43 protein-coding genes and 1 riboswitch (2 of these 44 cut by a window edge) are annotated in these 57,671 nt (G+C 66.4%); of the genes, 21 read left to right on the forward strand and 22 right to left on the reverse strand.

Annotation, left to right across the window (positions count from 1 at the left end; genetic code table 11):
- A protein-coding gene (gene hrpA, locus L880_RS0108795) for an ATP-dependent RNA helicase HrpA (RefSeq protein ID WP_245615053.1) crosses the window boundary here: on the reverse strand, positions 1 to 2,149 show its 5' portion. Its footprint begins 1,787 nt before the window's first position; only the first 2,149 of its 3,936 coding nucleotides appear in the window; it begins with the start codon at positions 2,147 to 2,149; its stop codon lies beyond the left edge, outside the window.
- Positions 2,150 to 2,386: 237 nt separating this feature from the next.
- Positions 2,387 to 2,543, forward strand: a riboswitch (FMN riboswitch).
- A 121-nt stretch (positions 2,544 to 2,664) separates the two neighbouring features.
- On the opposite strand from hrpA, the gene L880_RS0108800 reads away from it, so the two are divergent.
- From L880_RS0108800 to L880_RS0108840, 9 genes are all read left to right on the forward strand, one after another.
- Complete coding sequence (locus L880_RS0108800; protein ID WP_027475370.1) at positions 2,665 to 3,183, forward strand: 6,7-dimethyl-8-ribityllumazine synthase; 519 nt, start codon at positions 2,665 to 2,667, stop codon at positions 3,181 to 3,183.
- 140 nt (positions 3,184 to 3,323) lie between these two features.
- Positions 3,324 to 4,670, forward strand: a complete 1,347-nt coding sequence (gene argA, locus L880_RS0108805) for an amino-acid N-acetyltransferase (RefSeq protein ID WP_027475371.1) — start codon at positions 3,324 to 3,326, stop codon at positions 4,668 to 4,670.
- A gap of 49 nt (positions 4,671 to 4,719) precedes the next feature.
- A complete protein-coding gene (locus L880_RS32030) occupies positions 4,720 to 7,050 on the forward strand; it encodes a tetratricopeptide repeat protein (RefSeq protein WP_051443183.1) in 2,331 nt (776 codons plus the stop codon).
- Between the two features lie 277 nt (positions 7,051 to 7,327).
- A complete protein-coding gene (locus L880_RS0108815; protein WP_051443184.1) occupies positions 7,328 to 7,954 on the forward strand; it encodes a protein phosphatase CheZ in 627 nt (208 codons plus the stop codon).
- Positions 7,955 to 8,268: 314 nt separating this feature from the next.
- The gene (locus L880_RS0108820; RefSeq protein ID WP_027475373.1) at positions 8,269 to 9,654 is read left to right on the forward strand and encodes an OprD family outer membrane porin; all 1,386 of its coding nucleotides are present in this window, start codon (positions 8,269 to 8,271) and stop codon (positions 9,652 to 9,654) included.
- 18 nt (positions 9,655 to 9,672) lie between these two features.
- A complete protein-coding gene (locus L880_RS0108825; protein WP_211245300.1) occupies positions 9,673 to 10,488 on the forward strand; it encodes a histidine phosphatase family protein in 816 nt (271 codons plus the stop codon).
- Positions 10,489 to 10,590: 102 nt separating this feature from the next.
- Complete coding sequence (locus tag L880_RS0108830) at positions 10,591 to 11,859, forward strand: MFS transporter (protein WP_043329001.1); 1,269 nt, start codon at positions 10,591 to 10,593, stop codon at positions 11,857 to 11,859.
- Positions 11,860 to 11,904: 45 nt separating this feature from the next.
- A complete protein-coding gene (locus L880_RS34345) occupies positions 11,905 to 14,661 on the forward strand; it encodes a glycoside hydrolase family 3 protein (RefSeq protein WP_051443185.1) in 2,757 nt (918 codons plus the stop codon).
- Positions 14,662 to 14,809: 148 nt separating this feature from the next.
- A complete protein-coding gene (locus L880_RS0108840; protein WP_084461156.1) occupies positions 14,810 to 16,924 on the forward strand; it encodes a glycoside hydrolase family 3 N-terminal domain-containing protein in 2,115 nt (704 codons plus the stop codon).
- Between the two features lie 51 nt (positions 16,925 to 16,975).
- Here L880_RS0108840 and L880_RS32040 read toward each other — a convergent pair whose 3' ends face one another.
- The 8 genes from L880_RS32040 to L880_RS0108880 form a co-directional block, all read right to left on the reverse strand.
- On the reverse strand, positions 16,976 to 18,670 hold the full coding sequence (locus tag L880_RS32040; protein WP_051443186.1) for a glycoside hydrolase family 3 protein: 1,695 nt from the start codon (positions 18,668 to 18,670) through the stop codon (positions 16,976 to 16,978).
- The gene (locus tag L880_RS0108850) at positions 18,648 to 19,682 is read right to left on the reverse strand and encodes a helix-turn-helix transcriptional regulator (RefSeq protein ID WP_027475377.1); all 1,035 of its coding nucleotides are present in this window, start codon (positions 19,680 to 19,682) and stop codon (positions 18,648 to 18,650) included. The genes L880_RS32040 and L880_RS0108850 overlap by 23 nt, the downstream gene beginning before the upstream one ends.
- Positions 19,683 to 19,907: 225 nt before the next feature.
- Positions 19,908 to 20,414, reverse strand: coding sequence for a disulfide bond formation protein B (locus L880_RS0108855; RefSeq protein ID WP_027475378.1), 507 nt, complete (start codon positions 20,412 to 20,414; stop codon positions 19,908 to 19,910).
- Between the two features lies 1 nt (position 20,415).
- Entirely contained in the window at positions 20,416 to 21,531 is a 1,116-nt protein-coding gene (locus L880_RS0108860; protein WP_027475379.1) for a sulfate/molybdate ABC transporter ATP-binding protein, read from the reverse strand.
- Between the two features lie 11 nt (positions 21,532 to 21,542).
- The gene (gene cysW, locus L880_RS0108865; RefSeq protein WP_027475380.1) at positions 21,543 to 22,487 is read right to left on the reverse strand and encodes a sulfate ABC transporter permease subunit CysW; all 945 of its coding nucleotides are present in this window, start codon (positions 22,485 to 22,487) and stop codon (positions 21,543 to 21,545) included.
- Positions 22,484 to 23,347 carry a sulfate ABC transporter permease subunit CysT gene (cysT, locus tag L880_RS35555; protein WP_027475381.1) on the reverse strand — a complete coding sequence of 288 codons (864 nt, stop codon included), beginning with the start codon at positions 23,345 to 23,347 and terminating at the stop codon, positions 22,484 to 22,486. The genes cysW and cysT overlap by 4 nt, the downstream gene beginning before the upstream one ends.
- 6 nt (positions 23,348 to 23,353) lie before the next feature.
- Positions 23,354 to 24,364, reverse strand: a complete 1,011-nt coding sequence (locus L880_RS35560; protein WP_027475382.1) for a sulfate ABC transporter substrate-binding protein — start codon at positions 24,362 to 24,364, stop codon at positions 23,354 to 23,356.
- Positions 24,361 to 24,942: an RBBP9/YdeN family alpha/beta hydrolase gene (locus L880_RS0108880; RefSeq protein WP_027475383.1), complete on the reverse strand. Its 582-nt coding sequence runs from the start codon at positions 24,940 to 24,942 to the stop codon at positions 24,361 to 24,363. The genes L880_RS35560 and L880_RS0108880 overlap by 4 nt, the downstream gene beginning before the upstream one ends.
- A 339-nt stretch (positions 24,943 to 25,281) precedes the next feature.
- Here L880_RS0108880 and L880_RS0108885 point away from each other — a divergent pair, with 339 nt between their 5' ends.
- Positions 25,282 to 25,893 carry an FMN-dependent NADH-azoreductase gene (locus tag L880_RS0108885; protein ID WP_027475384.1) on the forward strand — a complete coding sequence of 204 codons (612 nt, stop codon included), beginning with the start codon at positions 25,282 to 25,284 and terminating at the stop codon, positions 25,891 to 25,893.
- A gap of 88 nt (positions 25,894 to 25,981) precedes the next feature.
- On the opposite strand, the gene L880_RS32045 is transcribed toward L880_RS0108885, so the two are convergent.
- From L880_RS32045 to ssuE, 11 genes are all read right to left on the reverse strand, one after another.
- Positions 25,982 to 26,461, reverse strand: a complete 480-nt coding sequence (locus L880_RS32045) for a cupin domain-containing protein (RefSeq protein ID WP_051443187.1) — start codon at positions 26,459 to 26,461, stop codon at positions 25,982 to 25,984.
- 74 nt (positions 26,462 to 26,535) lie between these two features.
- Positions 26,536 to 27,834 carry an O-acetylhomoserine aminocarboxypropyltransferase/cysteine synthase family protein gene (locus L880_RS0108895; protein ID WP_027475385.1) on the reverse strand — a complete coding sequence of 433 codons (1,299 nt, stop codon included), beginning with the start codon at positions 27,832 to 27,834 and terminating at the stop codon, positions 26,536 to 26,538.
- Positions 27,835 to 27,993: 159 nt separating this feature from the next.
- The gene (locus L880_RS0108900) at positions 27,994 to 28,800 is read right to left on the reverse strand and encodes a MetQ/NlpA family ABC transporter substrate-binding protein (RefSeq protein ID WP_027475386.1); all 807 of its coding nucleotides are present in this window, start codon (positions 28,798 to 28,800) and stop codon (positions 27,994 to 27,996) included.
- A gap of 61 nt (positions 28,801 to 28,861) precedes the next feature.
- A complete protein-coding gene (locus tag L880_RS0108905; RefSeq protein ID WP_019575272.1) occupies positions 28,862 to 29,527 on the reverse strand; it encodes a methionine ABC transporter permease in 666 nt (221 codons plus the stop codon).
- Complete coding sequence (locus tag L880_RS0108910; RefSeq protein WP_027475387.1) at positions 29,520 to 30,560, reverse strand: methionine ABC transporter ATP-binding protein; 1,041 nt, start codon at positions 30,558 to 30,560, stop codon at positions 29,520 to 29,522. The genes L880_RS0108905 and L880_RS0108910 overlap by 8 nt, the downstream gene beginning before the upstream one ends.
- A gap of 185 nt (positions 30,561 to 30,745) precedes the next feature.
- Positions 30,746 to 31,579, reverse strand: coding sequence for an ATP-binding cassette domain-containing protein (locus L880_RS0108915; RefSeq protein ID WP_043329073.1), 834 nt, complete (start codon positions 31,577 to 31,579; stop codon positions 30,746 to 30,748).
- Positions 31,580 to 31,627: 48 nt separating this feature from the next.
- On the reverse strand, positions 31,628 to 32,521 hold the full coding sequence (ssuC, locus tag L880_RS0108920) for an aliphatic sulfonate ABC transporter permease SsuC (protein ID WP_027475389.1): 894 nt from the start codon (positions 32,519 to 32,521) through the stop codon (positions 31,628 to 31,630).
- 27 nt (positions 32,522 to 32,548) lie between these two features.
- The gene (ssuD, locus tag L880_RS0108925; RefSeq protein WP_027475390.1) at positions 32,549 to 33,721 is read right to left on the reverse strand and encodes an FMNH2-dependent alkanesulfonate monooxygenase; all 1,173 of its coding nucleotides are present in this window, start codon (positions 33,719 to 33,721) and stop codon (positions 32,549 to 32,551) included.
- 41 nt (positions 33,722 to 33,762) lie between these two features.
- On the reverse strand, positions 33,763 to 34,002 hold the full coding sequence (locus L880_RS35565) for a hypothetical protein (protein WP_157462735.1): 240 nt from the start codon (positions 34,000 to 34,002) through the stop codon (positions 33,763 to 33,765).
- Between the two features lie 39 nt (positions 34,003 to 34,041).
- Positions 34,042 to 35,010, reverse strand: coding sequence for a sulfonate ABC transporter substrate-binding protein (locus L880_RS0108930; RefSeq protein ID WP_027475391.1), 969 nt, complete (start codon positions 35,008 to 35,010; stop codon positions 34,042 to 34,044).
- A gap of 91 nt (positions 35,011 to 35,101) precedes the next feature.
- The gene (gene ssuE, locus L880_RS0108935; RefSeq protein ID WP_027475392.1) at positions 35,102 to 35,689 is read right to left on the reverse strand and encodes an NADPH-dependent FMN reductase; all 588 of its coding nucleotides are present in this window, start codon (positions 35,687 to 35,689) and stop codon (positions 35,102 to 35,104) included.
- 252 nt (positions 35,690 to 35,941) lie between these two features.
- On the opposite strand from ssuE, the gene L880_RS0108940 reads away from it, so the two are divergent.
- The 11 genes from L880_RS0108940 to L880_RS34350 all read left to right on the forward strand — a co-directional run bounded on the left by L880_RS0108940 (position 35,942) and on the right by L880_RS34350 (position 49,395).
- A complete protein-coding gene (locus L880_RS0108940; protein WP_027475393.1) occupies positions 35,942 to 36,214 on the forward strand; it encodes an oxidative damage protection protein in 273 nt (90 codons plus the stop codon).
- 77 nt (positions 36,215 to 36,291) lie between these two features.
- Entirely contained in the window at positions 36,292 to 38,001 is a 1,710-nt protein-coding gene (gene mnmC1 / locus L880_RS32050) for an FAD-dependent 5-carboxymethylaminomethyl-2-thiouridine(34) oxidoreductase MnmC1 (RefSeq protein WP_051443188.1), read from the forward strand.
- A 140-nt stretch (positions 38,002 to 38,141) separates the two neighbouring features.
- Positions 38,142 to 38,933: a sulfite exporter TauE/SafE family protein gene (locus tag L880_RS0108950; RefSeq protein WP_027475394.1), complete on the forward strand. Its 792-nt coding sequence runs from the start codon at positions 38,142 to 38,144 to the stop codon at positions 38,931 to 38,933.
- A gap of 21 nt (positions 38,934 to 38,954) precedes the next feature.
- Positions 38,955 to 40,742: a nitrite/sulfite reductase gene (locus tag L880_RS0108955; RefSeq protein WP_027475395.1), complete on the forward strand. Its 1,788-nt coding sequence runs from the start codon at positions 38,955 to 38,957 to the stop codon at positions 40,740 to 40,742.
- 24 nt (positions 40,743 to 40,766) lie between these two features.
- Positions 40,767 to 41,150, forward strand: a complete 384-nt coding sequence (locus L880_RS0108960) for a DUF934 domain-containing protein (protein WP_027475396.1) — start codon at positions 40,767 to 40,769, stop codon at positions 41,148 to 41,150.
- A 46-nt stretch (positions 41,151 to 41,196) separates the two neighbouring features.
- Positions 41,197 to 41,970 carry a phosphoadenylyl-sulfate reductase gene (locus tag L880_RS0108965; protein ID WP_027475397.1) on the forward strand — a complete coding sequence of 258 codons (774 nt, stop codon included), beginning with the start codon at positions 41,197 to 41,199 and terminating at the stop codon, positions 41,968 to 41,970.
- Positions 41,967 to 42,938 carry a sulfate adenylyltransferase subunit CysD gene (gene cysD / locus L880_RS0108970; protein ID WP_027475398.1) on the forward strand — a complete coding sequence of 324 codons (972 nt, stop codon included), beginning with the start codon at positions 41,967 to 41,969 and terminating at the stop codon, positions 42,936 to 42,938. The genes L880_RS0108965 and cysD overlap by 4 nt, the downstream gene beginning before the upstream one ends.
- Positions 42,938 to 44,239, forward strand: coding sequence for a sulfate adenylyltransferase subunit 1 (locus tag L880_RS0108975; RefSeq protein WP_027475399.1), 1,302 nt, complete (start codon positions 42,938 to 42,940; stop codon positions 44,237 to 44,239). Before cysD ends, L880_RS0108975 begins: the two co-directional genes overlap by 1 nt.
- 148 nt (positions 44,240 to 44,387) lie before the next feature.
- Complete coding sequence (gene fdxA, locus L880_RS0108980) at positions 44,388 to 44,717, forward strand: ferredoxin FdxA (protein ID WP_027475400.1); 330 nt, start codon at positions 44,388 to 44,390, stop codon at positions 44,715 to 44,717.
- 38 nt (positions 44,718 to 44,755) lie between these two features.
- Positions 44,756 to 45,829, forward strand: a complete 1,074-nt coding sequence (locus L880_RS0108985; protein ID WP_027475401.1) for an NAD(P)/FAD-dependent oxidoreductase — start codon at positions 44,756 to 44,758, stop codon at positions 45,827 to 45,829.
- A gap of 677 nt (positions 45,830 to 46,506) precedes the next feature.
- Positions 46,507 to 49,395, forward strand: a complete 2,889-nt coding sequence (locus L880_RS34350) for a hybrid sensor histidine kinase/response regulator (protein WP_169737741.1) — start codon at positions 46,507 to 46,509, stop codon at positions 49,393 to 49,395.
- 112 nt (positions 49,396 to 49,507) lie between these two features.
- On the opposite strand, the gene L880_RS0108995 is transcribed toward L880_RS34350, so the two are convergent.
- Both L880_RS0108995 and L880_RS32060 read right to left on the reverse strand, forming a co-directional pair.
- Positions 49,508 to 52,321: a prealbumin-like fold domain-containing protein gene (locus L880_RS0108995; RefSeq protein WP_157462737.1), complete on the reverse strand. Its 2,814-nt coding sequence runs from the start codon at positions 52,319 to 52,321 to the stop codon at positions 49,508 to 49,510.
- Between the two features lie 556 nt (positions 52,322 to 52,877).
- Positions 52,878 to 57,671, reverse strand: the 3' portion of a protein-coding gene (locus L880_RS32060) for a DUF11 domain-containing protein (protein WP_051443191.1). 831 nt of this gene lie beyond the right edge of the window; only the last 4,794 of its 5,625 coding nucleotides appear in the window; its start codon lies beyond the right edge, outside the window; its stop codon occupies positions 52,878 to 52,880.

Here is a 57,671-nt window from a genome sequence, read left to right on the forward strand (position 1 = left end):
GCCCATAGCTGATGCGCCGCCCGCTGTACACCACCAAGCCATAGAGGGTGGCACGCTCGTAGGCCACCACCTCGGCACCGCGCTTTTCCCAGTGCGGGTCGAGCATCTGCTTTTTCAGCAGGTGGCCACCGATCTGCTCCAGCCATTGGGGCTCGATGTTGGCGATGCCGCGGCCGAACAGGCGCGTGGTCTCGACCAGTTCGGCGCAGACGATCCAGCGCCCGGGCTTTTTCTTGAGGTGGGCCCCGGGGTGGCGGTGGAACTTGATGCCCCGCGCGCCCAGGTACTCGCCGGAGGAGCCCGAGCCGCCCTCTTCGTCCATCTTCCAGCCCACGTTGCCCAGCAGGCCGGCCAGCATGGACAGGTGGATCTGCTCGTAACTGGCCGGGTTGCGGTTGATCACCCAGCGGTGCTCGGTGACCACGGTCAGCAGTTGGCTGTGGATGTCGCGCCACTCGCGCAGCCGACGCACATTGATGAAGTTCTGGCGCAGCAGGTTCTCGTACTGGCGGTTGCTCAGCTTGTGGGTGGCGGCCACCGGCTCGGGCGGCGCGATGATGGCCGGCGCCTGCAGGCGCTGGGCCACCGGCAGCACGGCGGCACTGGCGCGACGCTGGGGCGGCGGCGGGGGCGCCGCCTGGCCGCGCCGGGTCAGCGGGATGGCGCCGCCACGCGCATCGGCCAGCCATTGCCACAGGCGGATGTAGCCGCTGAACTCGCTCTTTTCGTCGTCCCACTTGGCATGCGCCTGATCGGCCTGGGCCTGGGCTTCCATGGGGCGGTCGCGCACGTCCTGCACCGACAGGGCAGCCGCGATCACCAGCACCTCTTCCAGCGCATTGCGGTCGCGCGCCTCGATGATCATGCGGCCCACCCGCGGGTCCAGCGGCAGGCGGGCCAGTTCCTGGCCCATGGGGGTCAGTTCGTGGGCATCGTCCACCGCGCCCAGCTCGGACAGCAGCTGGTAGCCGTCGGCAATCGCTCGGCCCGAGGGGGATTCGAGAAACGGAAACTCTTCCACCACGCCCAGGTGCAGCGACTTCATGCGCAGGATCACCCCGGCCAGGGAGCTGCGCAGGATCTCGGGATCGGTGAAGCGGGGGCGGGCCGTGAAGTCCTTCTCGTCGTACAGGCGGATGCAGATGCCGTTGGCCACCCGGCCGCAACGCCCGGCCCGCTGGTTGGCCGCCGCCTGGCTGATGGGCTCGACCAGCAACTGCTCCACCTTGCTGCGAAAGCTGTAGCGCTTCACCCGCGCGGTGCCGGCATCCACCACGTAGCGGATGCCCGGCACCGTGAGCGAGGTCTCGGCCACGTTGGTGGCCAGCACGATGCGCCGGCCGGTGTGGCCATCAAAGATGCGGTCCTGCTCGGCCTGCGACAGCCGGGCAAACAAGGGCAGCACCTCGGCGTTGCGCAGGTGCGGCTGGTGGGCCAAATGGCCGCGCAGGTGGTCGGCCGCCTCACGGATCTCACGCTCGCCGGGCAGAAACACCAGGATGTCACCGCCCGCATTGCCCTGCCACAGCTCGTCCACCGCATCGGCAATGGCTTCGTTGAGCCCGTAGTCGCGCGACTCTTCGAAGGGCCGGTAACGCTGCTCGACCGGGAAGGTGCGGCCCGAGACGTAGATCACCGGCGCCGGCCCCTTGGCCGAGGCGAAGTGTTCGGCAAAGCGATTCGCATCGATGGTGGCCGAGGTGACCACGATCTTCAGATCGGGACGACGCGGCAGGATCTGGCGCAGGTAGCCCAGCAGAAAGTCGATGTTGAGGCTGCGCTCATGGGCCTCGTCGATGATCAGCGTGTCATAGGCCTTGAGCAGTGGATCGGTCTGGGTCTCAGCCAGCAAGATGCCGTCGGTCATCAGCTTCACCGAGCTGTCCTTGGACAGGCGGTCCTGGAAACGCACCTTGTAGCCCACCACCTCGCCCAGCGGCGTCTTGAGCTCTTCGGCGATGCGCTTGGCCACCGAGCTGGCCGCAATGCGGCGTGGCTGCGTGTGGCCGATCAGCTGCCCCTTCTGGCCCGGCGCCGCGTTGAGCCGACCGCGTCCCATGGCCAGGGCGATCTTGGGCAACTGAGTGGTCTTGCCCGAGCCGGTCTCACCGCACACGATGATCACCTGGTGCTGCGCCAACGCCGCCATGATCTCGTCGCGTTTGCCCGAGACGGGCAGCGATTCAGGAAAGTCGATCTGGAGCGGGGCTGTGGACAAGGGCGGGACCGGTTCAAAAATGGACAACCCGCAATTATCTCTCCCCACCCGGTGCCGCCTCAGCGCCGCAGCAAATCCCGTGCGGCACCAGGTCTGTCGCCAGTGCGCCGGTACCGTTCGACGGCAAGCCCTAGAATGCGGGCGTCGGCGCCTCGTTGCGCCGGCAACAAGCGTTCTCAGGGCGGGGTGGAACTCCCCACCGGCGGTGATGGCAGCCTTGGCTGCACAAGCCCGCGAGCGCCCGGCCATGCCTGCATGGCCGGGGTCAGCAGACCCGGTGTGACTCCGGGGCCGACGGTCACAGTCCGGATGAAAGAGAGCGCGACCACCCCGCCCCACCGGCGCCGGCCTGTCCGCGCGCCGTGGCGGGCGGGTGTTCGTGCGACCCTGATTTCTGGAAACCGCGGCCCCTGTTCGGGGCCTTTGATGGAAACCACGAGTCAGTCATGAGTCACAAAGACTTTTCCCTTCCCCCCCTCGATCTGCAAGCCTCTCAAGCGCCGCTGCAGTTGCCCCCCGATGCCCGCTATGCCTTTGTCGAGGCGGCCTGGCACGCCGACATCGTGCAGCAGGCCCGGGCGGCCTTTCTGAGCGAGATGGCCCGCCACGGCGTGCCCGCCAGCGCCATCGACGTGATCGGCGTGCCCGGGGCCTTCGAGATCCCGCTGCACGCGCAGCGCCTGGCCCGCAGCGGCCGCTACCAGGCGGTGGTGGCCTGCGCACTGGTGGTGGACGGCGGCATCTACCGCCATGAGTTCGTCGCCCAGACCGTGATCGAGGCCTTGATGCGCGTGCAACTCGAAACCGATGTGCCGGTGATTTCGGCCGTGCTCACGCCACACCATTTCCATGAGCACCTGGAGCACCGCAAGTACTTCCAGAACCACTTCAACGTGAAGGGCACCGAAGCAGCCCTGGCCTGCGTGCAGACCGTGTCCAGCCTGCACGCGCTGGCAGCGGCCTGATCACAGGCCCCCCACCGCGCATCGGGAGTGGTGGGGCCGTGCTGCAGTGCAGCGAGGGCGCTACACTTTGCGCCCTCGCATCCGGAAATTGCTGAAAACAGGCCGGATACCCCGCAGCCCCTCCCCCGCCCACGCCCACCATGTCCGCTGTTTTCAATTTCACCTTCGTGCCCTGGTTCCGCTCGGTGGCACCCTACATCCACATGCACCGGGGCAAGACCTTTGTGGTCGGCATCGCGGGTGAGGCCATCGCGGCCGGCAAACTGCCGCACATCGCGCAAGATCTCGCGCTGATCCAGAGCATGGGCGTGAAGATCGTGCTGGTGCACGGCTTCCGCCCCCAGGTCAACGAACAACTGCGGGCCAAGGGCCAGGAGCCGCGCTACTCCCACGGCATCCGCATCACCGACGAGATCGCCCTCGACTGCGCGCAAGAGGCCGCCGGCCAGTTGCGCTACGAGATCGAGGCGGCCTTCAGCATGGGCCTGCCCAACACCCCGATGGCCGGCTCGACCGTGCGCATGATCTCGGGCAACTTCCTGACCGCCCGCCCGGTGGGCATCGTTGACGGCGTCGACTTCAAGCACTCGGGCCTGGTGCGCAAGGTCGATGTGGCCAGCATCCAGCGCTCGCTGGATTTCGGCGCCATGGTGCTGCTGTCGCCCTTTGGCTTCTCGCCCACCGGTGAAGCCTTCAACCTCAGCATGGAAGAAGTCGCCACCCGCGTGGCCACCGAGCTGCAGGCCGACAAGCTGATCTTCCTGACCGAGGTGCCCGGCATCCGGCAGGACCCCCTGGCCCCCGAGGGCGAAGACAACCCCATCGACACCGAACTGCCCCTGGCCGCCGCCGAAAAGCTGCTGGCCCAGTTGCCCAAGCCGCAACAACCCACCGACACCGCCTTCTACCTGCAGCACTGCGTGCAGGCCTGCAAGGGCGGCGTCGAGCGCAGCCACATCCTGCCCTTCGCGGTGGACGGCTCGCTGCTGCTGGAGGTCTATGTGCACGACGGCATCGGCACCATGGTGGTGGACGAAAAGCTCGAAGAACTGCGCGAAGCCACGGCCGACGACGTGGGCGGCATCCTGCAGCTCATCGAGCCCTTTGAAAAAGACGGCACCCTGGTCAAACGCAGCCGCACCGAGATCGAACGCGACATCGAGGCCTACAGCATCATCGACCACGATGGCGTGATCTTCGCCTGTGCCGCCCTCTACCCCTACCCCGAGGCCCGCACAGCCGAGATGGCCGCCGTGACCGTCTCGCCCCAGAGCCAGGGCCAGGGCGATGGCGAAAAAATCCTCAAGCGCATCGAGCAGCGTGCCCGGGCCATGGGCTTGCAGAGCATTTTTGTGCTCACCACCCGCACCATGCACTGGTTCATCAAGCGCGGCTTCCAGCCCGTCGACCCCGACTGGCTGCCCGAGGCCCGCAAGCGCAAGTACAACTGGGACCGCAAGAGCCAGGTGCTGGTCAAGAAGCTCTGATCCTCGAATGCCGGCCCTGCGCGGTCCTGACTGAAACGCCCCCAACGCCATGTCCACACCCAAATCCGGGATCAAGCTCTTCGGAGCAGCCCCCTCTCTGCTGAAGCGCCCGGCTACTGCCACGCTCACCCCTGAGCAGCGTTTTGCCCAAGCTGTGGCGCTGCTGCGTGAAGGGCGCAGCATGGAGGCAGAAACAGCGCTCAAGTCACTGCTACAACAAGCCCCTCAACATTTTGACGCGCTGCAAATGCTCGGCATGCTGCATCTGAAGGGACAGCGCTGGGAAGCCGGTGTCGAAGCACTGCAAAGGGCCATTGCCCTGCACGACAGCTTCGCACCTGTCTACAACAACCTCAGCATCGGTCTGCGCGAGCTGGGGCGGGTGGAAGAGTCGCTCGCGGCCTCCGAACGAGCCCTGGCACTCAAGCCAGACTACCTGGAAGCCTGGATCAACAAGGGCAACACATTGCGCAGGTCCTACCGGTGGCCAGAAGCCCTGATTCACAGCGACGAAGCCTTGCGGCATCACCCTGACGAAGCCCGCCTGCTGCTGGGCAAAGGGCTGGCCCTGCAGGCGCTGGAGAGGCTCGAAGAATCTGCGGCGGTGCTCAGGCAAGCCCTCACACTGGACCCACAGCAAACGGAAGCCCACTATGCCTTGGGCGCCGTGCTTGAGGAGGCCGGCCAGCCACGTCTGGCGCTGGACTCTCTGGCCGTGGCGCTTGCCCAAGCGCCCCACCATGCGCGGGCATGGAACCTCAAAGGGCTTGCGCTACAGACACTTCGCCAACAAACAGCAGCGGACCAGGCCTACCGCCAGGCGATAGCGCTCGCACCGGAGGCCCCGGAAGCCCATGCCAACCTCGCAACACTGCTAGAGGAGCGGGGACTTTACGAACAGGCACTGGCCAGCTACCAGAAGGCGATCGCGCTGGGTGGCGAGCGCAAAGTGCTGATGCGCCATGTGGGCGACCTGCACGCGGCCTTTCGCCACCACCAACTCGCCGTAAAGACTTTTCGCGCCCTGTGCGCCATCGATCCAATGGCGGAGTTCGCCCAGGCCGGACTGCTGACCAATCAGATGCGCTGCTTCGACTGGAGCGATCTGGAGCTGCTACGCATGACGGTGCGGGACGGCCTGTTGGAGGGGCGGCATCGCCTGCTTCCATTTGACGCATTGACATGCTTTGACGACCTGTCGCTGCAACTGGAAGCTGCTCGCCAGGACGTCGCACGACTGCGGGCACCACGGCCTGTTTCGTGGAATGTGCCCACCATGGAACGCCAGCGTCTGCGCCTGGCCTACGTCTCAGGCGACTTTCACGACCACGCCACCATGCACCTGATGCAGGAGGTGTTCGAATGCCACAATCGCGAACAATTTGAACTCATCGCCGTCACGATCGGTCCTCAACTGACCAGCGACCGGCTGGCCTGGATGAAGCACCATTTCGATCGGGTGATCGATGCAGGCGAGCTGGACGACGCCTCGCTGATCGACTCCCTGCGGGCCATGGAACTGGATTTGGCCGTCGATCTGAAAGGCCATACCCGTGACGCCCGATTTGAGGTGTTTCATCAACGGATCGCACCCATCCAGGTCAATTACCTCGGTCACCCGGGCACCACAGGCTCCGAATCCATGGATTTCATCCTGGGCGATGCGGTTGTGACGCCCCTGGAACATCAGCCCTTCTACACCGAGAAGATCTGGCAATTGCCCGGGTGCTATCAAGCCAACGCCCGACTGAATCCCGAAGCTTTGCCCCCCGCCCCGGCCCCCGCTGAGGAGGGCCTGCCGGCTCAGGGCTTCGTATTCTGTTGCTTCAACAATGGCTACAAGATCACCCCAGCGCTGTTCGACGTGTGGTGTGATCTGCTTCGAGCCGTCGATGGAAGTGTCCTTTGGCTGCTCGGCAACGAGCCCGATGCACAGATCCGTCTGCAGCAGGAAGCCAAATTGCGCGGCATCGATGCAGAGCGACTGGTATTTGCCAAGCGCGAGTCGCGTGCCCGGCACCTGGCCAGACATGCCTTGGCCGACCTGTTCCTGGACACGCTACCCTATGGTGCGCATACCACCGCCAGTGACGCGCTACGCATGGGCGGTGTGATGATCACCTGCCAAGGCAACAGCTTTCCGGCCCGGGTAGGAGCGAGCCTGCTCACCACCATCGGGTGCACAGATTTGATTGCTCACGATTTGGAACAGTATCGTCAACTGGCACTGGATCTGGCCCTGTCACCCCAACGACTGGCAGCAGCCCGACAAAGAGTTCTGGATGGAGTACAGCACTCCACCTTGTTTGAACCCTTGGCATTCGCCAAAAAGTTGGAAGCGGCCTACCTCGCCATGCTGGACGCCCGGAACAGCCACTGAGCTTGGACAACGCGGCTCGGCTTGTCCTCGCAGCCCACAGACACGGCCTGCCGAGCTGTGCTTTTGCACCCCGGGGACTTTGCTGACATGCCTGCAGGGTTTTAAAGAAACCCCTGCGGGGTTTTCCCGGAAATTTGCGGCTTGGCATGGATCAGTGGCAGGAAATCACTGAAGCAGGGCTTAGGGCAGGCTATATTGTGAAAATTGTGACGAAAGTCTACAAATCCCGGTGTGACCAACCGCGTGCCCCCACGCAACAGCCCAGCCCCAACGCCCCATGACCGACGACCACGGACCTGAAATCGCCCACAACCAGGATGAAGTCGATGTCCACTTTCGCCTGGGCCAGCTCACCCGTCAGCTGCACGACTCGCTCAACGCCCTGGGCATCGCTGACAAATTGCATGGCGCGGCCGAAGAACTGCCCGACGCCAAGAGCCGCCTGAGCTACATCGCCCGCCTGACCGGCGAGGCCGCCGAGAAGGTGCTGAACTCGGTCGACAAGACCAAGGCCGCACGTGAGCCGGTGGATGTGGAAACCCGCCGCCTGACCGAGCTGATCGAGCGCTATCCAGGCACCACCTTCACCGGCAAGGATTTGCTGACCTACCTGCACCTGGTCAGCCAGTCGAATGCCGCGATGGACGAGAACCTGACCGACATCATGATGGCGCAGGACTTCCACGACCTGACCGGACAAGTCATCGCGCGGGTGGTCAACCTGGCCTCCGACATCGAAAAGCAGTTGCTCGATCTGTTGGTCAGCACAGCCCCCGACGGCAGCACCAGCCATGCGCCAGCCACCAAGGACCTGCAAGGCCCGGTGGTGGAGGGCCAATCCAACCGCGAAGTGGTGACCAACCAGTCTCAGGTCGACGACCTGCTGGCCAGCCTGGGTTTCTGAACACCCTCCAGGTGCTCGGGGGCGCCTGAGCGCTACGCCCGCCCCCTGCGACTCCCCATCGCCCGGGCTGCCACGGCCCTGAGGCAGCGCAAGCCCTTGGGCCACGCCCCATCGGCCTCCACACCCCCGTACTTTCCCGCACAGGTCAGGATTTGCCCCTGCGCCTGTCAGCTTTTGGCGCAGACGCCATGGCGATCTCTTTGAAGAATGCGCTCGTCCGATTCGCCGCTGCGGATCCGTCGCTGCGTCACGCAGGCCACCTTGCGTGAGGCCAGCACTGCGCGGGTCGGACGACGACCCCAAGGAGACATTTTTTGATTCAAGCCCCCAACCGCCTGCGGCCCCTGCTCGGACTCGCGACCTTTGCCCTGATCAGCAGCCCCGTGCTGGCCCAGGACAGCTCCGCCGACAGCACCAACCCCGGTGCCACCGCCAGTGCCAAAACCGCCTGGCACACCGGCTATGCCCTGATCGACGACAGCCATCTGAGCCTGCACCTGCGCAACCTCTACAAGGCCGGCACCAGCACGCCCGATGCCAGCTTGCCGCCCAACTACCACACCTGGGTGCAGGCTTCGTCGCTGGATTTCAGCAGCGGCTACTGGGCAGACACGATCGGCTTCGACCTGTCCTACGACACCGCGCTGAACATCAGCACCGGCACCGATGCCAGCGGCTTCACCGACGGCACCCTGCCGCGCAACCCGGCCAGCTTCAGCCGCATCGGTGAACACGCCCTCAAGCTCAAATGGCAAGGCGGCGAGACGCACTTCAAGTCGCGCCTGGGCGTTCAGAAGGTGTCCAACATGGGCATGCTGCACGCGCGTGACAGCCGCGCCCTGGAAAAGCTCTACAGCGGCGCCCGCCTTGACGCCGAGCAAGGGGCCTGGAGCGGGCTGGTGGCCGTGGTGGATGCCAGCGTCGACCGCAACGAGACCTTCAAGCGCCGCTTCACGACCGCCAAAGGCACGGCCATCGACTACCTGGCCACCGCCCAGATCAAGTGGGAGCCGCAGAAGAACCGCTCGCTGCTGTACTTCGCCGGCGCCGCACCGCATTACGTGGCGCGCGAAGGCCTTGAAGGCGTCTGGCAGACCGACCCCACCCAGAAGGGCTCGCTCAAGGCCGAGGGCTTTCTGTACCACAACCGTGCCCTCAGCGTCTGGCAGCAGGAAAACGCCAATGCCCGCCGCGGCTTCGACCGCGATGCCTACCACGCTGCCGTGCGCCTCAGCGGCCAGGCCGACAAGACCCTGCTGCAAGGTGGCGCCACCTACACCCATGCGCCCAACAGCAACCCCAACGGCATGGGCTTCTTTGAGTACAACATCGCGCGCAACGCGGTGGGCCGCTTCGTCAGCCCGGCCTACAACGGGATGATCGACTACATGTACCACCGCGAGCTGATGGTGTTCGGCACAGCCACCCAGCCATTGAACCGCGAGTTCAGCGTGGGTGCTGGTGCCTACTACGGCAGTGGCATGAAATACAAGGGCGTGGACCTGGCGCACGGCGACGTGATGGTGTTCGTCGAATACAAGCCCAGTTTCTTGAAGGGCCTGCACACCGTGGTGGCCTACGACTGGTCGCGCAACTGGCGCGAAGTGCAAGGCGCTCCTGACGTCAGCCAGGGCCGGCAGCTCAATGCCAGCAAGACGGGTCCGATGATCCGCCTCGACTACCGCCACGAATTCTTCTGACCCTGCCGGAGACTCCCCATGATGCTCAAGAACATCCTGCGCCGCGTCTGCGGCCTGAGCCTGATCGCCCTGTGCTTCAGCGCCACGGCGGCGCCCGCTGACAAATCGGACGAAGCCGAAGTCCACCTCTACCTGACCCGCCATGGCAAGACCATGCTCAATGTCTCCGACCGGGTGCAGGGCTGGTCGGATGCGGTTCTCACCCCCGAGGGCATTGCCGTGGCACAAGACCTGGGCCGCGGACTCAAGGACACGCGCTTTGCGGCCGTCTACAGCAGCGACAGCGGCCGCGCCATGGAAACCGCCCGCGTGGTGCAGCAGTTCAGTGGCCAGACCCAGTTGCCCTTGCAGATTGACTCGCGCCTGCGCGAGTTCAACTTCGGCAGCTACGAGGCCGACCTGAACAGCACCCTGTGGGACGATGCAGCCCGCTTCGACGGCCTGCCCATGGAAGCCTGGCTCAAGCAATTCACGCCCAAACGCTTCTCCAACACCGTGGCAGCCATGGACCGCCAGCGCGGCACCACCCATGGCAAGACCTGGCCGGCCGAAGACTACGCCACCATCAGCAAGCGCCTGATCGGCGGCTTGACCGACATCGCCAGCCAGCAGGCCCGCAAAGGCGGCGGCAAGGTGCTGGTGGTGTCGCACGGCCTGGCCATCGCGGCAGTGGTGGACGCCCTGGCGCCAGGCAACAACTACCCGCTGCACAAGCCCCTGGCCAACGCCAGCATCACCGAGGTCGTCTACCGCGGCGGCCGTTTCGAGGTGCTGACCTTCAACGAATTGAAGTACGTCAAGGCCGGCCAGGCCGCCGCCAAGGGCACCCCTTAAGTCAGTCCAGCGCCCTGTACAGCGCCCTGCCCTGCGCTCTTCGCCTGGCCCCGCCCCGGGGCCAGGCCTCGACGCGCCCCCCTCATACCCCCCCACACCCCCATGACCACTGCCCCACGCGCCCCCGACACCCCGCTGCCCGGGCGCACCGCCCCGGCGCGCGCCTCACGCCGCTTCATCGCCCTGTACGGGCTGGCCACCTTCGGCTTCTGGATGGCCGTGATGACACCGGTCATCGTCACCATGGCCCTCAAGGTGAACCAGTTGGCCCCCGACAGCAAAGAGTCCACCCTGGCCTGGGTGCTGGGCATCGGCGCCTTCGTGGCCATGATCGCCAACCCCGTGGCCGGCCTGTTCAGCGACCGCACGCGCTCACGCTTCGGCATGCGCCGCCCCTGGCTGGTGGGCGGGGCCCTGCTGGGCCTGGCGGGCCTGGCCATCGTGGCCGTCAGCCCCACGGTGTGGCTGCTGATGCTGGGCTGGTCGCTGGCTCAGTTGGCCTACAACGCCGTGCTGGCCGCCCTGATGGCCTTGATGCCCGACCAGATTCCCGAATCCCAGCGCGGCGCCGTCGGCGGCCTGCTGGGCATGTGCATGCCCGCCGGCATCCTGGCCGGGGTGTACGTGGCCCAGGAGGCCAGCAGCCTGGCCCAGATGTTTCTGCTGCCCGCCGGCCTGTTCACCATTTTCGTGCTGCTGCTGTGCGCCGGCATGCGCGACCGCATGGCCCCCGCACAGGCGCCCGAGGCGATGAGCCTGGCGGGCTTTGCCCGCAGCTTCCTGATCAGCCCGAAGGGCGCCGGTGACTTTCTGTGGGCCTTTGTGAGCCGCTTCATGCTGCTGCTGGGCATCGCCACCCTGATGACCTACCAGGTGTTCTACATGCTCGACAAACTGGGCGTCAGCACCGAGGCCGTGCCCGACATGATGTTCCGCTCCACCTTGGTGTCATCCATCACCATCGTGCTGTCCAGCCTGGCCAGCGGCTGGCTCAGCGACCGCAGCGGGCGACGCAAGGCCTTTGTGCTGATGGCCGCTCTGATCTATGCGGCCGGCCTGCTGGTCATCGGCCTGGCCCATGACTTCAATGGCCTTTTGCTGGGCGTGGGCGTGTGTGGCCTGGGCCAGGGCATGTATGTGGCCGTCGACCTGGCCCTGGTGACCGAGGTGCTGCCCAACCCCGACGAGGCCGCCAAAGACCTGGGCCTGTTCAACCTGGCCAGCGCCATGCCGCAATCCGTGGCTCCCATGATCGCGCCGCTGTTCCTGGCCCTGGGTGGCCCGCAGAACTACAGCGCGCTGTTCACCGCGGCAGCCGTCTTTGCCCTGGTGGGTGCGCTGGCCGTGTTGCCCATCCGCAAGGTGCGCTGAGCACGTCGCCCTCTTCAACAGAATCCTTCGACAGACCTCTCTCCCATGAACTCCCTGCCTCCCCTGCCTGCCGACTGGCGCCATCAACCCGGCCTGAGCGAACGCGTGGCCGACCTGCTGGCCCGCATGAGCCTGAACGACAAGATCGAACTGGTCAGCGGTGACCTCAACTACAACTTCGGCTTCTACAGCGCAGCCGTGCCCGGCCCGGGCCTGCCCGAGCTGACCATGGCCGACGGCCCCTGCGGCGTGCGCATCAACAACGGTGCCGTGCATGGGGGCCGCGCCACCGCCCTGCCCGCGCCCATCGCCCTGGCCGCCAGTTGGAACACCGAGCTGGCCCAACACTATGGCGATGTGCTGGGCCACGAGGCCCGCGCCAGCGGCCACAACGTGATCCTGGCGCCCGCGGTGGACATCGCGCGCGTGCCGGTGGGCGGGCGCACCTTTGAGTCCTTTGGCGAAGACCCGCTGCTCAACGCCCGCATGGCGCTGGCCGAGATCCCGGCCATCCAGGCCCACGCGGTGGCGGCCTGCCTCAAGCACTATGCCGTGAACAACCAGGAGCACGAGCGCGCCAGCGTGAACGCCGCGGTGGACGAAGCCACCCTGCGCGAGATCTACCTGCGCCCCTTCGAGGCCGTGGTGCGCCACAGTGCCGTGGCTTCGCTGATGGGCGCCTTCAACCGCGTCAACGGGGTGTTTGCCTGCGAGAACCATTGGCTGCTGGACCAGCTGCTGCGCCGTGAGTGGGGCTTTGCCGGCTGGGTGATGAGTGACTACGCCGCCACCCACAGCACCGTGCCCTCGGCCCTGGCGGGCCTGGACCAGGAACAGCCTTCGGGCCAGCACTACGGTGAGCGCCTGCAGCAGGCGGTGGAGCAAGGCCAGGTGCCCCTGGCCACCCTGGACGAGATGTGCCGCCGCATCCTGCGCACCATGGTCGGCCTGCAGCTGATCGAACGCCCGCCCGCCATCGCCCCCTTGAACGACGAGGCCCACCGCAGCGTGGCCCAGGCCGTGGCCGAACAGGCGGTGGTGCTGCTGAAGAACGATGGTGATCTGCTGCCGGTGCGCCCTGAAGCCCTGCGCCGGGTGGTGGTGATCGGCCCCGATGTCGACAATGCCCACGTGGCCGGTGGCGGCAGCAGCCGGGTGCAGCCGGCGCACGCCACGAGCCTGCTCGAGGGCCTGCGCCAGCGCCTGGGCCCCGACGTGCTGGTGCAGCACGCCGTGGGCAACGACCCCATCTCGGCCGCCGACCTGCTGCCCGGCCCCGACTCCCTGCCCGGCGACTGCCTGCGCAGCGGCCCGGCGGCCGATGCAGCGCCCGGCCTGCACACCCGGTTCTGGAGCAACCCGCACCTGGGTGGCGAGGCCTGCTTCGAATGCGTGATGCCCCAGGTCGCCTTGAACGGCGGCTTCTTCAACTTTCCGGGCTTTGACGCCAACTCCAGCCGCTACCCCAAGCTGCCCAACGAGCTGTCGGGCGCGATCTCGGCGCGCTTCACCGGCCGCCTGGTGGTGCCCGAGAGCGGCCGCTACGAGCTCAGCGCCACCTTGCTGGGCACGCTGCGCATCTGGCTCGACGGCGAGCTGGTGCTGGACGCCTTCCGCGCAGGCGGCGGCTCGGCCAGCGGCGCCGGTGCCTCGGGTGCGGCCTGGGGGGCGCACGCCGATGTGAAGCGCGCCGAGGACGGCAGCGACAGCCCGGTGGGGCCCGACTGGCCGGTGGCCCAGGCCCAGATGAACCTGCGCGCCGACCACCTGCCCGAAGCCCGTGAACTGCCGCCCCAGCCCCTGGGCAGTGGCGGCGGCGAAGCCGGCCCGCCACCCGAAACCGCGGGCGTGGCCCTGCAACTGCGGGCCGGGGCCCAGGGCCATGAGCTGTGCATCGAATACCTGGCCAATGCCCCTTCGCAAGGCTGGCTGACCGGCGCCCAGTTGCGCCTGGGCTGGCGCCCGCCGAGCGAGCGGCCCACGGCCTCCATGCGCGAAGCCTGCGCCCTGGCCGAAGGTGCCGACCTGGTGGTGCTGGCCGTGCGCAGCTACGAAACCGAGCAGATGGATCGCCCCGACCTGCGCCTGCCCAACAACCAGGCCGCCCTGGTGCGTGCCGTGGCGGCCGCCAACCCGCGCACCGTGGTGATCAACATGAGCGGTGGCCCGGTCGAGACCGAGAGCTGGGAGACCGGCATTCCCGCCATCCTGCAGGCCTGGTACCTGGGGCAGGAGCAAGGCAGCGCCTTGGCACGCATCCTGGTGGGTGACGTCAACCCCTCGGGCAAACTGCCGCTGAGCTTTCCGCTCAGCGCCCATGGCCTGCTGCGCAGCCGCGCCCAATACCCGGGCGAGGACGGCACGGTGCATTACAGCGAAGGCCTGCAGGTGGGTTACCGGGGCTTCGATGCACGCGCCCTGCCCGTGCGCTTTGCCTTCGGCCACGGCCTGTCCTACACCCGCTTCGAGTACAGCGAACTGCAGGTGCACACCGATGCCGACGGGCTGGAGCTGAGCTTCACCGTGCGCAACAGCGGCGAGCGTGCCGGGCGCGAAGTGGCCCAGGTCTACCTCGGCCTGCCCGTGCCCGGCCAGCCACCGCACCGGCTGGTGGATTTCGCGTCGCTGCCGCTGGCCGCAGGTGAAAGCCGCCGCGTGCACCGCCGCATCAGCCGCAACGACCCGGGCCACCCACTGAGTGTCTGGACCGAGAGCGGCTGGCAATGTGCCCGCGGCCCGTTGCGGGTGGCCATTGGCAGCTCCTCACGCAACCTGCGCCTGAAGACCCAGGTGCTGTTCTGAACCGCCAAGTGAGGCATGGCGAGGCGGATCGAGAAGCCCCAGTCAAGTTTCTGCAGGTTTCTTCAGGCCGCTTCCTGCCTCTTGAGGCCCCATCGGGTCTCCCCTGGCCCAACGACACAGGTCGGCCATGCGCCGGCCCTTTTCCCTTATGACCGAACACGACATCGAGCAACTGATTTCCCGCATGACCCTGGCCGAAAAGCTGGGCCAGATGACCCAGGTGCAGCCGCAGGGCCGCGATCAGGAAGAGCGCGTGCGCCAAGGTGGCGCCGGCTCCCTGATCAATGTGGTGGGTGACGATGCCTACCACTACCAGTGGCTGGCGGTGGAGCACTCCCGTCTGGGCATCCCGCTGCTGCTGGGTCGCGACGTGATCCATGGCTTCCAGACCGTGTTTCCCATTCCCCTGGGCCAGGCCGCCGCCTTCGACCCCGAGCGCGTGCGCCAGGCCGCCGCCCACTCGGCGCGCGAAGCCGGTGCCGCCGGCGTGAACTGGACCTTCTCGCCCATGTTGGATGTGGCGCGCGACCCGCGCTGGGGGCGCATCGCCGAGAGCTTTGGAGAAGACCCGCTGCTGATCTCGCGCCTGGGCGTGGCCATGGTGCAGGGCTACCAGCAAGAGGGCGTGGCCGCCTGCGCCAAGCACTTTGTGGGCTATGGCGCGGCCGAGGGCGGGCGCGACTACAGCGCCACCGACCTGGCACCGCGCGCCTTGCTCGACACCTACCTGCCCCCATTCCTGGCGGCACAGCAGGCCGGCGTGATGACGGTGATGAGCGCCTTCAACGACCTGGACGGTGTGCCCGCCACCGGTCACGAAGACCTGATCCGCGGCACGCTGAAAGACCGGTGGGGCTTTGACGGCCTGGTGGTCAGCGACTGGTGCTCGGTGACCGAGATGATCGCCCACGGCTTCTGCGAAGACGCCGCCGCCGCGGCGCGTGCGGCCGTCAGCGCCGGGGTGGACATGGAAATGGCCAGCACCAGCTACCTGGACCACATTGCCGGCCTGATCGAGCAAGGCCTGCTGGACATCGCCCTGGTCGATGACGCGGTGCGCCGCATCCTGCGCATCAAGGCCCGGCTGGGCCTGTTCCGGCACCCCTACGGCGACCCGGGGCGCACTCAGCCCCAGCGGCCGGTGGCCACCCAGCTGGCGCGCAGCCTGGCCCGCGACAGCTGCGTGCTGCTGAAGAACGAGCAAGGCCTGCCCCTGGGCGAGCACGCGCGGCGTGTGGCGGTGATCGGCCCACTGGCCGATGCCCCCGGCGAACAACTGGGTTGCTGGGTGTTCGACGGTGAGCGCCAGCACAGCCAGACCGTGTTCGCGGCCCTGCAGGAACGCCTGGGCGCCCAGCGGGTGGTGCACGCCCGCGGGCTGGAGCACTGCCGCAGCCACGATCTGGACGGGCTGGAGGCCGCCGTGGCCCTGGCGCGCAGCGCCGAGGTGGTGGTGCTGTGCCTGGGCGAGGACGCCGGCCTGAGCGGCGAAGCCCACTGCCGGGCCCACCTCGACCTGCCTGGCGCCCAACAGACCCTGCTGGAGGCGGTGGCCGCCACCGGCGTGCCCGTGGTGCTGGTGATCATGGCCGGCCGCCCCCTGGTGCTGGGCCCGGTGCTGCCACATGCCCAGGCCGTGCTCTACGCCTGGCACCCAGGCAGCCAGGGCGGCCCGGCCATCGTCGACCTGCTGTGCGGCGAATCCCCCAACGGGCGCCTGCCCGTGAGCTTTCCGCGCAGCGTGGGGCAGATACCGATCTTCTACAACCACAAGAACACCGGCCGCCCGCCCCACCCCGATGCGCCCAGCATCCCCTCAGGTACCCCGCTGGACCCGAGCGGCTTCTTTGCCGCCTACCTCGACGAGGACCACCGGCCCCTGTTCCCCTTCGGCTTCGGCCTGGGCTACACCCGCTTCGAGTACCGCGACCTGCAACTGTCGGCCAGCCAGCTCACGCCGGGCGGCACCCTGTGCGCCTCGGTGCTGCTGAGCAACGTGGGCCACCGCAGCGCCACCGAAGTGGTGCAGCTTTATGTGCGCGACCTGGTCGGCTCGGTGACGCGCCCGGTGCGCGAGCTGAAAGACTTCCAGCGCATCAGCCTGCAGCCCGGCGAAAGCCAGCGCGTGAGCTTTGAGCTGCACACCGACGCGCTGCGCTTTCACGACCGGCATCTGCGCCAGGTCTGCGAGAGCGGGCGCTTCGAGCTGTGGATCGGGCCGGATTCGGCATCGGGGCCGAGCGCGGTGTTTGAGATCGTCTGAGGGTCAGGGACTGCGTTTCAGGCGCTGGGGTGCAGATTTGGTGCTGCGATCTCAACGCCACGCCCAAGCCGCCATCGCCGCGCCCACCTCCACCGGGCTTCGGCCGGGCCAGGGCGCGCGGCCCAGCAGGGCCTGCACACAGGCCTGTTGCATGGCGGGCACGGGCGAGTAGGCGTTGATCCAGCAGCGGCATCCCGAGGCGTCGGCCAGGTGGTAGGGGTTGCCAAAGGAGATCAGCAGGTGCGGCAGGGTGTGCCAGTGCCGCTCCATGGCGCGGGCGGTGTCGCCGTGCAGGCGCTTCCAGTCCAGGCGCAGGCTGCCGCGGCACATGCCGGCCTCGCGTGCCAGCACATAGATCAGCACGTCGTACAGGTCGGGGTCGACCAGGGTGTCGGGGCGGTAGCGTGTCACGGCAAAGCCTTCGGCCTGCAGCAGCTCGACCATGCGCAGGGCCGGCAAGGGCTGGCCGAAGGGGGTGTGGCGCTCGCCTTCTTCGACCAGCAGAACACGGCGGTGGCGCTGGGGCACCAAGGGCAGCAGGCCATCGAGGTCGCGCACCCGGGTCAAGGCAGCGGCGGCACATTCTCGCGCCCATTGCTGCGCCTGGGCCCGCTCGGTGTGCGCATCGGGTTGCGCCGGAGGGATGGCGGCGGTCTGGCGTGGTCTGACCACCAGGCCGAGCACGCATTGCAGGGCCAGCACCCGCGCCAGCGCCTGGTTGACCCGGGCCCAGCTCAGCCGCCCCTCGGCCAGGGCGCGCTCCAGGTAGGCCACGTCCAGCTCGGGCTGCCCCGAGAACAACAGCATGTCGCAGCCCGCCGCCACCGCCTGCGGCAAGGTCTGCCAGCGCGGCCCACAGGCCGAAAAGCCGGCCATCAGCGTGGCGTCGGACAGCAGCAGCCCCTCAAAGCCCAACTCGCCCCGCAGCCAATCGGTGCTGAGCGCCGGCGACAGACTGGCTGGGCGGCTCAGCCCCCCGTCCAAGGCCGGCAGCCCGATGTGACCGCACAGCACGGTGCGCACGCCGGCGCCGATGGCTGCGCGCCATACCGGGGCGTAGCGGGCCAGCCAGGCGTCACGCGACAGACTGTTGCAACTGGGCTCCAGGTGGTGGTCGCGCCAGTCCACGCCATCGCCGGGCCAATGCTTGGCGCTGGCGGCCAGCCCCTCCCCCTGCAGCCCTTGCACAAAGGCCCGCGAGAAGGCAGCCACCCGGGCCGGATCGGCGCCAAAGGAGCGGGTGTTGACCACCGGGTTGTGCGGGTTGAGGTCCAGATCGACCACCGGCGACAGCACCCAGTTGACGCCGCAGCGCCGCGCCGCACGGGCCGCCACCTGACCCATGCGCCGGGCCCAGGCCACGCGCCCAGTGGCAGCCACGGCCATGGCGTTCGGAAACCCCAGCCCGTCGGCACCGGTGTGCTCGCCAAACTCGATGTCGGCCGCCACCAGCAGATCCGCCCGGCCCAGTTGCCGGGCCTGGGACTGCAACTGGCCCACCAAGCGGGCGCTGTGCGCATCCGGAGCACCCGGCACGAACACCCCGCCCACGCCCTGCTCCACCCAGGCCTGATAGCGCTCTGGCGTGCCATCGGCCAGGGCCAGCACCAGCAAACGCCACAGGCGCTGACGCGGTGGCAGGGTTTGCAATTGCTGCGCCACCCAGGCGCGCTGCCAGGGTTTGAGGCGCAGCGGGCCCGTGCTGGGCAGCCCGGGCCCTGGGTCAGCAGTACGAGGGCGCGACATAGGGCTGCAGCAGTCGCATCGCATCCAGCTCATTGGCCGCCCCGTAGGCGCTGCCGGGGCGCCCGGGCGACGCACGGTGGGCCAGGCGCCATTCACCCGGCGTGCAGCCCAGGGCCCGGCGGAAGGCCAGGTTGAAGGCCTTGGCATTCGGAAAGCCACAGGCCAAGGCCACATCGAGCAAATTGCCGGTGATGGGCCGGCTCAGGGCATCCAGGGCACGGCGCAGCCGCACCAGGGTGATGAACTGGCCGAAGGTGTTGCCGGTCTCGGCCTTGAACAGGCGGGCCAGGTAGCCACTGGACCAGCCCAGGGCCTGGGCCACCGCCCCGACCGAGATGGGCTCGGCCACGTGGTCCTGCACATACTGGCAGACCCGCTGCAGACGCCGGCCCAGGGCCTGCTCTTCTTCGGGCAACAGCATGGGATGGGCCTCAGGGCCCAGGGTCGAGGGCAGGCCCCGGAGCAGGCATGACACGATTTGCAACACTCCGGCCTCGAGTTCGAGCTTCCAGCCCGGGCGCTGCAGGCGTTGCTCCCACATCATGGACGCCAGCAGCCCCCGCAGGCGGTCTCGCAAGGGGCGCAGCGCGGGCTCGCTGTTAAGGCCCTCGATCTGAAAACGCCGACGCCGGAAATCCGGGTCATGCCGCGCACTGGCCGGGTCCAGTTGCAGGCACAGCACCAGGTTGGCGCCCCCCAGATCGTGGCTGGCATGGGGCTCGCCCGCATGCACCAGCGCCAGCTCACCAGCACGCACCCGCTGCAGGCCGGCGGCGGTGTGCAGTTCCACCTCCCCGCTGAGCACCAGCAGGAGCTCGAAGGCCGAATGCAGGTGCAGCCCCACGTCACGCACATCGTGAAAGAACAGGCGCAGGGGCAGTTCGGCCGCAAAGCCGATGCGCTCCACCTGCCAGCCCAGGGGCCGAGGCGCCACCGCAGGGGTGGCCCAGGCGGCCGCCTCTCGGGGGCCGTCGTCGTCAAGTAAATATGCCGAATCGTTTTCCAAGGCCATGGCTGCTCTCCAGTGCGTGTCACGCGACGGATTGCTGTCTCAGGTCCGGCGTGGGAACGGCGCGGATTCTGGCCCTAACGGAGGCGCTGGCTTGTCAGCGAACACCTCATATTGCTCCGATCGTCGCTAAAAACACACCGGCCAACGACTCCAGACGTGAAAAAGCCGCCTCAAAGGGCGGCTTCCTGGCGCAGGGGGCGCAGAGTTCAAAGAGGCCGGAAACGCTCAACGACCGCGTTGGCGAAGCAGCAACAGCACCGAGGCCAGCGCCAGGCCGACAAACACCACGAACGACCAGTTGGCGATCGAGCCGCCGAGGAAGGTCCAGTCGATGGCCGAGCAGTCACCGCTGCCCTTGAACACCATGGGAATCACGCGTTGCAGCGGAAAGGCCTCGATCATGCCGTACAGGTCACGGCCGCAGGTCAGCACCTCGGGCGGGTTCCACTGAAGCCAGCTCTGGCGGGCCGCCACGAAGGCGCCGAAGCCCGAGGTCAGCAGGATCAGCACGGCGCCGACCAACCAGCCCCCGCGGCGTGGCGACAAGGCCGCCAGGCCCGCCCAGACCGCCACCAGCAACAGCGCGTAGCGCTGCACGATGCACATCGGGCAAGGCTCCAGCCCGACCACGTGCTGCAGGTAGAGCCCAAAGGCCAGCATGCACAGGCAGGTGGCACTGGCCAGGGCCAGCAAGAGGCGCGGTGCGCGGTCGAACCAGTTCAGCAAAAACAATTCAGTGTCCTTCAACAAACACGCGAGCCCGCCGTGGCGTGACCACCAGCAGCTCGCCTTCACGGAAACCCAGATCACGGTATTGTTGCGCAGGGATTTGCGCCTCGATGATCGTGTCCTGGGTGCGATTTTCCGCTGTTTGGTGATCTTCGGACGGAATAAGTTCCAGCCGAGCAATCGGCCCCACCACGATCGCACGGCTCAACTGGGCCACGATGCCGCGCGGGCGGCCCTGGGCGTCGATGCCGGCACCCGGCACATGGCGCTCCACCTCGAAGTCGTGCGGGCGCACATAGGCCGAGGCCTTGGCGTTCTGGGCGCCGGCGTGTTCGGGCGCGTCGATCTGCAGGCCCTCCAGGTGCACCTGGCCTTCGTGGGCACGGCCATGGAACAGGTTCACATCGCCGAGAAAGCCATACACAAAGGGGCTGGCGGGGTGGTCCCACACCTCCTGGGGCGAACCGCTTTGCTCGACCTTGCCCTGGTTCATCAACACCACGCGGTCGGCCACTTCCAGGGCTTCTTCCTGATCGTGGGTCACGAAGATGCTGGTCACATGCAGCTCGTCGTGCAGGCGGCGCAGCCAGCGGCGCAGTTCCTTGCGTACCTTGGCGTCGAGCGCGCCAAACGGTTCATCCAGCAGCAGCACCTTGGGCTCGACCGCCAGCGCGCGCGCCAGGGCAATGCGCTGGCGCTGGCCACCCGAGAGTTGGCTGGGGTAGCGGTCGGCCAACCAGTCGAGCTGCACCAGCTTGAGCAGGTCGTGCACCTTGGTCTTGATCTGGGCATCGCTGGGGCGCTCGCCGCGGGGCTTGACGCGCAGGCCGAAGGCCACGTTCTCGAACACCGTCATGTGGCGGAACAGCGCGTAATGTTGGAACACAAAGCCCACGCCGCGCTCGCGCACGTGCACGTCGGTGGTGTCCTCACCCGAGAACAGGATGCTGCCGCTGTCGGGGGTTTCCAGGCCGGCGATGATGCGCAGCAAGGTGGTCTTGCCACAGCCCGAGGGGCCGAGCAAGGCGATGAGTTCGCCCGAGTCGATGTCGAGGCTGACATCCTTCAGGGCATGGAAGTCGCCGAAATGCTTGCTGACGTTGCGGATCTGAATGCTCATGTTCTTCTTCCTCAGGCGATGGCGCCGGGGCGGGCTTGGACGGTGGGTGTGGCAGGGGCGGTCGCGGAGGCCATCGCTGGGGCTTCCGGCGGCTGGGCCTCGGCGTCGCGCATTTCCTTCTCGTGGCGCCACTCGACCACCGACTTGATCAGCAGGGTGACCAGCGCCAGCAAGGCCAGCAGCGTGGCCACAGCGAAGGCCGCCACCGACTGGTATTCGTTGTAGAGAATCTCGACGTGCAGCGGGATGGTGTTGGTCTGGCCCCGGATGTGGCCCGACACCACCGACACGGCGCCGAACTCACCCATGGCCCGGGCATTGCACAGGATGACGCCATAAATCAGGCCCCACTTGATCTTGGGCAGGGTGACCAGCCAGAAGGTCTGCCAACCACTGGCACCCAACACGATGGCGGCCTGCTCCTCGTCGCAGCCCTGGGCCTGCATCAGCGGGATCAGCTCGCGGGCGATGAAGGGGAAGGTGACAAACACGGTGGCCAGCACGATGCCGGGCACGGCAAAGATGATCTTGATGTCGTGCGCCTGCAGCCAGGGGCCGAACCAGCCCTGGGCGCCGAACATCAGCACGTAGATCAGGCCGGCGACCACGGGCGAGACCGAGAACGGCAGATCGACCAGGGTGGTCAGAAAGGACTTGCCCGGAAACTCGAACTTGGCGATCGACCAGGCCGCCGCAATGCCGAACACCAGGTTCAGCGGCACGGCCACGGCCGCGGTCAGCAGGGTGAGGCGGATGGCCGACCAGGCGTCGGGCTCTTTCAGGGCCTCGACAAAAGGCCCGACCCCCTTGCGCAGGGCCTCGGTGAACACCGCTGCCAGCGGCAGGAACAGGAACAGGGTCATGAACACCAGGGCCAGGCCGATCAGCGACCATTTGACCCACACGGCTTCGGTGGTGCCCGCCTTGACGCGGGAGATGGGCTTGCGCGCGCTCATGCCGGGGCTCCTGTGTGACGGCGCTGCCAGGCTTGCAGCGCATTGATGACCAGCAGCAGCACAAACGAGATCACCAGCATGACCACGGCCACGGCCGTGGCACCGGCGTAGTCGTACTGCTCGAGCTTGCCGATGATGATGAGGGGGGTGATTTCAGAAATCATGGGCATGTTGCCGGCGATGAAGATCACCGAGCCGTACTCGCCGATGGCCCGGGCAAAGGCCATGGCAAAACCGGTCAGCAAGGCCGGTGCGATCGAGGGCAGGATGACCCGCACAAAGGTCTGCAGCCGCGTGGCGCCCAGGCAGGTAGCCGCCTCTTCGAGTTCTTTTTCAGCGTCTTCAAGCACCGGCTGTACGGTGCGCACCACAAAGGGCAGGCCGATGAAGATCAGCGCGATCACCACGCCCGCGGGCTTGAAGGCCACCGGCAGGCCCCAGGCCTCGAGGTACTGGCCCACCCAGCCGTTGCCGGCCAGCAAGGCCGTCAGCGAGATGCCGGCCACCGCCGTGGGCAGCGCAAAGGGCAGGTCCACCAATGCATCGACGATCTTCTTGAAGGGAAAGGTGTAGCGCACCAGCACCCAGGCCACCAGCAGGCCGAACACCACGTTGACCAGGGCCGCGATCAGCGAGGCGCCAAAGGTCAGGCGGTACGAGGCCAGCACGCGTGGCGCGGTGACGGCGTTCCAGAACTGGTCCCAGCTCAGGGTGCTGGTCTTGAACAGCAGGGCCGACAGCGGGATCAAAACAATCACGGCCAGGTACATCAAGGTGTAGCCCAGCGTGAGGCGAAAACCGGGCAGCACCCGTTTGGCGCCGCCCCTTTTGGGGGGCGCATGGCTGACAGAAGTGGTCATAGGGATTTACTTGGCGCCAGGGGAGTAGAGCTTGTCGAACTGGCCACCGTCGTTGAAGTGAACCTTCTGGGCCTCGGCCAGCGAGCCGAAGTAGTCCGACACGGCAAACAGCTGGATGGGCTTGAAGACGTCGGCGTGCTTTTTCAGCACCGCCGCCGAGCGTGGGCGCAGGGCGTGCTTGGCAGCGATCTCCTGGGCCTCTTCGGAGTACAGGTAATCCAGGTAGGCCTTGGCCAGCTCGCCCGTGCCCTTCTTGGCCACGGTGCGCTCCACCACCGCCACCGGGTTCTCGGCAATGATGCTGATCGAGGGGTGCACCGCATCCACTTTGCCGGCGCCGAACTCGCGGTCCACCGACACCACCTCGGATTCGAAGGTGACCAGCACGTCGCCGATGTTGCGCTGCAGGAAGATGGTTGTGGCGTCTCGCCCGCCCTTGGCCAGCACCGGCACGTTCTTGTACAGCTTGCTGACAAACTCGGCCGCCTGGGCGTCGGTGCCGCCCTTCTTGCGCACATAGCCCCAGGCGGCCAGGTAGGCCATGCGGCCGTTGCCGCCCGTCTTGGGGTTGACCACGATGACCTGGATGCCGGGCTTGATCAGATCGTCCCAGTCCTTGATGTTCTTCGGGTTGCCGTTGCGGGTCAGGAACAGCATGGTCGAGGTGGTGGGCGAGGCGTTGCCCGGGAAGCGCTTGGCCCAGTCCTTGGCCACCACGCCGGTGCTGGCCAGGAAGTCGACATCGGTGGTGGTGTTCATGGTCACCACGTCGGCGTCCAGCCCGTCGTTCACGGCCCGCGCCTGGGCGCTGGAGCCGCCGTGGGCCTGGTCGATCTTCACGTCCTTGCCGGTGGTCTTCTTCCAGTGCGCCACAAAGGCCGCGTTGTAGTCCTTGTAGAACTCACGGGCCACGTCGTACGAGGCGTTGAGCAAGGTGGTGGTCTGTGCGCCCGCCAGCGAGCCGGTGGCCAACACCAGGGAGGCCAGGGCCAGTTTGATTTTTGTCTTCATGGTCATTCTTGTGTCGAGGAAACAGCGTGTGGGGTGGCGGGCTGGCCCAGCGCCAGATCACCCGTCAAGGATTGCAGCAAGGCCAGGCCCAAGGGCCATTCGCCATGCCCGGACTCCACATTGATGTGGCCGGCATCCTGCAGTCGAACAAACTCGCTCCCCCAGGACCGCGCATAGGCTCCGGCCAGCCGGATCGGGCAGAACGGGTCGTTGCTGCTGGCCACGAGGATACTTCGGTAGGGCAAACGCTCACACGGTGCGGGGGCAAAATCGCTGAGCACCGCGCGGCGCTCCGGATCGGCCGGCGCCACCAGCAACGCGCCCTGGATGCGCTCACGCAAATCGGCGGGCAAGTGCACGACGGCCATGCAGCCCAAGCTGTGTGCCACCAGCACCACCGGCGCACCGGCGGCCTCGATGGTCTCGCCCAGGGTGCGCACCCAGGCGGCGCGGCTGGGGGTGATCCAGTCGTCCTGACGCACGCGCCGGGCACCCGGCAGGCGATCGGCCCACAGGGTCTGCCAGTGCCCAGGGCCGGAATCGCGCCAGCCCGGCACGATGATCACAGGGGTCGTCGATGCCATGGCCTCAGCCCTGCACCGGGGCGTGATGCGCCCTGGAGGTCCATGGGGCAAAAGGTAGGCAAGACATCATGCAAACTTCCTGATCTAAAGAGTCGGACGCATTCTGCGAACAAGCGCTTAAAACGAGAACGAATAGTTCGTTGTTTGTTTATGCGCTTTTTCACATGAAGAATCCCGACAGCGCGGACCTGGGGCCCCTCAGGCGCCAAGCCCAGCACTCGATTGGACTCACCAGTGGAACAATGCATTGCAAAAATGCCGGCTTATCAGCCATTGGCGCGCCTGTGACAATTCATGCACCGCCCAACGGGCCCTTTTCTACCCTCGAAGGAAGACTCCATGAAACTGCTTCACATCGACTCCAGCGTTCTCGGCGACAACTCGGTCTCGCGTCAACTGACCGCCCAGACCGTGGCCCAGTGGAAGGCACGCAACCCCGGCGCCGAAGTCAGCTACCTGGACGTGGCCGCACAAGCCCCCAGCCACCTGAACGCCGACTCGCTGGGCTTTCGCCTGCCCGCCGGCAGCGCGCTGACCGAAGTGCAGCAACGCGAAAACGCCGTCTCTGAAGCCCTGGTGACCCAATTCCTGGCGGCCGATGTGATCGTGGTGGGTGCCCCGCTGTACAACTTCAGCATCCCCAGCCAGCTCAAGGCCTGGATCGACCGCATCTGCCAGGTGGGCCGCACCTTCAAGTACACCGACAAGGGCCCCCAAGGCCTGGCCGGTGGCAAGACCGTGATTGTGGTGTCGACCCGGGGTGGCAAATACTCGATCTCGGAAGCCGGCAACGCCATGGAACACCAGGAAAGCTACCTCAAGACCGTGTTCGGCTTCCTGGGCATCACCGATGTGCGCATCGTGCGCGCCGAAGGCCTGAACATGGGCCCCGAGGTCAAGGCAGAGGCCCTGGGCTCCGCCGAGAAAGACCTGGCCGCCGCCCTGGCCTGATGGCGTTGCGGCCCGGGTGGCCGCCCTGCCCTCCCAAGCCCACCTGCCGGTGGGCTTTTTTTTTGACTCAGAGCACCACGCGCTCTGCCTAGTCAGCCAGTTGAAGGCGCCGCAACGTGCGCACCAGACGCCCGGGTTCGTGCAGGCTGAAGGCCTTGCGGGCATGCTCGGGCACATGCCAGACAGCGCGCGTGCCCGCGATGAAGGTGGCCGTGTCGCCGGGTTTGAGGGTGAATTGGCGGCCCTGGTATTTCACCTCCACCAGCCCCTCGAGCAGGTGCACGGTTTCATCGACGCCAAACTGCCACTCGAAGGTGCTGGGGCCATCGCAGGCCCACAAGCCCGTGGTGGTGCGCCCATCGGGTGACTTGCTGATCTCGGTGGCGCGGAAGTTCGGAGTCCCCTCCAGCACCCAATCAGGGTTCACCTTGAGACTGGTCAGGGGGCGGTGCACCGAAGACACTGAGGGCGGATCGGCGTGACGAAGGTAGGCCACGCCATCCCAGGCGGCGACCAAGGCCAGGGCTGTCAGCGCCCCTCCCAGAGCAACAAATACATTTTTTTTCATGACGGTTTTGGATTATGCCGAAACCGTCACAAAGTTAACGCCTTGTAAAGGCGTTAACTTTCAAGCACCCGCGCTCAGACCTGGTCGAGTGCCTGAGCCAGGTCGGCCAGCAGGTCGTCGGCATGCTCAATGCCCACGCACAGTCGCACCGTGTCTTCGCCCACGCCCGACTTCTTCAGTTCTTCAGGCGACAGCTGGCGGTGGGTGGTCGAAGCCGGGTGGGTGGCCAACGACTTGGCGTCACCGATGTTGACCAGACGGGTGAAAAGCTGCAGCGCATCCAGGAAGCGGGCACCGGCCTCACGCCCGCCACCGCTGCTGGCCTTGACGCCGAAGGTCAGCAGGCCGGAAGGCTTGCCGCCCAGGTACTTCTGCGCCAGCGCGTAGTCCACATTGCCCGGCAGGCCGGCGTAGTTGACCCAGCCCACCTTGGGGTGCTTTTCAAGAAACTGGGCCACCTTCAAGGTGTTGTCGTTGATGCGGTCCATGCGCAGGGCCAGGGTCTCGATGCCTTGCAGGATCAGGAAGGCATTGAAGGGCGACAGGGCCGCACCCATGTTGCGCAGCGGCACCACGCGGGCCCGGCCGATGTAGGCGGCCGCGCCCAGGGCCTCGGTGTAGACCACGCCGTGGTAGCTGACATCGGGCTCGTTGAGGCGCTTGAAGCGCTCCTTGTGCTGGGCCCAGGGGAACTTGCCTGAGTCGACAATCGCGCCGCCAATGCTGGTGCCGTGGCCGCCCAGGTACTTGGTGAGCGAGTGCACCACGATGTCGGCACCGTGCTCGAAGGGGCGCAGCAGGTAGGGCGTGGCCACCGTGTTGTCGACGATCAGGGGCACGCCATGGCGGTGGGCGATCTCGGCCACGCGGGCGATGTCGGTGACATTGCCCTGCGGATTGCCCAGCGATTCGACGAACACGGCCTTGGTGCGCTCATCGATCAGTGCCTCGAAGCTGGCCGGGTCGCGGTGGTCGGCAAAGCGGGCCGTGATGCCGTACTGGGGCAGTGTGTGGGCAAACAGGTTGTAGGTGCCGCCATACAGCGCGGTGGACGACACGATGTTGTCGCCGGCCTCGGCAATGGTCTGGATGGCGTAGGTGACGGCCGCCTGACCTGAAGCCACGGCCAGGGCGCCAATGCCCCCCTCCAGGGCCGCGACGCGCTTTTCGAGCACGTCGGTGGTGGGGTTCATGATGCGGGTGTAGATGTTGCCCGGCACCTTCAGGTCAAACAGGTCGGCGCCGTGCTGGGCGCTGTCGAAGGCGTAGGCTGCGGTCTGGTAGATGGGCACCGCCACCGCCTTGGTGGTGGGGTCGGGCGAGTAGCCCGCATGGACCGACAGGGTTTCGAATTTCCAGTTTTCAGAAGACATCTCGGGCTTTCTATGAGCAAGTGAACGGACCGGCCTCCCCGGTCATCGATGCGCCCCACAGGGGGCTGCACCGATTGAAACACCGCCAGCCCCCAGGGCTTACGACGTTTTCCCTGCTTGCTTATTCGAAGTCTGCGAAGTCCGCGATGTCACAGGGGCTCAGAAGCCGGCCAGCACCGAGCCCTTGAACTCGCTCTGGATGAACTTGCGCGTGTCTTCCGAGTGGTAGGCCTTGAGCAGCTTGGCCACCCAGGGCTTGTCCTTGTCCTGCTCGCGCACGGCAATGATGTTCACGTAGGGGCTCTTGGCGTTTTCCTGGGCGATGGCGTCCTTGCCCGGGTTCAGGCCGGCCGACAGGGCGAAATTGGTGTTGATGGCCGCGGCGTCCAAGTCATCCAGGGCACGCGGCAGTTGCGCGGCCTCGAGCTCGATGAACTTGAGCTTTTTCGGGTTGTCGATCACGTCCAGCGGCGTGGCTTTCAGGCCGGCCTCGGGGCGCAGCTTGATCAGCCCCTGGTCCTGCAGCACCAGCAGCACGCGGCCACCGTTGGTGGGGTCGTTGGGCAGGCCGAAACGGGCACCAGGCTTGAGTTCAGCCAGGGCCTTGATCTTCTTCGAATAGATGCCGATCGGGTAGTTGACGGTGTAGCCCACCGAGACGATCTTGTAGCCGCGGTCCTTCACCTGCTGGTCCAGGAAGGGCTTGTGCTGGTAGCTGTTGGCGTCCAGGTCGCCCGAGGCCAGCGCAGCGTTGGGCTGGATGTAGTCGCTGAACTCGACGATCTGGATCTTCAGGCCGTCCTTTTCGGCCACTTTCTTGACCTGCTCCATGATCTGGGCGTGCGGGCCGGCGGTGACACCGATCTTGAGGGGTTTGTCCTGGGCCAGGCTCAGTCCGGTGGACAGTGCGGTAGAGAGTGCGGCGGCAGCCAGCACCAGGGATTTGAGGGCGAAACGCTTGTTCATGTGGTTTCCTTGTGAGAAAGAGGAGGTCGAGAGGGGTGCGGTCAGCACCCCGGGGGATTCATCAACGGTGGGCCAGGCGGCGCACCAGCCAGTCGCCGATGCTTTGCAGCGCCTGCACGAAAACGATCAGCACCAGCACCACCACCGCCATCACCTCGGGCAGAAAGCGCTGATAACCGTAACGGATGCCCAGGTCGCCCAGGCCGCCGCCGCCAATGGCACCCGCCATGGCCGAGTAACCGGTCAGGCTGACCAGGGTGATGGTGATGCCGGCCACGATGCCCGGCAGGGCCTCGGGCAGCAGCACCTTGAACACGATCTGGCGCGTGCTGGCGCCCATGGCCTGCGCGGCCTCGATCAGGCCGCCATCGACCTCGCGCAGCGAGGCCTCGATCAGGCGGGCGGCAAACGGGGCGGCGGCCAGCGTCAGGGGCACCACGGCGGCCGCGGTGCCGATGGACGAGCCCGTCAGCAGGCGGGTCAGCGGAATCACCGCCACCAGCAGGATGATGAAGGGGGTGGAGCGCACCGCGTTCACCACCGTGCCCACCAGGCGGTTGGTCCAGCGGTTCTCAAGCACCCCACCGGCATCGGTCAGGCGCAGGTACACGCCCAGGGGCAAGCCGATCAAGGTGCCCAGCAGGCCCGAGATGCCCACCATCAGCACCGTCTCCCAGAATGAATCGAGCATGAGCTGCAGCAGCTCGGCGGTGAAGCGGTCAAACATGGCTCAGCTCCTCCACCTGCAGGCCGGCGAGGCGCCAGTGCGCCACCGCCTCGGCCACCCGGCCGGACGGGCCGCGCGCCAGCAGCGACAGTGAGCCGAAGGGCTCGCCATGCACCTCATCGACCTGGCCGTGCACGATGCTCAGGTCCAGATCGAAACGGCGCACCGCTTCGGACAGGATGGGGCGCTCGCCCTCGGCGCCGGCAAACACCAGGCGCAGCAGACGGGCGCTGTGGTCGGGGTCGGCCGCCAGTTGGGCGCGCACCCGCTCACGCACCGCCTCGGGCAGGGCCTGGGGCACCACGTCTTCGATCAGGCTGCGGGTCAGCGCCTGCTGGGGTTGGCTGAACACCTGCAGCACCGGGCCGCTTTCAATGATGCGCCCCGCGTCGATCACGGCCACCCGGTCGGCCACCTGCTTGATCACCTGCATCTGGTGCGTGATCAGCACGATGGTAAGGCCCAGCTCGCGGTTGATGTCGCGCAGCAGGCCCAGGATGGAGCGGGTGGTTTCGGGGTCGAGCGCCGAGGTGGCCTCGTCCGACAGCAGCACCTTGGGCTGGCTGGCCAGGGCCCGGGCAATGCCCACACGCTGCTTCTGCCCACCGCTGAGCTGCGACGGAAAACGCTCGCTGAAGGCCGCCAGGCCGACCAACTCCAACAGGGGTGACACACGCTCGCGGATGCGGCGCGCGTCCCAGCCCGCCAGCTCGAGCGGCAGGGCCACGTTGTCGAACACCGTGCGCGACGACAGCAGGTTGAAGTGCTGGAAGATCATGCCGATGTCGCGCCGGGCCTCGCGCAGCTCGGCATCGTTGAGCGCCAGCAGATCGCGCCCGGCCACCTTGACGCTGCCGCGCACCGGGCGGTTCAGCAGGTTGATGGTGCGCACCAGCGAGCTTTTGCCCGCGCCACTGCGCCCGATGATGCCGAACACCTCGCCGGCCGCGATGCGCAGGTCGATGCCGCGCAAGGCCTCCACCGGGCCTTGTGGGCCGGGGTAGGTCTGGTAGATACCTTCTAAATCGATCATGAAACCCTGTTCAACGGTCTGTCGCCCCGGCGGGAGGCCGGAGGAAGGCGTCGAATTTAAGGGTTAACCCGCTGATCGCTAAATATTATTTAATTACGTCATCAAAACCTGGGTTTATATAACGCAATCGATCTGAGGGGCGGAAAAGGCAACGCGCTACGCCCCCCTGCCCCGGCTGTTCGGGTTCAGACCGCCCAGCGCAGGCCATGCGCCGGCACGCCCGGCCACTGGGTCTGGGTGACGGCCGCTTCCGGCTCGGCGGCCTCGTGTTGCAACACCCGGTCAAGGATGCGCTTTTCCAGCGCGGCGAAGGCGGCATCGCCGCGCGAACGCGGGCGTGCCAGGGGCACGCGCTCGTCCAGAGCGATCACACCATCCTCGATCAGGATCACGCGGTCGGCCAGGGCCACAGCCTCTTGCACATCGTGGGTGACCAGCAGGGCCGTGAAGCCGTGGCGGCGCCACAGGCCTTCGATCAGCTCATGCATCTCGATGCGCGTGAGCGCATCCAGGGCGCCCAGCGGCTCGTCGAGCAGCAGCAGGCGCGGCTGGTGCACCAGGGCCCGGGCCAGGGCCACGCGTTGGCGTTGACCGCCCGACAGGCGCGCCGGCCACTCGTTGGCCCGCTCGGCCAGGCCGACCTGGGCCAGCACGGCTTCGGCGCGCGGGCGTTGCTCGGGCGGAAGGCCCAGGGCCACGTTGTCGAGCACGCGCTTCCAGGGCAGCAGGCGCGAGTCCTGGAACATGATGCGGGTGTCGGGGTTGAGGCCGTTGACGGCCCGGCCGTCGATGTCCAGTTGCCCACGGGTGGCCGACTCCAGGCCGGCCACCAGGCGCAGCAAGGTGCTCTTGCCGCAGCCGCTGCGGCCCACGATGGCGACAAACTCGCCGGGTTCGATGTTCAGATCGGCCTGGCGCAGCACTTCGCGCTCGCCATAACGCTTGGTCAGGCCGCGCAGCTTGAGGCGCACGCCGCCGGAAGAGGTGTTGGAAGAGATTTTGGTGGGAGCGGTGCTCATGTCAGCCATCCTGGGGGGTGAATCAGTCGATCAATCAAGGCGGCGCGATCAGGCGCTCTTCTGGTAGCCAGGGTGCCAGCGCAGCCAGTAGCGCTCCAGGCCCTTGGCAAACAGGTCGGCCAGCTTGCCCAGCAAGGCATACAGCAGGATGCCCACCAGCACGATGTCGGTCTGCAGGAACTCGCGGGCGTTCATGGTCAGGTAGCCGATGCCGGCCTGGGCCGAAATGGTCTCGGCCACGATCAGGATGACCCACATCAGGCCCAGCGAGAAGCGCAGGCCCACCAGGATCGAGGACATGGCCCCGGGCAGCACGATCTGCCGGTACAGGGCCCAGCGGCCCAGGCCGTAGGTGCGCCCCATCTCGATCAGGCCCGGGTCCACATTGCGGATGCCATGGAAGGTGTTGAGGTAGATCGGGAAGAACACCGACACCGCGATCAGGAACAGCTTGGCCGTTTCATCGATGCCGAACCACAGGATCACCAAGGGGATCAGCGCCAGCGCCGGGATGTTGCGCACCATCTGCAGCGTGGAGTCGAGCAAGGTCTCGGCCCAGCGCACCGAGCCGGTCAACAGCCCCAGCAGCAGGCCCAAGCCGCCGCCGATGGCCAGGCCCAGCAAGGCCCGGCCGGCACTGACCTTGACGTGGGTCCACAGCTCGCCCGAGGCGGTCAGCGTCCAGGCCGCCTTCAGCACATCGAGCGGGGCCGGCAGCACCCGGGTGGAGATCCAGCCCTGGGCCGAGGCGATCTGCCAGCCCACGATCAGGGCCACCGGCACCAGCCACGGCAGCAGGCGCTGGCCCAACTGGCGGGTCAGGCGCAGCAACGCAGCCAGCGCGGGGGCGCCAGACTGACCGGCGTTCAGAAAACCCAGGCCGGGCGCGTCAAAGGCCTCAGGCAGAGGGGCAGCATTCAGTTCACGTGCGGGGGAAGTCATCTCAGTCACCTTGATTCAGTCAACGGCTCAGCTGGCCGAGGCCTGCGGCACATACAGATTGCCCACCACCTCGCCACGCGGCCCGCCGGCCAGGGGGGCGGCCACGGCATCGCGCAGGCGCTGCGGCAGCAGCGGGAACACCAGCTCGGCGAAGCGGTAGGCCTCTTCGAGGTGCGGGTAACCCGACAGCACGAAGTTCTCCAGGCCCAGGGCGGCGTACTCCTGGATGCGGTCGGCCACTTGCTGGGGGCTGCCCACCAGGGCCGTGCCGGCGCCACCGCGCACCAGGCCCACGCCCGCCCACAGGTTGGGGCTGATTTCGAGCGCGGCACGGCTGCGGCCCTCGGCCGTGGCCGGGTTCTTGTGCAACTCGGCCATGCGGCGCTGGCCGGCCGAGTCCATGCGGGCGAACACCGCCTGGGCCCGGGCCACCGTGGCGTCGTCGACATGGCTGATCAGCGAGTCGGCGGCAGCCCAGGCCTCAGCCTCGGTTTCACGCACGATCACATGCAGACGGATGCCGAACTTCACTTCGCGGCCATGGCGGGCGGCGCGGGCCCGCACGTCGGCCACCTTCTTGGCCACCTCGGCCGGGGGCTCACCCCAGGTCAGGTAGGTGTCGGTCTGAGAGGCCGCCAACTCGTGGCCGGCTTCGGACGAACCGCCAAAGTAAATCGGCGGGTAAGGCTTTTGCAGCGGTGGGTACAGCAGGCGCGCCCCATTCACACGCAGGTGCTTGCCTTCGTAGTCAAACGTCTGGTCGCCGTGGCTGCGGGCCAGGATCTCGCGCCAGATGTGGATGAACTCGGCCGATTGCTCGTAACGCTCGGCGTGGTTCAGGTACACCCCATCCCCTTCGAGCTCAATCTGGTCGCCACCGGTGACCAGGTTGATGAGCAGTCGCCCACCCGAGAGCCGGTCGAAGGTGGCGGCCATGCGCGCAGCCAGTGCCGGCTGGTGCAGGCCTGGGCGAACCGCCACCAGAAACTTCAGACGGCGTGTCACCGGGATCAGGCTGGAGGCGATCACCCAGGGGTCTTCGCAAGAACGGCCGGTGGGGATCAGCACCCCTTCGTAACCCAGGCTGTCGGCCGCACGGCCCACCTGCTGGATGTAATCGAGGCTGACCTCGCGGGCGCCTTTTTGCGTGCCCAGGTAGCGTGTGTCGCCGTGGGTGGGGATGAACCAGAAAATCTTCATGAGAGAACTCCAGGGGTGAGTGAAGCGGCGCTCTGGGGCGCCTACCAGGCCAGACCGGGCAAAGGCCAATGCGAGGCCGCGCCGGTGGACCACAGGGTCGGGGTCTGCAAGCGCTCGTGGCTGCGCCGACGCCGCCGTGACAACAAAGGCTGGGGGGCGCGCCGGCGCAGCAGCCGTCCGCCCTCCTGCACCGGCGGGGGCAAGCCCCAGTCGGCCGCAGTGACACACAACACACGCCAGGCACGGGAAGTCGTATCGGTATCGGACAGCTCTGCGCTCATGGAAACGCCTTTCGGATCAAGGAGTGGTTCGCCCTGACCTCACAGATCCACCGGTGCGGCATGCAGCAAGTTGAGCTTGCGCGGGATCAGCTTGAGGTCAAAGAAGGTGTCGGCAATCGACTGCTGCTCGGCCAGGATGTCGCGGGTGACGGGTGCAGCACCGTAGGCCACCCGGTTCAGGAACAGTTCGGTGATGCTCTTGTCCAGGCCCAGCACAGCCGACAGCTCCACCGCAGCGGCGGGCTTGTTCTTGGAGATCCACTGCTCGATGGTGTTGATCTCTTCGATCGCGATGCGCAGCACATCGGTATGGCGGGTGGCGAAATCGCGCGAGGTGAAGTAGTAGGCCCGGTTGTTCACCACACCCTTGGCGTCGGCCAACAGGCGGGCGTCCAGCGTCTTCTGGGCCGCGGCCAGGAAGGGGTCCCAGATCACCCAGGCGTCGACGGCGCCCTTCTCGAAGGCCGCACGGGCATCCGGCGGGGCCAGGAACACCGATTGCACGTCGCTGTATTTCAGGCCGCGCTTCTCCAGCAGCTTGACCAGGAAGTACTGCACGTTCGAGCCCTTGTTGTAGGCCACGCGCTTGCCCTTGAGGTCGGCCACGCTGCGGATGGGCGAATCCTTGGGCACCACCACGGCCTCGACGCCTGGACGCGGCACGGTGGCGCCGGCATACACCAGCGGCGCACCGGCGGCCTGGGCAAAGATCGGAGGAGCTTCGCCCACGTCACCGAAGTCGATCGAGCCCACGTTGAGGGCTTCGAGCTGCACCGGACCGGCATTGAATTCGGTCCAGGTCACGCTGATGCCCAGCGGAGTGAGGCGCTTTTCCAGCGTGCCACGGGCCTTGAGCAGCGACAGCCAACCCTTCTGGTGGCCGATGCGGAACACCTTGTCGGACTTTTGCGCCCAGGACGGCAGCGAGGCGGCCGAGCCGGCCAGGGCCAGGGCGGCAGCCAAGGCTTGACGACGGTTGGCGGACAGGGGAGAGAAGGAGGAACTCATGTCGTTTCTTTCAAATCTTGGATTCAGTCGAGGCCGGCGCCCGTGTCAGGCAGCCGTGGCCAGAAAAGCTTCAAGGGGCCGTCGATGGGCCTCAAACACTGCATCGCACCTGGGCGAAGGGGATGGCCTCGAAATCGGCGTTGGCGTTGTTGCGCTCATAGGCCTCGGCCAGCAACAGGCCCACGGCGTCGTCCAGGCGGTCGGAGATCTCGGGGTTGACCTGGTAGGCGCCTTCGGGTGTGACCGTGATCTGGGCGTCGGTGGCGTACACGCCGGGCAGGATGTGGCGTGCGGCCAGCGACTGCAGCACCGGCCGCAGCGTGTAATCCAGCGCCAGCATGTGGTGCGGGCTGCCACCGGTGGCCAGGGGCAGCACGGTCTTGCCCTTGAGGGCCGTCTGCGGCAACAGGTCGAGGAACACCTTCAACAGCCCGCTGTACGCGGCCTTGTAGACCGGCGTGGCCACCACAATCGCCGAAGCCTGGGCCACCTGCTCGGCGGCGGCGGCGATGCTGGCCTCGGACACATCGGCCAACAGCAGCGCGCTCGGCGTCAGGTCGCGCACCAGCACACTGCCCACCTGGGCACCACGACGCTGCAGGCGATGGCCCACGCTGTCGAGCAGGGCCTGAGATCGGGAACGGGCCGACGGGCTGCCGGCAATCAATAAAACAGACATGGGTTCTTTGCAGCGGGGGTTGAAGTTGGGCTCGATTCTGGAAACACCTGCTTCAAACTCAAACGCATAAGAAATCATTTATTTATCTGATTTCCGTTGGCTGATGCAGCGCAAAGCCCGCGTTCACACAGAACACCCCCGAGCTAAGGGGGCTCGCATCCGATGGGATAATCGGCGCCGACTGCAGGGCAGCCTCTGGCACCGCCCCGCCAACACCCCACCTGAACCGAACACCGCAACAAGGATCCCCACATGGCACGCATGGTCAACTGCATCAAGCTCGGCAAGGAAGCCGAGGGCCTCGACTTCCCGCCCTACCCCGGTGAACTGGGCAAGCGCCTGTGGGAAAACGTGAGCAAGGAAGCCTGGGCCGCCTGGCTCAAGCAACAGACCATGCTGGTGAATGAAAACCGCCTGAACCTGGCCGATGCCCGCGCCCGCCAGTACCTGGCACGCCAGATGGAAAACCACTTCTTCGGCGGCGGCGCCGACGTGGCTCAGGGCTACGTGCCCCCTTCGGCCTGAGGACCTGCGCCATTTCCGGCCGCTTCCACCTTCCCGCCGACGAGGCCATCGCCTGGCGTGGCCAGGCCCGCTGGGTCGTGCTGCAGACGGGCTTTGGCCTGGGCGAAGCCTTTCTGGCCCGCTGGCAGGCCTGGCGGCAGGACCCCGGGCGCCCTGCCCGCCTGCAGGTGGTGGCCATCGAGCCCCGGCCCGTTGCCTTGGCGGCCCTGCAGCAGCACTTGGCCAGCCCAGGTGAAGGCGGTGCCCAGGCGCAGCAGCTGTGTGCCCGGTGGTGGGGCCTGGCGCCCGGTTTTCACCGCCTGAGCTTTGAAGAGGGCCAGGTTGAACTGACCCTGTGTGTGGGTGAGCTGCCCGACACCTTGCGCGAATTGCAGCTGGAGGCCGACAGCGTCTGGCTGGCGGGGGCGATCCCCTGGGACGAAGGCCTCCTCAAGGCCCTGGCACGCCTGTGTCGGCGCGACACCCGTCTGACGGCCGATACCGACACCCCGGCGCTGCGCGAGGGTCTCAGCCGGCTGGGCTTTGCGCTGCAGACCGACCACTCTTTCTTGCAAGCCCGCTACCAGCCTGCCTGGGAGCCCCGCCGCGCCCCCCCTCTGGTGGCGGCCTGGCCGCGGGGCGCGGCCCGCGAGGCCGTGGTCATCGGCGGCGGCCTGTCGGGCCTGGGCACGGCCCATGCGCTGGCCAGGCGTGGCTGGCAGGTGGCGGTGCTGGACGCCTGCGCCGAACCGGCCGGCGGGGCTTCGGGCCTGCCGGTGGGCCTGTTCTCGCCGCATGTGTCGCCCGATGACAACCGCATCTCCCGCCTGACCCGCACCGGCCTGCGCATCACGCGGCAAACCGCCCTGGCTTTGCTGGCCGAGCAGCAGGATTGGGCCCCCAGCGGCGTGCTGGAGCACCGCGTGCACGGCAAGGCCGGCCCACGCCTGGATGCCGACGGCGAAGCCACGGGGAGCGAAGAAGCCAGCGCCGCCTTGAAACAGGCCGCCGGCCTGAGCCCCGACGCCCCGGCCACCTGGCACCGCCATGCCGGTTGGGTGCGCCCGGCCCGCCTGGTGCAGGCCCTGCTGGCCGCCCCCGTCTCGGGCCGCATCCGCTGGCAAGGGGGCCGCCGGGTGGCCCGACTGCACCATGATGGCGCAACAGGCCTTTGGCAGGCCCTGGACGAGACCGGGCAAACGCTGGCCCAAGCCGCCTTGATGGTGGTGACCGCCGGTCCTGGTAGCCGGGCCTTGGCAGAACCTCAGGTGCCGCTGCAGGCCCTGCGCGGCCAATTGACCAGCGCCCCCCAGGCCGACAGCGACCGCCTGCCCCCGCTGCCGGTGAATGGCCAGGGCAGCCTGATCCCGCACCTGCCGGGCAACACCGGACCCAGCTGGCACACGGGCTCGACCTTTGACCGCGGGCACCCGCCGCAGCCTGCGGGCGAGACCACGCCGTGCAAGCCCGAAGACCACGCGACCAACCTGGCCAAACTGGCCACCCTGCTGCCCGCCACCGCGGCCAGCCTGGGCGATCCCACCGAGCGGCTGCAGGCCTGGGCTGGCATCCGCTGCACCTCACCCGACCGACTGCCCCTGGTCGGCCCGGTGGACCCCGCCCGGCGCCCAGGCCTGTGGCTGTGCACCGCCTTGGGCACGCGCGGGCTCACCTGGGGTCTGCTGTGCGGCGAGTTGCTGGCGTCAGAGGTGGTCGGCGACCCCCTGCCCGTGCCCTTGTCGCAGGCCCGGGCCCTGCTGGCCAGCCGCCCCGCCCCGGGGCGTCAAGCCCCCGCAGGCGACGAGTGAACAAGCGCCGTTTCCTTATCCGGATTCGGCCTCCAATCGCCCGCCAGGCCGCATGAAACAAGGCGCATAAGCTTATCCGCATAAAGCGCGAACTAAAAAATCGTTTGTCCCCATAAGGGCCCTCCGCACAATACCGCCCCATGCAAGAATTGGCGTTCATCGTGGCGGGGTTGGTGGTGGGTCTGGTCGTGGGCCTGACCGGGGTGGGCGGCGGCTCACTGATGACCCCGATCCTGATTTTTTTCTTCGGCATGAAGCCGCACCTGGCCATCGGCACCGATCTGCTGTTTGCGGCCGGCACCAAGTTCAGCGGCTCGGTCAAGCTGGCGCGCAGCCGCACCATCGACTGGCCGGTGGTGCTGCACATGGCCTACGGCAGCGTGCCGGCCTCGCTGATCACGCTGTACCTGCTGGACCATTTCGGTGCCACCAGCCCGGCCGTGCAGCACGCCATGACCAGCACGCTGGGCGCCGCCCTGCTGCTGACGGCGGTGGCCACCCTGTACAAGGCCTTGTTCGGCAAGACCCAGGGCAGCCATGCCTCGGGGCCTCAATTGAAAGATCCGGCCCGGCCGCTGCACCCGGCCTTGCCCGTGCTGTTCGGCGCGGTCATCGGCTGCTTGGTAACATTGACGTCCGTTGGCGCCGGCGCCATCGGTGTGCTGGTGCTGATGCTGGTCTACCCGGCGCTGCCCTTGCAGCGCATCGTGGCTGCCGACATCGCCCACGCGGTGCCGCTGACCCTGGTGGCCGGTCTGGGCCATGCGGGCCTGGGCACGGTCGACTGGCTGCTGCTGGCCAAGCTGTTGGCGGGGTCCATCCCCGGCATCTGGATCGGCTCACACCTGAACCACAAATTGCCTGAGCGTTTCATCCGCTCCGTTCTCTCGCTGCTGCTGGCCTATGCCGGCAGCAAACTGATTGCCCTCTGAAAACCAAGAAGTTAACCCACGATGTACCAATACACCGACTTCGACAAGCAGTTCGTCCAGCTGCGCGCTGCCCAGCACCGTGACCAGCTCGAACGCTGGCAGGCCGGCAAGCTGGCCGACGACGAGTTCCGCCCCTTGCGCCTGCAAAACGGCTGGTACGTCCAGCGCTACGCCCCCATGCTGCGCGTGGCCGTGCCCTATGGCGAACTCTCCAGCGCCCAGTTGCGCGTGCTGGCCAAGATTGCCCGCGAGTACGACGAACCCGAAGCCGATGTGTATGCCGAGGCCCTGAAGATCCAGGGGGCCCTGGGTTCGGCCAAGTTGCCCACGCACTACGCCCACTTCACCACGCGTCAGAACGTCCAGTTCAACTGGATCCCGCTGGCCAAGTCGGCCGACGTGATGGACCTGCTGGCCAGCGTGAACATGCACGGCATCCAGACCAGCGGCAATTGCATCCGCAACATCACCAGCGACGAGCGCGCCGGCATTGCAGTGGACGAAGTGGCCGATCCGCGCGCCTTCGCCGAGATCCTGCGCCAGTGGAGCACGCTGCACCCCGAGTTCGCCTTCCTGCCGCGCAAGTTCAAGATCGCCATCATCGGCGCCAGCGAAGACCGCGCCGCCACGGCCTGGCACGACGTGGGCCTGCATGTGATCAAGAACGATGCCGGTGAGATCGGTTTTCGCGTGCTGGTGGGTGGCGGCATGGGCCGCACCCCGATCCCGGGCACCGTGATCCGCGAGTTCCTGCCCTGGAACCAGATCATGAACTACCTCGAAGCCGTGGTGCGGGTCTACAACCGCTACGGCCGCCGCGACAACATGTACAAGGCGCGCATCAAGATTCTGGTGAAGGCCGAAGGCCAGCGCTATTTCGATGACGTGGAAGCCGAGTTCAAGGCCATCGTCGAGCACGACGGTGGCGCCCACACCATCCCTCAGGCCGAATACGACCGCGTGGCCGCCTCCTTCGTGCCCCCCAGCCTGGCCGACCGCCCGGTGGTGAGCGCCGAAGCCGTGGACAGCCAGCTGCGCCACGCCGCCGATGCCGACCCGCTGTTTGCCCGTTGGTTGGCGCGCAACGTGGCCCCGCACAAGAACCCGGCGCTGCGCGCCGTGACGCTGTCGTTCAAGCGCCGTGCGCAGGCCCCCGGCGACGCCGACGCCGACCAGCTCGACACCCTGGCCGGTCTGGTGGACCGCTTCAGCGCCGGCGAGGCCCGCGTCACGCACGACCAGAACGTGCTGCTGCCCTGGGTCTCGGCCAGCGAACTGCATGCGCTTTACACCGCCGCCCGCGCGGCCGGCTTTGCCAGCCCCAATGTGCACCTGCTGACCGACATGATCGCCTGCCCAGGCGGCGACTTCTGCGCCCTGGCCAACGCCCGCTCGATCCCGGTGGCCGAAGCCATCACCGAGCGCTACCAGGACCTGGACGAGCTCGACGACCTCGGTGAGATCGACCTGCACATCAGCGGCTGTATCAACTCCTGCGGCCACCACCACACCGGTCACATCGGCATCCTGGGCGTCGACAAGGACGGCAAGGAGTGGTACCAGGTGACCCTGGGCGGCTCGGACGGCTCCGAGCTGAGCGGTGCGGCCGTGCCCGGCAAGGTGGTGGGCCCCTCGTTCTCGGCGGCCGAAGTGCCGGAGGTGATCGAGGCCGTTCTCAACACCTACCGCGACCTGCGCGCCAATGGCGAAACTTTCATCGCCACGCTGCGCCGCGTGGGCCATGACCCGTTCAAGGCGGCCGCCAACGCCGCCCGCGCCGTACCGGCCCACGCCCCCGTGGCCGCCTGAGCTCCAACACCACCGATTCAGACCATGAAGATCATCGAAGCCAAAGACCATACCAGCGCTGAAGGCCAGGCCGGCGTGCTGGTGCTGGACAACACCGTCGATCCGCAAACCCTGTCGCTGGAAGGCGTGACCCGCGTCGACCTGAACTTTCCGAAGTTCACCGACGGCCGCGCCTACAGCCAGGCCTACCTGCTGCGCCGTCGCCTGGGTTTCAGCGGTGAAATCCGCGCCACCGGCGACGTGCTGATCGACCAGCTGGTGCAGATGAGCCGCAGCGGCTTTGACGTGGCCGTGTTGCGCGCCGGCGTGGACATCGCCGACGCCCAGCGCCAGTTCGACCGCTTCTCGGGCTTCTACCAGGCCGACGCGGTGAACACCCGCCCGCTGTTCGCGCGCCAGGCCGCCTGAGCCCCCCCGGCATTCACACCCCTCAAAACAAAGCCCCCCCGCGACCATGAGTGCCATTTCCCTCTACGCCCACACCGCCTCGAAAGACTTCGAGGCCAAGGTGCAGGCCAGCATCGCGCTGCTGCAGCGCGCCGTGGCCGAGTACACGCCCATCACCCAGGCCTCCAGCCTGGGGGTGGAAGACATGGTGATCACCGAGCTGCTGCACCAGGCCGGCGTGCTGAAGGCCGAAGGCGTGAGCGTCTTCGTGCTGGACACCGGCAAGCTGCATGCCGAAACCCTGGCCCTGATCGGCCAGATCGAGGCCCGCTACGGCAACACCCTCGACGTCTACCGTCCTGACAACGCCGCTGCCGAGGCCTTTGTGGCCACCAACGGCGAAGACGCGATGTACAAAAGCATCGAACTGCGCAAGGCCTGCTGCGACATCCGCAAGATGGTGCCCCTGGCCCAGGCCCTGGAGGGCAAGAAAGCCTGGATTACCGGCCTGCGCCGCGAGCAGTCGAACGCCCGCGCCGAGGTGCCCGACATCGACACCAGCGGTGAGCGTGCCAAGGTCAACCCGCTGGCCAACTGGACGCTGGGCGATGTGTGGCGCTTCATCGAACTGAACGCCGTGCCCTACAACCCGCTGCACGACCAGTTCTTTCCGAGCATCGGCTGCGCCCCCTGCACCCGTGCTGTCACCCTGGGCGAGGACTTCCGCTCTGGGCGCTGGTGGTGGGAGAACGAGTCGGCCAAGGAATGCGGCTTGCACGTTGCCAAAGAGGACGATGCGCCGGCCTCCAGCATCATCCCCATCCGCCCGGTGAGCGCATGAACACCCGAACCGATCCCCAATTGCTTGAGCCTCAGAACATGACCGCCAACGGCACCCAGAACCTCAGCCACCTCAGCAACGCCCACCTGGATGCGCTCGAAGAAGAGACCATCTTCATCCTGCGCGAGGTGGCCGCCGCCTTCGAACGCCCCGCCCTGCTGTTCTCGGGCGGCAAGGATTCGCTGGTGATGCTCAAATGCGCCGAAAAGGCCTTTGGCGTCGGCCGCATCCCCTACCCGCTGCTGATGATCGACACCGGCCACAACTTCCCCGAAGTGACGGATTTCCGCGATTTCCGGGCCAAGGAACTGGGCGCCGAGCTGATCGTGCGCAACGTGGAAGACTCGATGAAGCGCGGCACCGTTCGCCTGGCCCACCCGGGCGAGTCGCGCAATGTGCACCAGTCGGTCACGTTGCTGGAGGCCATTGAAGAGTTCCGCTTCGACGCCCTGATCGGCGGCGCGCGCCGTGATGAGGAGAAAGCCCGCGCCAAGGAGCGCATCTTCTCGCACCGCGACAGCTTCGGCCAATGGCAGCCCAAGGCCCAGCGCCCTGAGCTGTGGACCCTGTTCAACACCCGTCTGGCCCCGGGTGAGCACTTCCGGGTGTTCCCGATCAGCAACTGGACCGAACTGGACGTGTGGCAGTACATCGACCGCGAGCAGATCGCCCTGCCCTCGCTGTACTACACCCACCAGCGCCCGGTGGTGGACCGCCGCGGTCTGCTGGTGCCGGTGACCGAACTGACCCCCGCCAAGGACGGCGAAGAGGTGCAGCTGCGCGACGTGCGCTTCCGCACCGTGGGCGACATCACCTGCACCTGCCCGGTGGAGAGCACGGCGGCCACCCCGGCCGACATCGTGATCGAAACCCTGGCCGCCGATGTGAGCGAACGCGGCGCCACCCGCATGGACGACAAGACCTCTGACGCCTCGATGGAAAAACGCAAGAAGGACGGTTACTTCTGATGAGCACGACTGAATTGAACCCCACCGCCCCGGCCAACAGTACCGAGCTGCGCGCCGCCCTGCGCTTCATCACCTGCGGTTCGGTGGACGACGGCAAGAGCACCCTGATCGGGCGCCTGCTGGTGGACAGCAAGGCCGTGCTGCAAGACCACCTGGCCGGCGTGCAGCGCCAGGGCGAGACCGACCTGGCCCTGCTGACCGACGGGCTGTCGGCCGAGCGCGAGCAAGGCATCACCATCGACGTGGCCTACCGCTACTTCGCCACTGAAAGCCGCAAGTTCATCATCGGCGACGCGCCGGGCCATGAGCAGTACACCCGCAACATGGTGACCGCGGCCAGCAGCGCCGATGCCGCCGTGGTGCTGGTCGATGCCACCAAGCTGGACTGGAAGAACCCCGATCTCGAACTGCTGGTGCAGACGCGCCGCCACTCGCTGCTGGTGAACCTGCTGCGGGTCACCTCGCTGGTGTTTGCCGTCAACAAGCTCGACGCGGTGGAAGACCCCACGCTGGCCTACCAGCACATCAGCGCCGCCCTGAGCAAGTTTGCCTCGGCCGCCGGCATTGCCGTGCGCGCCACCATCCCGGTGTCGGCCCTCAAGGGCTGGAACGTGGTGGACGCCCAGCCCGGCTGGTGCGGCTACCAGGGCCAAAGCCTGCTGCAGTTGCTGGAGCAATTGCCCGTCACCCACGCCGATGTCGAACAACCCTTTGCCTTTCCGGTGCAGTGGGTGGAGAAGTTCTCGTCTTCATCTGACACCAGCCAGGGCCGCCGCGTGTTCTGGGGCCGCGTGGCCGCCGGCAGCGTGAAGCCCGGCCAGGCCATCACTGTGCTGCCCAGCGGGCAGAGCGCCACCGTGGCCCAGGTGCTGGACCACGCCCGCCGCCCGAGCGACATCGAGGCCGGCCACAGCGCGGGCATCGTGCTGGACCGCGAGGTCGATGTGTCGCGTGGCGACTGGTTGCTGGCCCCGGGTCAGATCGAAGCCCAGCGCAGCCTGAAGGCCACCGTGTCGTGGCTGGATGACGAACCGCTGGTGCCCGGCCGCGTCTACTGGGCGCTGCATGGCCACCGCTGGGTCAAGGCCAAGGTCAGCCGCATCGTGCACAAGCTCGACATCAACACCCTGGCTGAGGAAGACGCCACCGAGTTGCCCCCCAACAGCATCGGGCACATCGAATTGGCGCTGCAGGAGGCCGTGGCCACCCTGCCCTTTGCCCAGGCCCGGGCGCTGGGTTCGTTGATCCTGGTGGACACCGCGAGCAACAAAACCGCTGCGGCCGTGCTGGTCAACGCCTGATCCGAAGCAAAAAAACAGCCCCTGAAACCGGCCTGTGGGCCCCACAGGCCGGCAGGGCTTGCGAAAGTCCCTAAAATCCAGGGTTTTTCCGAATGCTGAGCCGATTGGCGGCAGCATCCGGGATGCCCACCACCGAACAGAGCCCCTCATGACTCACGTCGTTACCGAAAACTGCATCAAGTGCAAATTCACCGATTGCGTGGATGTGTGCCCCGTGGACTGCTTCCGCGAAGGCCCGAACATGCTCGTCATCGACCCGGACGAGTGCATCGACTGCGCCGTCTGCATCCCTGAGTGCCCGGCCAACGCCATCTTTGCCGAAGAAGACACCCCTTCGGACCAACTCGCCTTCATCAAGCTCAACGCCGAACTGGCCCAGGCCGATGGCTGGAAGAGCATCACCAAGCGCAAGCCGGCCCTGCCCGACGCCGACGCCTGGAACAACAAGCCCGGCAAGCTGGCTGAACTGATTCGCTGATCTGGCGGGGCACCTGCCCCACCGATCCACCACAGCCCATGAGCCCTGCCCTCCCCATCGAAACCGATGCCCTGGTGATCGGTGCGGGCCCTGTGGGGCTGTTTCAGGCCTTCCAGCTGGGCCTGCAGGGTTTGCGCGCCCATGTCGTGGACACCCTGCACGAGGCGGGGGGGCAGTGCGTGGCGCTTTACCCCGACAAGCCGATTTACGACGTCCCGGGCATCCCACGCTGTACCGGGCGTGAACTCGCGGCGCAATTGCTGGCCCAGGTGCGCCCTTTTGCACCGGGCTTTCATTTCGGCCAGGAAGTCAGCCACCTGCAACGCCAGGCCGATGGCCGCTGGCTGGCTGAGACCACCGCCGGTCAACGCTTCATGGCGCGCACGGTCTTCATTGCCGCAGGCGTGGGCGCCTTTGTGCCCCGCACCCTGAGGGTGGATGGCCTGTCGGCCTTTGAAGGCAGCCAGGTGCACTACAACCAGTCACCCGATGCCGCCGCACTGGCCGGGCAAAAAGTGGTGGTGACCGGCGGAGATGCTTCGGCGGTACAGGCGGCGATCACGCTGGCCGCCGCTTTGAAGTCTGCGGGCCCAGCCCCGCGCCAGGTGACGCTGTTGCATCGCAAAGATGCCTTTGAAGCCGAGCCCGCCCTGCTGAATGAATTGCATCAGCTGCGCCAAACCGGGCTGCTGCGCGTGCAATTGGGCCAACCCATCGGCGTCCAGACCCACGCCACGCCCCAGGGCGAACGCCTGACAGGGCTGCAGATCGCCACCGACGACGACACCGAGCACACCCTGCCCCTGGACAGCCTGCAGGCCTATCTGGGCCTGTCGCCCCGCCTGGGCCCTTTGGCCCAGTGGGGCCTGGCCATGGAACGCAAGCTGGTGCCAGTTGATCCGGCCACCTTCAGCACCGCCGAGGCCGGGTTGTTTGCCGTGGGCGACATCAACCACTACCCGGGCAAGCGCAAGCTGATCCTGTGCGGCTTTCATGAGGCCACTCTGGCCGCCTTTGCCGCCGTGGCCCTGGTGCACCCGGAGCAGCCGGTGCGCCTGCAATACACCACCACCAGCACCTTGCTGCAACAGCGCCTGGGTGTGGCGCACTGAAATCCCCGGGTGGATTCCCGGGCCGTGCCGTCAGGGCCCCACAAAGGCAGCCCCCCGATGCAAGGCACTGTCGCGACGACGCGCCAAAACCTCAGTGCCCGGCGCCAAGCGCCTGAATGTCAGGCCGTCATCTTCGCTCGCCCCAAAATCAGCATTGCCATATTTGTTCTCCATTCGATCAATCAGGCCGGTTCAATTCGACTGGACCGCAAATATCTCATTTCCGAATGTGAAACCCTGGCTTTTGAACTGTTGATAAAACGCATTCGAACTTGCACAAATTAACAGTTCGTCATTTCGAATATCCGGAACATACGCACAATAGGGTGAAAAAGGGGCAGAAGCACACGCCTGCAAGTGACTGGAAAACCCGTTGACAAATAATCAAAACCTATAGAGGATCGAGCGCTTTATTGACGGTACCCCGCTCCGAGCCCTGTATTCAAGACCTTCTCCACCCAGAACGGAAACCTTTCATGCTTCGGTCTTTGAATTTGTCTCGACGCCTGTACCTGCTGATTGCCATGTTCACAATCAGTTTTTCCATTTTTGGACTCTGGTCGTTCAAGACGCTGCATGAAATCAAGGTCGGGGGCGAAGTTTTTCACCGCATCGGAGAATCAAAAGACCTGGTATCGGATCTGTTACCGCCGCCGCTTTATATTGTCGAGTCGTATTTGCTATGTTTGCAACTGGACCGTGCAGCAGACTCCAGCCCCTCACCCGACCTGGTGCAGCGCCTGCGCTACCTGGAAACACAATACCGGCAGCGGCACGCCCACTGGGAAGAACGGCTTCCAGAACTGGGTTTGCCCAGCACGATGCTGGACAACTTGAACATCGCCGCCGAGGCCTTCTTTGACGAGGTGTGGCAACACTACCTGCCCAGCCTGGAAAGCCGCCATCCTGAGGCGCAAAAACGCTCTCTTGAGAAACTCAACACCCTGTACGAGCAGCACCGGCTTGCGGTGGACCTGACCATCCCGGCGGCCGAAGCCCACAGCGCCCGAGAGGAGGACTGGGTGGCTCAGCGCGTCACATCGGAAACCCTGTGGCTGCTGGGGGTGCTGCTGCTGTCGCTGCTGGCAGCCATCGGCCTGGCCCACCTGATTCGGCGCAGCATTGCCGGCCCGCTGGCCAAGGCGGTGGAGGTGGCGCAGCGTGTGGCCGCCGGCGACTGGCAGCCCGCCACCGAATGCCAGGGCTACCGCGATGAACCGGGGCAGTTGCTGACCGCCTTGTATGCCATGGCGGCAACGCTGCAGCATCAGATGGAGGCCTTGGGAAAATCCGAAGCCCGATCGCGCCACGCGCGCGAGTTGCTGGAAAAGTTGATTGAATCGGCCGACCTGATTGTGGTGGGGGTCGATCCACAAGGCCGCATCACGCTCTTCAATGAAGCTGCAGCGCGCGCCAGTGGTTACCAGCGCAAAGAGGTGCTGGGGCAGGATTGGTCGGCCATCCAGGCCCGTCTGAACCCCGAACTGCGCCTGGACGACCTCGGCTCCGATCAACGCAACGCGGCACAGGCACGCACTTACGACATCACCCACCTCAGTGGCGCGCGCCGGCGCATCATCTGGCGCTTCACCGAGCCTTTGCCGCAGGACGCCATGCACCTGGAAGACGGTGATGTGGCGGAGATCTCATTCGGTATCGATGTCACCGAGCAATTGCAGGCCGAAAAGGCCTTGCGCGATGCCGTGGCGGCCGCCGAAGCGGCCCACCAGAGTCGTGACGACTTTCTGGCCGGCATGAGCCACGAAATCCGCACCCCCATGAACGTCATCATCGGCATGACTGGCCTGGCCCTGCGCACTGACTTGCCCGAGCGGGCCCGCCATCACCTGAACCGCGTGGTGGCCGCCTCGCAGAGCCTGATGCGGCTGATCAACGATGTGCTGGACTACGCCAAGATCGAAAGCGGCAAACTCACGTTCGAGAACCGCCCCTTTGTGCTGTGCGAGACGCTGGACGCACTCACCAGCCAGACCGTGCTGGAGGCGGACGAAAAAGGCCTGGGCCTGCGCGTCGAGATCGCGTCCGAGGTTCCGTCCGTCCTGGTCGGTGATCAGGCGCGCCTGGGTCAGGTCCTGCTGAACCTGGTGGGCAGCGCTCTGAAGTTCACCGAAGAGGGAGAAATCATCATCCGGGTCGATTGCCTGGACCAGAACGAGTCCCAGGCGCTGCTGCGCTTTGAAGTGAGGGACACCAGCCTGGGCCTGACGCCCGAGCAGATTGCCGGCCTTTTTTCGGCGCTGATCCAGTTTGACCCGGCGCCTGCCCGCTCCCCCCTAGGCACCGGGCTGGGACTGGCGATCTCCCGCCACCTCGTCGAGAGCATGCACGGACGGGTGTGGGTGGAAAGCGAGCCTGGACAAGGCACCCGCTTCATCTTCACCTGCCGGCTGGGGGTGCAAGCGGCTGCCAACGCATGTTTCAACCCACTGCCCCGCATGCAGGACTTGCGGGTTCTGATCGTGGACGACGACCCCGGCTCCCGGGAGGTGCTGGCCAGCATCGTGGGCGCCATGCACCCGCAGCTGACAACGGTGTCCGATGGAGCACAGGCCTTGGCCGAACTGCAGCACGCCCAAACCCAGGGCCAGCCCTACCAACTGGTGCTGATGGACTGGCAGATGTCCGATATGGATGGACTGGAAACCGTGCGCCGCATGCAGAAGTGGGCCGATGCCGGGCAGGCCCTCTCGGTCATCATGGTCACGGCTCACAGTCGCGATGACCTGCTGGCACAGGCGCACGACGTCAGGCTTGATGCCGTGCTCGAGAAGCCGATCAGCCCTCGATCGGTGCTCGATGCGCTGCAGCAGGCCTTGAATCACCTGCAGCGCACAACGGTGCCGGCACCACTGAAATCGACCGCGCCGACGGCTGCCGCGCTGCGTCGGCCCTTGGCGGGGCTGCGCGTGCTTCTGGTGGAGGACAACGACCTGAACCAGGAACTGGCCGCCAGCCTGCTGACCGAGGCAGGCGCCCAGGTGAGCGTGGCAGCAGACGGCCAGGAGGCCTTGGATCAATTGCATCAGGCCGCCTTCGACCTGGTGCTGATGGATTGGAAGATGCCCAGGATGGATGGACTGGAAGCCACCCGCCGACTGCGAGCCGAGCCCCGCTTTGCCGACCTGCCCATCGTGGCCATGACCTCCAGCGTGTTGCCCAGTGACAAGGAGGCCTGCCTGCAGGCCGGCATGAATGACCACCTGAGCAAACCGATTGATCCCGTGTTGTTGTTGAGCAAGGTGGCTCGCTGGGGCCGCCCCAGTGGCCCGGATCGCCCCCCCGCCATCGCAGGGGCCGGCCGAAGCCCACTCAGCCAGGCACTGCGCAAGCTCGTGGGCCCCTTGTGGGCCGAGCTCGAAACCCTGCTGTCCGAACACGACAGCCATGCAGCCAGCCTGGCCCAACCCATTGCCCACCTGCTGCACGAACACCCCAACGCCCATGGCTTCAAAGGGGTGACCTCCCTGATCGAAGCGGGTGAGTTTGCCAACGCCTTGAATGAACTGCGCCGACTCGGTGGTCAGTTGCAATTGCAAGGCCCTTGAAGACGCCCTTCAACGCCCGAACGCCACCGGTCAGACAAGCCCCAGGCAAACACAACACGCCGGCGCCACGGTTCGTCGTTTGGGCCGCCCTCCTGAGGGGCCCCTCAGGCTTTCAGTTCTGGATTTGCACACAGAACACCACCGACCCGCTGCCCCCCGGCTGCAGGCCTGAAGCGGGCGCGCTGGCCGGCGCATCGGTCATGTCCCATTGCAGCGCGCCTGAGCCTCCTACTGAGGGTTGGCGCACCAGGTTGCAGCTCAGCAGGCCCGAGGGCACCGTCCCACAGGCCGCCGAGCGGTACACCGTGTAGGCCGGTACCGAATCAGACAGGCGAATGGCCGTGAGTGGCCCCGCAGAGTTGTTGCTGTACACCAGTTGGTATTCGACATACTGGCCTGGCTGGGCCTGGTTGGCTGTCGCAAAGGGCTGGGTGTCAGCGGCCGTGCTGGGGCACGTGGCCACACGGCGCACCTGCTTGAGCAGGCTCAGCGTGCCGCCCTGGGCGCTGCCGATGGTGCTGATATCCAATCGACTGAGCCGGTTCACCTGCGCCCCCCAGGCGGGCGCTGGCTGGTAGGTCTCCTGGGCCTGCAAGGTGCTCACATTGCGCGCCCCCACCCCCAGCCCGGCTGGGCTGTTGACCTTGAGCAGCAAACAAAGCTGCTGGCCCGCCTGCACGCTGACCGCCCCTGCCAGCAAGGCCTCACCGGCGTCGAGCCGTCCATTGCAATTGCTGTCGCTGTAGACCAAGCTGCTCCAGTTGTCCGCACTGCTGCTGGGTTGCTCGCTGCTGCTGAACACCACACTGGCCGAGGTGCCGGCCACATAGTGATGGGCATAGAGCGCGCTTTGCCCTGAGACGAGTTGCTGGGCGCCCTCGCCCAGCAACTGGCTCATGGGCACCTCACCGAACAGCACGCCGCTGTAGCTGGTGTTGACCGTCAGTGTGAAGCGCAACGTCTGGGTGACCGGGTTGTAGATGCCGGCGGTGTTGCCCAACTGGTAGCTGACGCTCGCATAGCCCGGCGGCAGGGTCTGCGTCAGGCACACCGGGCCCGCCGGAGCTGCGCTGGTGCTCAGGGCAAACAGCCCGCTGCCATCGGTGATGGCGCTTCCATACACGGTCTTGGCACAGTCGCTCAGTTGCACGGTCACGCCTGCGTGGCCGATCTCGCTGCCGTTTTGTACTCCGTCATGGGCCACACCGCCTGCAGCAGCACCACTGCCGTTGTCCAGCAGCACCTGGCCGCTGAGGGTGTAGCCCCCATAGCTGTTGGTGACCGTGCACACCAGGGCGGCGCCACTGCGCATCACGCTGGCCGGCAGCTCAAAGCTGTTGCCCGCTGTGATGGGTGGCTGTATCACGCTGGCCGGGTTGCCCGAGGTGGCCGCGTTCTGGTCCACACAGCTCACCTGGGCCAGGTTCCAGCCTGCGGGCGCGGTCTCGGTGATGCGGGTGGCGACACCGGTCTGTGTGAGGCTCTGGGGGGCTCCGCTGACCGGGGTGCCCGCTGTGGTGGTCACCAGCGTCTGGGAGGTCCAGCCATTGTTGCCGGCAAAGCTGAAGCTGCCCACCCCACCCACGCTGATCTTGTTCAGGCTCAGGCTCAGTGCACTGCCGAGCGTGACGCTGCAGCTGACTGCATTGCCCAAGGCCGTGGCCTTGGCGTCCAGGCTCAGACTGGTGCTGCTGAAGCTGACACTGCCTGCGTTCAGCCCCGTGCAGCTGACGGCGGTGATGGTCTGCCCACTGACACTGCTGCTCATGTTGAGTGTGGTGATGGCCGCAGCCGACAAGGCCTGGGCCTCACCCACCACCGGCGTGCCGGCCGTGGTGATCTTGAGGGCTTGTGAGACCCAGCCGTTGTTGCCGCTGAAGGTGTAGGTGCCAGGCTGGTTGCCCGTGACGGTCAACCCCAGGCTTCGCCCGCCAACCGGTAGGGTGCCGGTGACCGCACAGCCCTGGGGATTGCCATCACCGATGCAAGAGGCTGGGTTGAGCGCAGGACCGGACCCGGTGGGGTTGGTGACAGCCACGTTGCGCAGCGACAGGCCGTTGGCAGCCGCCGTGGGTCGAACCAAGATTTCAAAAGACATGATGCCGCCATACGGCACCGGGGGCAGCCGGGTGAGCTGACAGTTCAGCAACAAGCCGCTCCCCAAGCTGCCCGATGCAGCACATTGGCTGTCGGAAAAGCCCCCACCGACCACCGGCCGGGCCCCCACATACTCGACATTGGGAGGCAGTTGGTCCACCACGGTGAGCACCGGGTCCATCAAGGTAGGTATGGCCGAGGTGGCCACGCCCAGGGTGTAGCTGGCCGTCACTCCAGGCACCAATTGGGGCGGGTTGGTCTTGCGCAGGCTCAGACCGGGCTTGCCGTAAATCATCTTGCACAGAATCTGGGCCCCGGGTTTGATGTAACTGGATGCCACCGTGAAATTGGCCTGGGGCCAGGTGAAGGGCACACTCCAGTTGCCTGTGGGGTTGCCGCTGACGCTGGCTGCGCTGTCGCTGCAAACCACGTCCGTGATCGACCAACTGCTGACAAAACTGCCGCCCACAAACATACCGCTGGCCCCGCCATAACTGCCCCATCCGTTGTACCCCCCCATTTGGGTATCGGTGTAGAGCTTGGTGAGCGTGGTGTAGCCCGAGGTGTAGCCATTGGGGCCGACACGGGTGGGTGCCATGCTGGTCAGGCCGTTCGGGCTGGCAGGCCCTGCCGTCGTCGCGAAGACATACGCCACCCCATCGTTGGGTGACATGGTGATGTTCCAGGCCATGGTGGCTTGTTTCCCGACAATCAGGGAACAATTGATCACGCGGTCAGCGTCAGTGGCAAGGTTGTCCAGCACAAAGCTGTTGTTGGCCGGATTGAAGATGGCCGAGCCCAAGGCAGGTTGGCCAAGGGGGTCTGTCACGGCACAAGTTCCCCCCAGGATTTGCGACGTGGAGGTGATTGCAATTCGAGCGCCCAGTCCAATGACCAACGACTGAGGCGCCGAGCTGGTCTGACTGCTTGCCGGCACGCCCACGGTACCACCGGTCGCAACCCCGGTCGTCAAACTGGTATTGACCCACCCGGCACCACCCGTGGTGCCACCCGTGAGAGCCCCACTGCCAGCAGGATTGTTGAAGCTGGCGCTCAAGGTATTGCCACCTTGTCCGATCAAGGTCATTGTCACCAAGGGCTTGGCCGCCCAAGCAGAAAGTGGACTCAAACACAAACCTGCCAGCAGAAGCAGGAGTCTGCAAAACCTACGGGTCATCAAACACTCCTTCTCAAACGACTTGATCAACGCCCTTCATTGGTAGGAGCGGGCGCCTGAACTTCAGCCCGTGAATCAACTCCGAAACACTCCACGGAGGACCGCCGCCAAGGCGTGCGACTGTGGACCCCGTGCAGGCCATGGACAGACCGCTCCACAACCGTCAGCGCTCCACCGCAGCACCCATTCGACTCATGCGACGCAGACATCACGGCGTGAGCCCCTGGCCGTTGGTGCGCGGCGCCAACGTGTTTTCATCAAACTTGAAGCGCATGCGCATATAAGGCCCCTTGCTGGTGAAAGAAGACCCCCCCAAATCGGGATCTTTCAAACCGCGGAAGTTGTAACCCGCAGACATCCACAGGTTGGGCATGAGCTGATAGCCCCCTTCGGCGCCCAGCACCAGTTCGCGTGATCCGCCGCGGGTGATGGCCAGGCCGGCCTGGGCCCCGATGTCCCATTCAGAGGTGATGTCGTAGGTGACCCGGCCCATCACCAGCTGGGTCAGCGCGCTGCTGCGCACAGCATCCGAGCGCAAGGTGCCCCACTTGATCGCATAGCGGGCACTGGCCAGCAAGGACCGGTTGGCCTGCCAGTTGGCCTGGGCGCTGATGATGTGGGCGGCCAGGTCGGTCACGCCGGGCACCATCAAAGAGGCCGTGCCACTGTCCGTGCGCTGCAGGCGATGTTCATAGCGGGCGATGGCATTCCACTCATCCTGTTCTACCGGTCGGTACGCAAAGCCGATCTGCTGGCGCTGCAACAGCGTGCTGATGCCTGCCGTGGTTCGGCTGCGTGTGTCGCTGATGATGGAGCGCGCCAGCAGACTCCAGTCGCGGTCTATCTTGAGGGCCACGCCCAAGGTGTTGAGCAGGCCGTTCGAGTCGGTGCTCTGACGCAGCTCCAAGGTACCGGTGGCGCGCAAGGTGTCGTCGAGCGCGTAATCCAGCCCGCCCGTCAAGGCGGTGGACGCCTGTCCGGCCACACCGCCCAAGGCACCGGTGTGCTCTATCCCGCCCGTGCCACGCAAATGCTCCGTCAGCTTGAGGGTCTGGCGCAGCCCCATGGCGGCCTGCGCACCACGTCCATCGATGGTGTCCACCATGCGGTACTCGTTGAACAGACGCCCACCCTCGCTGTACTGGCTTTCAAAGCCGATCAGCCCCACATTGTTCTGCTGCGTGGAGTTGGCATCGTAAGGGCTGTTGTACAGGCTGGAGATCAGCGCATAGCGCCCATAGACGCGTGTCTTTTCAGTGAGGCGGTAGTTGCCCCCCACCGAGAGGGCCCGGCGCTGCGCCTCGTTGAGGCCTTGCTCGGCCTCCACAAACACCTCAGCCTCCGGCACGTCGGGCACTTTGCTGGTCAGGCGGCCCCGCACGCTGGTGAAGCCCAGATTGCTGGCGGAGACACCCGTCTGAGACATCGAGGGCCCATTGGCCGACGAGACCGTGCCGTAGTTGAATGACCCTGCACCCTGACCCGACTGTTGGCCGGTGCGCAGGCCGACTTCACCCACCAGCATGTCACTGAGGCGTTCCTGAACGCTGACCGCCGCACCCCGCATATTGGCGGCGGCGCCGGCCACATCGCTGGCGCTGTAGAGCGCCTCGGCACGCAGCTTGGTGCTGGGGCTGAGGCTGTGCTCGAGCTTGAGGTTGCCCAAGGTCTGGCCTGGGGCCGTGGTGGCGTTGGGGTTGTCGAAGAATTCACTGGTCTTGGTCAACTGGACCTGCAGCCGGGTCTGCTCATCGTCGCGGCGCAGCTCCAGGCGGGCGGCGTTGCCGCTGCCTTTGAGGTCGGACTCGGTCTGCACCAGTTCGGCGGACACGGTGGCCTTGTCGCCCACCCGGGCCAGCGCCGTGGCGGCAACGAGCTTGCGCCCCCCATTGGGGTTGTTGTCCAGGCCAGCCACCGCGCCCAATTGCAAGTTGTCGTTGACCTTGCGCTGGGCGTCCACACCAGCCACCCAGAATGGCGTGCCTCCGGCATCGACGGTGTAGCTGACGCGGATGGACTGCGGATTCAGATCGGGGTCGAGCGAGCTCACCGGCGCCTTGAGCAACAAGGTCTTGCTGATGGGCTCGATCGTGTAGTCGACGAAGCGGGTCAGCGCCGTGGTCTTGAGCACGGTCTGAGGCTGGCTGCGGTCGCGCACCAGCACCTCCACCGATTCGCTGTTGGCCACCATGTCACCCAGGCCCGGCAGGCTGAAGGGGCCCGAGGTGCCGTTGGCCGGGAACTCCTGGATCTGCTGCGTCAGGGTGTCGCGGCTGGCATAGGAATCAACCCGTGTGGTGCCATCCTCGAAATGGTGGCGCACACCGCTGACGGCCCGGTTGATCTGGCTGAGCTGTCGCACCTCGGGCGACGATGCCGTGACGAAATCACCGTAGAGCAGGAAGGATCGGTTCTTGTCGATGCGCACATACAGCTTGCCCACGCTTTGGGCATCAAAGGTCTTGACCGAGGAGTCACCGTACACCGGATAGAACTGATCGGGCTGGATGTCACGGAACATCTGCACGTTCTTCTGCTTGTCCGAGTCATAAGCCGTGGTCAGCAGGTAGTCGCCACGAATGGCGCCCTTGAAGAAGAAGGCCGTGCGCGCCGCAGCATTCAGGTCGCCCGACTGGGTGGAGAAGCTGTTGAGCTCGGATTCGAAGGCCCCTCGGGCCGAGCCACCCAGGTTGATCGCACCGCGGCCGCTGAGGTCGATCACCCCCTCGACCACGCCGATGCCCGTCAGGGGACGCAAGTCTGGCAGGTAGGCCAAGCGGGCACTGGCCGCCACCAGATTCGAGCTCAGGCTGATGCGGCCGTCTCCGGGGGCCGTGGGGGGCAACAGCTCGAAATCGCCCTGCCCGCCTTCCACCACCACCTGAATGCCGGGCTCTGCGGGGTTCAGGTCCTTGACGTTCCAGCGCCCCGCCGAGGTGTCCAGGTTCAGCACAGTGCGGGCCTGCACGGGCACACCTGCAGCATCCACCAGACGCACCTGGACCTTGATGGGTGTCTTGCCGTCGGCCTGGGCCGTTTCAGGCACCGTCAACATCAGTCGTGCCAAGGGCCCAGGGGCGATGACGTCCATCACGACCCGCTCCCGTGGATTGCCGAAGTTATCAAGCCATTCCGCCTCGAGTTGGTTGCGCCCAGGCTTCAGTTGGACGGCCACGAACTCAAGGCCCCGCAATGCCTTGGACTCCAGCGCCACCCGCTTGCCAATGCGGCTGTCCGGCACGGCCTCGCCATTGACCTTGAGGCGGATGCTCCCCTGCATGGCCCCCTTGACGCGCAGGTTGATCTGGCGAGTTGGCAACACCTCCCCCTCTTTCAGGCCGATGAAGCCGAGCGTGTTGTCGAGGTCTGCCAAAGCCTCCTCCAAACCTGGATCAACAGGCTGGGTGCTGGCTGCAGTCGGGGCAGAGGCCTCCTCGGGAAGGATGGCCGCCCCCGCGACGGCCCGCTCGTCCTCGACAGGGAACGGCGACACAAAGGCCTGTGCCTGCTGGGTCGCCAATGCGGCCCCCGCCCCTCCCGAACCGGCACCAGGCAGGTCGATCAAGGGACGAGGTGCAACGCTGTTGGTGCGCAGCGCACCGTCGCTGCCAAATTCACCACTGGCCGGCAAGGCGCGGGGCTCGGCGCGGGGAGCGGGTTGGGCTTTGGGATCCAGGCGGGCCCTCAGGCTGCCACCGGCCTCGGCCTCCCGAGTCGGCAGGGCTTCGATGAGTCGGCGGCGCTCTTTGACCTCGGCCAGCAGTTCGGGGGCCTCGCAGTTGTCAACCGCAAAATTGGCCTTGTGCCATTCGCCCTTCTTGAGGTCCAGAAACTGGCTGTCGCCCACACCGGCGTGGCGGTTGGAGAGCACGGACAGTCGCGCGCCCCGGGGCAAGGTGGTGGTGTCGATCTTGAGCGCATGCGTCACCGGGCGCAGACCGTAAAGGCTCCACTTGCCCTCGATGTCGGTGATCACGCTGGTGCCGTCCTCGATCATCAGGCGCACACCCGGAATGCCCAGTTCACCCTCGGATTGGAGGCCATCACGGTTGCAGTCCAGGAAGACCTTGCCGAAGGCAAAGGCGTCGTCGGCAAACACGCCACCGCTCACGCGCACACGCCAGGTGGCCAGGTTGGACAGGCTGCCATTGGCCGTGGCCTGGGCCTGGTTGATGGCCACGCCGTTGCTGGGCACCCCGGCGCCAATGCGAACCCGGTAGCGCACGGCCCATTGACCCTGGGGCGCCAGTTCAAGCCCTGGCGCACTGAAGACCAGGGCGGCGCCACGCGCAGGCTCCGCCAGAGGGGCCCAATCAGGCGCCCCGGCACCGGACGACAACAGTGCGGCGCGCGCCGATCCAGGCACATAGGTGAACCCAGGCGGCAACTGGTCTCGCACGGACACCGCCTTCAAGGGCGAGGCACCGTTGTTCTGCAGCACCAAGGTGTAGTCGAGCTGATCACCGATCTCAGCCTGGGTCGTCGAGCCCTCCTTGCGCAAGGTGAAGCTGCTCACGCTGGGCGTGACGGCCTGCAGAATCAGATCCACGCTGGAGAAGGCCCAGGCCAGCACATTGGCGCCAGCAGCGCGGCTGGACTGGGCTTTTGTAGTACTGCCTCCGGTCCAGGCCCAGGCCTTGTTGCTGACCACGGCACCAGTGGCCACAAACTCGGGCTTCAAGGTGATTTCGACCGTCATGCTGACCGCGTCGCTCTGGCCGGGAGCCAAGCCCTGCAGACCATTCAGCAGATCCAGTGCGCTTGCAGTCGGAAAATCCAAGGGCGCTGCGCTTCCACAGTCGCCCACGCCGCGACCGGTGTAGGACGTGGACGGGGTCAGCACGCCCGTTTTGGACAGGGGCGCTGAAAGCAGGCGCCACGAAGCCACGGCGCCCTCAGACTGCCCTGTCAGGAAGGTGCAGTCCAGGTTGTCGACCAAATGCAGGGCGGGGGCTGGCGCCCGGCCCACGTTGCTGACACTGAGGGTGTAGTCCACTTCGTA

It is taken from the genome of Curvibacter gracilis ATCC BAA-807 (assembly GCF_000518645.1).
GTDB lineage: Bacteria > Pseudomonadota > Gammaproteobacteria > Burkholderiales > Burkholderiaceae_C > Curvibacter > Curvibacter gracilis.

Excerpts from the sequence above, each read along its gene's own strand:
- L880_RS0108800 (WP_027475370.1), top strand. The coding sequence starts at position 2,665 with ATGAGTCACAAAGACTTTTCCCTTCCCCCCCTCGATCTGCAAGCCTCT.
- argA (WP_027475371.1), top strand. The coding sequence starts at position 3,324 with ATGTCCGCTGTTTTCAATTTCACCTTCGTGCCCTGGTTCCGCTCGGTG.
- L880_RS32030 (WP_051443183.1), top strand. The coding sequence starts at position 4,720 with ATGTCCACACCCAAATCCGGGATCAAGCTCTTCGGAGCAGCCCCCTCT.
- L880_RS0108815 (WP_051443184.1), top strand. The coding sequence starts at position 7,328 with ATGACCGACGACCACGGACCTGAAATCGCCCACAACCAGGATGAAGTC.
- L880_RS0108825 (WP_211245300.1), top strand. The coding sequence starts at position 9,673 with ATGATGCTCAAGAACATCCTGCGCCGCGTCTGCGGCCTGAGCCTGATC.
- L880_RS0108830 (WP_043329001.1), top strand. The coding sequence starts at position 10,591 with ATGACCACTGCCCCACGCGCCCCCGACACCCCGCTGCCCGGGCGCACC.
- L880_RS34345 (WP_051443185.1), top strand. The coding sequence starts at position 11,905 with ATGAACTCCCTGCCTCCCCTGCCTGCCGACTGGCGCCATCAACCCGGC.
- L880_RS0108840 (WP_084461156.1), top strand. The coding sequence starts at position 14,810 with ATGACCGAACACGACATCGAGCAACTGATTTCCCGCATGACCCTGGCC.
- L880_RS32040 (WP_051443186.1), bottom strand. The coding sequence starts at position 18,670 with ATGTCGCGCCCTCGTACTGCTGACCCAGGGCCCGGGCTGCCCAGCACG.
- L880_RS0108850 (WP_027475377.1), bottom strand. The coding sequence starts at position 19,682 with ATGGCCTTGGAAAACGATTCGGCATATTTACTTGACGACGACGGCCCC.
- L880_RS0108860 (WP_027475379.1), bottom strand. The coding sequence starts at position 21,531 with ATGAGCATTCAGATCCGCAACGTCAGCAAGCATTTCGGCGACTTCCAT.
- cysW (WP_027475380.1), bottom strand. The coding sequence starts at position 22,487 with ATGAGCGCGCGCAAGCCCATCTCCCGCGTCAAGGCGGGCACCACCGAA.
- cysT (WP_027475381.1), bottom strand. The coding sequence starts at position 23,347 with ATGACCACTTCTGTCAGCCATGCGCCCCCCAAAAGGGGCGGCGCCAAA.
- L880_RS35560 (WP_027475382.1), bottom strand. The coding sequence starts at position 24,364 with ATGACCATGAAGACAAAAATCAAACTGGCCCTGGCCTCCCTGGTGTTG.
- L880_RS0108880 (WP_027475383.1), bottom strand. The coding sequence starts at position 24,942 with ATGGCATCGACGACCCCTGTGATCATCGTGCCGGGCTGGCGCGATTCC.
- L880_RS0108885 (WP_027475384.1), top strand. The coding sequence starts at position 25,282 with ATGAAACTGCTTCACATCGACTCCAGCGTTCTCGGCGACAACTCGGTC.
- L880_RS32045 (WP_051443187.1), bottom strand. The coding sequence starts at position 26,461 with ATGAAAAAAAATGTATTTGTTGCTCTGGGAGGGGCGCTGACAGCCCTG.
- L880_RS0108895 (WP_027475385.1), bottom strand. The coding sequence starts at position 27,834 with ATGTCTTCTGAAAACTGGAAATTCGAAACCCTGTCGGTCCATGCGGGC.
- L880_RS0108900 (WP_027475386.1), bottom strand. The coding sequence starts at position 28,800 with ATGAACAAGCGTTTCGCCCTCAAATCCCTGGTGCTGGCTGCCGCCGCA.
- L880_RS0108905 (WP_019575272.1), bottom strand. The coding sequence starts at position 29,527 with ATGTTTGACCGCTTCACCGCCGAGCTGCTGCAGCTCATGCTCGATTCA.
- L880_RS0108910 (WP_027475387.1), bottom strand. The coding sequence starts at position 30,560 with ATGATCGATTTAGAAGGTATCTACCAGACCTACCCCGGCCCACAAGGC.
- L880_RS0108915 (WP_043329073.1), bottom strand. The coding sequence starts at position 31,579 with ATGAGCACCGCTCCCACCAAAATCTCTTCCAACACCTCTTCCGGCGGC.
- ssuC (WP_027475389.1), bottom strand. The coding sequence starts at position 32,521 with ATGACTTCCCCCGCACGTGAACTGAATGCTGCCCCTCTGCCTGAGGCC.
- ssuD (WP_027475390.1), bottom strand. The coding sequence starts at position 33,721 with ATGAAGATTTTCTGGTTCATCCCCACCCACGGCGACACACGCTACCTG.
- L880_RS35565 (WP_157462735.1), bottom strand. The coding sequence starts at position 34,002 with ATGAGCGCAGAGCTGTCCGATACCGATACGACTTCCCGTGCCTGGCGT.
- L880_RS0108930 (WP_027475391.1), bottom strand. The coding sequence starts at position 35,010 with ATGAGTTCCTCCTTCTCTCCCCTGTCCGCCAACCGTCGTCAAGCCTTG.
- ssuE (WP_027475392.1), bottom strand. The coding sequence starts at position 35,689 with ATGTCTGTTTTATTGATTGCCGGCAGCCCGTCGGCCCGTTCCCGATCT.
- L880_RS0108940 (WP_027475393.1), top strand. The coding sequence starts at position 35,942 with ATGGCACGCATGGTCAACTGCATCAAGCTCGGCAAGGAAGCCGAGGGC.
- L880_RS0108950 (WP_027475394.1), top strand. The coding sequence starts at position 38,142 with ATGCAAGAATTGGCGTTCATCGTGGCGGGGTTGGTGGTGGGTCTGGTC.
- L880_RS0108955 (WP_027475395.1), top strand. The coding sequence starts at position 38,955 with ATGTACCAATACACCGACTTCGACAAGCAGTTCGTCCAGCTGCGCGCT.
- L880_RS0108960 (WP_027475396.1), top strand. The coding sequence starts at position 40,767 with ATGAAGATCATCGAAGCCAAAGACCATACCAGCGCTGAAGGCCAGGCC.
- L880_RS0108965 (WP_027475397.1), top strand. The coding sequence starts at position 41,197 with ATGAGTGCCATTTCCCTCTACGCCCACACCGCCTCGAAAGACTTCGAG.
- cysD (WP_027475398.1), top strand. The coding sequence starts at position 41,967 with ATGAACACCCGAACCGATCCCCAATTGCTTGAGCCTCAGAACATGACC.
- L880_RS0108975 (WP_027475399.1), top strand. The coding sequence starts at position 42,938 with ATGAGCACGACTGAATTGAACCCCACCGCCCCGGCCAACAGTACCGAG.
- fdxA (WP_027475400.1), top strand. The coding sequence starts at position 44,388 with ATGACTCACGTCGTTACCGAAAACTGCATCAAGTGCAAATTCACCGAT.
- L880_RS0108985 (WP_027475401.1), top strand. The coding sequence starts at position 44,756 with ATGAGCCCTGCCCTCCCCATCGAAACCGATGCCCTGGTGATCGGTGCG.